The organism is Microbacterium sp. (assembly GCF_047606685.1).
Classification (GTDB): Bacteria; Actinomycetota; Actinomycetes; order Actinomycetales; family Microbacteriaceae; genus Microbacterium.
Map to the genome: position 1 here is coordinate 1 of NZ_JASGEC010000097.1, position 43259 is coordinate 43259.

Genomic DNA, 43259 nt, shown 5'->3' on the forward strand with positions numbered 1-43259 from the left:
CCAGGAACCATGAAACTCCTCCGATTCCCGCGGAATCTGAGGAGTTTTGCGCTGGGGTACCTGGACTCGAACCAAGAACAACTGAACCAGAATCAGCCGTGTTGCCAATTACACCATACCCCAAGGGCTCGGCCGGAGCCGTGCCGAAGGTCTAGTCTAGACGACCTCTTGAGCGCGGCCAAACCGCTTGGCCGTTTGGTGCGGCACAGGCGTTTCGTCTCGCTTCGCTCGCTCAACGACCGGGGTAGCCCTTCGACAAGCTCAGGGGCCGGGGCTCGCTCAGGGGCCGGGGCTCGCTCAGGGGCCGGGGCTCGCTCAGGGGGCGAGGTCGGCGACCAGAGCGGCGAGGCGGCGGATCGACTCGCGCTTGCCGAGCAACTCCATCGACTCGAACAGCGGCGGCGACACGCGACGTCCACTCAACGCCACACGCAACGGGCCGTACGCGACCCGCGGCTTCAGACCGAGGCCGTCGATCAGCGCGGCAGACAGTGCCTCCTGCACGACCGCGGCCGTGAACTCCGCCTCAGGCACCAGCTCGAGCGCGCCAACCGACGCGACAAGCACTTCCCCCGCATTCGCGGGCAGCGATGTGCGCGCGTCATCCTCGACAACCACGTCCGTCGTGAACAGGAACCCGAGCATGCCCGGCACATCGCCGAGCAGCTGCACGCGCTCCTGCACGAGCGGGGCCGCCGCCGCGATCAAGCCCCGCTGCGCCTCCGTCGGCGGATCGGCGACCACGCCGGCATCCACCAGATACGGCACGATGCGCTCGGCGAAGTCGGCGGGCTGCAGCATCCGGATGTGATCGCCATTGATCGACTCGGCCTTCTTCTGGTCGAACCGCGCGGGGTTGGGGTTGACGTCGACGATGTCGAACGCGGCGGTGAACTCGTCGAGCGAGAACACGTCGCGATCGGCCGAGAGCGACCAGCCGAGCAGCGCCAGGTAGTTCAGCAGCCCCTCGTGGATGAATCCCTTCTCGCGCTGCAAGAACAGGTCGGCCTTCGGGTCGCGCTTGGAGAGCTTCTTGGTGCCGGTCTCGCCCAGCACGAGCGGCATGTGCCCGAAGCGGGGCACGAAGTCGGCGACGCCGGCGTCGATGAGCGCCGCGTAGAGGGCGAGCTGGCGAGCAGTGGATGGCATGAGGTCCTCGCCGCGGATCACATGCGTGATGCCCATCAGAGCGTCGTCGACGGGGTTCGTGAACGTGTACAGCGGCTGTCCGCCCGCGCGCACGACGACGAAGTCGGGGAACGACCCGGCAGGGAAAGTCACCTCGCCGCGGATCAGGTCGACGTACGTGACATCCTCGTCCGGCACGCGCAGCCGCCACGCGGGCTCGCGGCCCTCGGCTCGGAAGGCGGCCTTCTGCTCGTCGGTCAAGCCACGGTCGTAGTTGTCGTAGCCGAGCTGCTTGGCACGCCCCGCCGCCTCGTTGCGGGCGTCGATCTCGGCCGCCGTCGAGTACGACTCGTACACGGCGCCCGACGCGACGAGCCGCTCGAGCACGCCCGCGTAGATGTCGCCGCGTTGCGACTGGCGGTACGGCGCGTGCGGGCCGCCGACCTCGACGCCCTCGTCCCAGTCGATCTTGAGCCACGTCAACGCGTCGACAAGCTGGCGGTAGCTCTCCTCGCTGTCGCGGGCGGCATCCGTGTCCTCCACGCGGAAGACGAGCTTGCCGCCCGTGTGGCGCGCGTACGCCCAGTTGTACAGCGCCGTGCGGACCATGCCGACGTGCGGCAGGCCGGTCGGCGAGGGGCAGAACCGCACGCGCACGTCGGCGCCGGTCGCGGTCGTGGTGCGGGGATCGGGTGCAGCAGGCATCCCTGCGATTTTACGCGTCACGCGCGCTGCTTCTTGCGCGCGGACTCTTGCGCGCCGGCGCGCGGGCGAAGGTGGCGGGCTTTGCCGCATCCCCTCCCCCGTTGCGGCGCGACACGCCACTTCCGCGTCGGGCGCTGCGGCGCGCAGACAGCGAAGGTAGCGCGTCGGGTCGGGTCAGGAGAAGGGATGCGGCGCAACCCGCCACCTTCACACAAGGGCGTGGGCGCCCCAGACAAGCACCACAGCGCACTCAGAGAGTCAGCGCCGCGCGAAGGGCGTGAGCACCACCACGAGGGCGACGATCACCAGGCCGCACAGCGCGAGTCCGCCGTAGCCGAGCCCGCCGAGCAGCACGCCGGCGCCGATCGCGCCCAGCGCGGCGACGAGGTTCATCGCCAGGTCGCTGCGCCCCTGCCGCCGAGTGCGGTGGGATTCCGACGACGCCTCGGTGAGCAGGGCGGATGCCGACACGGTCGACGCGCTCCAGCCCAGGCCGAGCAGCGCGAGGCCGATCGTGACGGCCGACGTGGAGTGCTGCCCGAACGACGCCGTGAGCAGCGCCGCGATCAGGAGCACCTGGCCGATCAGGATCGTGGTGATGCGGCCGAGCCGGTCGGCGAGGACGCCGAACACCGGCGACAGGCCGTACATGCCCGCCACGTGCAGGCTGATCGCGATGCCCACGACGTTCAGCGACTCGCCGTGGTGCACGAGGTGCACGGGAGTCATCGCCATGACCGACACCATGACGCCGTGCGCCGCGGCGATCGTGATGATGGCGTAGCGGGCGAGCCGCGGGCGGTCCTCGCGCGCGACGCGGGTCGCGTCCACTGTTTCCGCGCGCACGAGGTGCTGCGCGAGCAGCAGCGGGTCAGGCCGCAGCGCGACGAGGTAGAGCGCGATCGCCAGCAGCTGCGCCGCGATCGTGAACAGGTACGGGCCCGTGAGCGACGGCATCCCGACCAACTGGCCGAGCGCCTCGCCCGGCCCGACGAGGTTGGGCCCGGCCACCGCGCCGATCGTCGTCGCCCACACCACCACCGAGAGGTCGCGGCCGCGCGAGGAGTCGGTGGCGAGGTCGGCCGCCGCGAAGCGCGTCTGCAGGTTCGCGGTCGACCCCGCCCCGATCAGCGCGAACCCGAGCAGCAGCAGCGGGAACGACCTGAGCGCGGCTGCGGGCACCACCACGACGACACCGGCGAGCGCGATCATCATGCCGATCGACAGCGCCCACCGCCGCCCGCTGCGTTGCGCAAGCCGCGCGAGCGGCACCGCGAGCGCGGCGGTGCCGAGCGTCACGAGCGCGAGCGCGAGGCCCGACAGCGAGTCGTCGCCGGAGATGCGGCTGGCAAGCACCGCGCCGAGCGACGCCGTCGCGCCGAAGGCGATGCCGCCGAGGATCTGCCCGGTCGAGAGCACCCAGAGCGTGCGAACGCGAATGCGGTGCAGCGCGTCGGCGGTGGGCGCGGATCCCGTGGCCGGCGGCGCGGTCATGCGTCGCGGACGGTGTTGCGCAGCAGGCCAAGTCCCGTGATCTCGACCTCGACGACGTCGCCGGCTGCCATCGGCCCGACGCCGGCGGGCGTTCCGGTGAGGATCGCATCCCCCGGCAACAGCGTGAACGCCGCCGACGCGTACGCGATGATGTCGGGCACAGAGTGCACCATGTCGGTCAGCGGCGCCTGCTGGCGCACCTCGCCGTTCAGCCGCGTGGTGAGCACGGCGTCGCCGGCGGGGTCGAACTCCGTCTCGATCGCCGGCCCGAGCGGGCAGAACGTGTCGAACCCCTTCGCGCGCGACCACTGGCCGTCGCTGCGCTGCAGGTCGCGGGCTGACACGTCGTTGCCGATCGTGTAACCGAACACGTGCTCGAGCGCGCGCTCGGCGGGCACGTTCTTGGTGATCCGGCCGATCACGACCGCGAGCTCGCCCTCGAAATCGACCTGCGCCGACTGCGGCGGCCGCGCGATCGCGTCGCCCGGGCCGATCACCGCGGTGTTCGGCTTGAGGAACAGCAGCGGCTCTGCCGGCGCCTCGTTGCCGAACTCAGCGGCGTGCTCACGATAGTTGCGACCGACCGCGACGACCTTCGAGCGCGGGATGACGGGGGCCAGCAGCGCCACGTCGCCCAGCGGCACGCGCTCGCCCGTCGTCTCGAACCCGGCGAACATCGGGTCGCCGGCGAGCACCACCAGCTCAGCGTCGTCGACGATGCCGTAGCGAATGGCGTCTTGGTGGCTGAACCTCGCGATCCTCACTCGCCCCAGCCTACGGCGCTGCGACGACAACCGCGCTGGCGGAGCAGGTCAACCCCCGGCGTCACCACCAGGTCACGCCGCGCACGACTTCGCCCTACGCGTCCAGGCGCACCAGCCAGCCGTGCTTGTCCTCACGGCGGCCGTACTGGATGTCGGTGAGCTCTTCGCGCAGCGACAGCGCGAGCTCGCCAAGGGGCTGCTCCTCGACGAAGCCGGCGCCCTTGAGCGTGCCGATCGGTGCGACGACGGCGGCCGTGCCGCACGCGAACACCTCGACGATGTCGCCGGACGCGACGCCCTGGCGCCACTCATCGAGCGACACCGGCCGAGCCTCGACCTTGTGGCCGCGGTCGCGAGCGAGCTGCAGCAGCGAGTCGCGCGTGATGCCCTCGAGGATCGAGTCGGACTGCGGCGTGACGATCGTGCCGTCCTTGTGCACGAACACGATGTTCATGCCGCCGAGCTCCTCCACGTGGCGGTCCTGGTCGAGGAAGACGACCTGGTCGCATCCCTGCTCGTACGCCTCGGCCTGCGGCAGCAGGCTGGCCGCGTAGTTGCCGCCGGTCTTCGCCGCGCCCGTTCCTCCCTTGCCGGCGCGCGAGTACTGCTCGCTCAGCCAGATCGAGACCGGCTTCGCGCCGCCTGTGAAGTACGGACCGACCGGCGACGCGATCAGGTAGTACGCGACCTTGTGCGCGCCGCGCACGCCGAGGAACGCCTCCTTCGCGAACATGAAGGGCCGCAGGTACAGGCTCTGGTCGTCGCCCGCGGGCACCCAGTCGCCGTCGACGGCGATGAGCTCGCGCAGCGACTGGATGAAGTACTCCACCGGCAGCTCGGGCAACGCGAGCCGCCGCGCGCTGCGCTGCAGGCGCCGGCCGTTCTGGTCGGGCCGGAACGTGTGCACCGAGCCATCCGCGTGCCGATACGCCTTGATGCCCTCGAAGATCTCCTGTCCGTAGTGCAGGACGGCCGCGGCGGGGTCCAGGGCGATCGGGCCGTACGGCTGCACCCGCGGGCGGTGCCAGCCGCCGCGGACCGACCAGCAGATGTCGACCATGTGGTCGGTGAACGTCGTGCCGAAGGCGGGGTCGCGCAGCAGCTGTTCGCGCTCTTCCGGCGACTTCGCCCTCAGGTTCTTGGTGACGGCGAACTCGAGCGGGGCGAGTCCGGCGTCGGGGTGGGAGTCGATGAGTGTCATGTCACGTCCTGAACGGGTCTTCGCGGGCCGGGCCCGCGTGTGTCAAGGCTACGCCCGAAGCCGGTCGACGATCGCGTCGCCGATCTCGGTCGTGGTGCGGTCGGCGCCGCGGCTCGCGATGTCGTCCTCCACCGCGCGGGTGACGCGGGATGCCTCGTCGCGCAGCCCGAGATGGTCGAGCAGCAGGGCGACGGAGAGGATCGCGGCCGTGGGGTCGGCCTTCTGCTGTCCCGCGATGTCGGGCGCCGAACCGTGCACGGGCTCGAACATCGACGGGAACGCGCCGTCCGGGTTGATGTTGCCGGATGCGGCGAGGCCGATGCCACCGGTCACGGCGCCAGCCAAGTCTGTGAGGATGTCGCCGAAGAGGTTGTCGGCGACGATCACGTCGAAGCGGCCCGGGTTCGTGACCAGGAAGATCGTCGCCGCGTCGACGTGCAGATAGTCTACAGCCACATCGGGGTGCTCGGCGGCCACCGCGTCGGTGATCCGCTTCCACAGCGCTCCCGCGCTGACGAGCACGTTCGTCTTGTGCACGAGGGTGAGCCTCTTGCGCCGGCGCTCGGCGAGCGCGAACGCGTAGCGCACAACGCGCTCGACGCCGTACGCGGTGTTGACGCTCAGCTCGTTGGCGACCTCGTGCGGCGTGCCGGCGCGCACGACGCCGCCGTTGCCGACGTACGGCCCCTCGGTGCCCTCGCGCACGACGACGAAGTCGACCTCGCCCGGGTCGGCGAGAGGCCCGGGCGCGCCCGGGTACAGCTTGGCGGGCCGCAGGTTGACGTAGTGGTCGAGGTCGAAGCGCAGCTTCAGCAGCAGGCCGCGCTCGATGTTGGCGTTCTTCAGCCGCGGGTCGCCGGGCACTCCCCCGACCGCGCCCAGCACGATCGCGTCGTGCGCCTTGATGGCGTCGAGGTCGGCGTCGGTGAGCGTGTCGCCAGTCTCCAGATAGCGGCCCGCGCCGAGCGAGAACCGGGTCTTCTCGAACTGGATGTCGGAGCCCGCGGTGACGGCGTCGAGCACCTTCTCCGCCTCGGCGACGACCTCCGGGCCGATGCCGTCACCGGGGATGACGGCAAGCTTCACGACACGCGACATGGCACTCCTGGGTTGGGGTCGGGGTTGCATCCCAGAGTAGTCGCCGCGGCTTCAGCGGCGGCGGTCGGGGCCGCTGCGCAGCGTCGTGGCCGCGACCACGGCGGCGACCACGACGAGGCCGGCGCCGATGAGCGAGGTGACGAGCACGCCGCTGCCGAAGGCGGTGGCCGCTGCTTCGGCCAGCGCGGCGCCGAGGCTGCCGCCTGCCGCCTCGGCGGCCTGCGCCGCGCCGGCGAGCGTCTCCTGGGCGGCGGTGGCCGCATCCGCATCGATCCCCGCTGGGACGACCAGGTTCGCGCGGTAGACCGCGGTGAGCAGCCCGCCGAGGATCGTCGTGCCGAGCACGGCGCCCAGCTCGTACGCCGTCTCGGAGACGGCGCTGGCCGCTCCCGCCTTCGCGGGCGGGGCGCTGGTCAGGATGAGCTCGTTCGACACGGTCTCGGCCATGCCGATGCCGACGCCGAGCGACACGAACGCGGCCAACACAACGCTGACGCTGCCGGCCGAGAAGGCGATCGCGAGGTAGCCCCCGACCGAGAACACGAGCGCGGCGGGCACGAGAACGTGCGGCGGCACGCGCCGGGAGATCGGCACGACGACCAGGCCCGCCACGATCATCGTCGCAAGGCCCGGCACGAGCACGAGGCCCGCCTGCAGCGGGCTGAGCCCGACGACGAGCTGCAGCTGCTGCGCGACGAAGTACAAGAAGCCGACGAGCGCGACGACGCTCAGCAGGTTGACCAGCAGCGCGCCGCCGAACGTGCCGCGACGGAACAGGCGCATGTCGAGCAGCGGCACGTCGAGCAGCAACTGGCGGCGGACGAACAGGATGCCGGACGCCACGCCGACGACGACCAGCGCCGCGACCGTCGCGGTCGGGCCGTGCACGGCGAGCTCTTTGATGGCGTAGACGACCGGGGCCATGGTCGCCAGCGACAGCAGCATGCTGACGACGTCGACGCGGCCGGGCTTCGGGTCGCGGGTCTCGGGCAGCAGGATCGGCGCGAGCACGAGCAGGGGCACGAGCACCGGCGCCGAGAGGAGGAACACCGCGCCCCACGCGAAGTGCTCGAGCAGCAGTCCGCCCACGATCGGGCCGAGCGCGGCGCCGGCGGAGAAGGCGGCGGCCCACACGGCGACGGCGAGGCGGCGCTGGTCGCGGTTGAGGAAGATCGTGCGCAGCAGCGACAGCGTCGACGGCATCAGCATGGCGCCGAACACGCCCATCGCGGCGCGCGCGGCGATGAGCAGCCCGGCGGTGGGCGCGAACGCGGCGAGCACCGACACGGCGGCGAAGCCGCTCGCCCCGATCAGCAGCATCCGCCGACGGCCGAAGCGGTCGCCAAGCGTGCCCATTGTGACGAGCAGGCCGGCCAGCACGAGCGGGTAGGCGTCGACGATCCACAGCTGCTGCACGCTCGTGGGCTGAAGGCTCTGCGCGATCTGCGGCAGGGCGAATGCGAGCACGGTGTTGTCGACGGAGACCAGCAGTGCGGGCAGCATGAGCACCGCGAGCGCGGCCCAGCCGCGCCATCCCACCTTCGGTCCGGTCTGGGTCTCGAGGGTTCGGGTCGTGATGCGGGTGATGGTGCCGGTGCTCATGGTGCTGTCTGGGTGTCGTTTCGGAGGACTTTATCTAAACCGTCCAGCCGGTATAGTATCAGGCTCGGCTGGGCGCCAGCCGAGTACCCTCGACGCATGAGCCGTCCTCCCCTGGCCCGCGAGAAGGTCCTCGACGCGTTCGAGCGGATCCTCGTCGCCGACGGCGAGCGGGCGGCGACGATGGATGCCACAGCGCGCCGCGCGGGCGTGTCGAAGGGCGGGCTGCTGTACCACTTCGCGTCGAAAAGCGCGCTGGAGGCCGGGCTCATCGAGCGGCTCGGCGCGCTGGTCGACGACGACATCGCAGCCATGACGTCGGCCGAGGGCGGCCCGATCGCGTACTTCCTGCGCTCGTCGGCCACCGAGAACGACCCGCTCGACCGCGCGATCACCGCCGTGTCGCGCCTCGCGCAGGGCGGCAACGCGGCGGCGGGAGGGATGCTGCGCGACATCCGCGACCGGTGGGCAGACGCCATCCGGCCCCACACGAAAGACGACGCGGCCCTCGACCTCGTGATGCTCGTGGCCGACGGCCTGTACTTCAACAACGCCCTGGAGGGCGGCAGCATCCCCGGCCCCGTTCCCACGGGAGCCGCGATGGACGCGCTCATCGCCCTGGTCGAGACGGCGGCCCGGCGCTGACGGCGGCCCGGCCCGTCGGAGCTGCCCCGAGTCGGCTCCGCGTGCCGCGCGGAGGGGATGTGCCCGGCGGAGGATCAGCCCGAGGTGTTCAAACCTCCCGCCGGCACATCTCCTCCGCCCGGCACGTCGGCGGTCAGCGGGCGGAGAGGATGCGGCGCGCTCCGCGCATCATCGCGTGCACGACGATCGGATGCGCCAGCGAGACCGGCGTGAAGTAGACGCGGCCGCGCCAGTCGTTGAATGTGACGATCGTCGTCAGCCGCACGACGCTCGCCGCGGCATCCACCGCGACGCCGCAGCGGAAGCTGAGGTGGGCGTCGTCGAACGCGATGAGCGCCTCGTCGCCGACGACGTCCCGCACCTCGAACACGCCCTTCGGGGCCGAGCGCAGTCCGATGAGCGGGGCGAGCGCCATCCTCAGGCCCATCGCCGCCTGCACCCACGCCGGCGCAGCCGCGCGGGAGAACACCGTCTCCGCCCACACGCGCGGGTCGTCGGTCGTTGCCGGCGGCTTGCTGACCAGCACGACGTCGCCGTAGTCGAATCGGCCGACGCCGTCGAGCGCCAGGCTGCGGAACGCCGGTTCGACCATCGGCTACTCGTCGGTGATCTCGATCTGGCGGAACAGGTCGCCCCCGACCGCCTCGCGCATCGCGTCGAGGATGTGGTCGGGCACCGGCGAGTCGACGGTGAGCACCGACAGGGCGCGGCCGCTGGCGTCTTGGTGCGCGACCTGCAGGCCCGCGATGTTGATGTTAGCGTCGCCGAGCAGCTTGCCGTACAGCGCGACGATCCCGGGCCGGTCGGCGTAGCGCATCACGACGTGGTAGCGCTCGAACGGCACCTCGATCTCGTAGCCGTTGATGCCGACGACCTTGGGCACCATGCGCGTGCCGGCGAGCGTGGCGGCGACCGTGAGCACCGTGCCGTCGGCCAGCGTGCCGCGCAGGATCGTGATGTTGCGGTACAGCGGGCTGTCTGACTCGACGATGAGCCGCGTCTCGATGCCGCGCTGCTCGGCGAACAGCGGCGCGTTCACGTACGAGACCGTCTCGCTGACGATGTTGGTGAAGATGCCCTTGAGCGCGGCGAGGCGGTAGACGCTGACGTCGTAGTCGGCGAGCTCGCCGCGCACCTCGATGTCCAGGCTCGTGAGCGCGCCGTGCGCGAGGCCGGCGAAGAACTGGCCGAGCTTCTCCACGAGCGCGATGCCCGGGCGCACGAACGGGTCGATGACGCCGCCGGCGACGTTGACCGCGTCGGGCACGAGGTCGCCCTCGAGCGCGAGCTTGACCGAGCGGGCCACCGACACGCCCGCCTTCTCCTGCGCCTCAGCGGTCGACGCGCCGAGGTGCGGAGTGACGACGACGTTGGGCAGGCCGAGCAGGCGATGCGCCGATCCGCCCTCGACCGGAGGCTCGCTCGTGAACACGTCGAGCCCGGCGCCAGCAATCTGGCCGGCCACGAGCGCCTCGTACAGCGCGTCCTCGTCGATGAGCCCGCCACGGGCGACGTTGACGACGTACGCGGTGGGCTTCATGGCGCGCAGCTGCGCGGCGCCGATCATGCCGGTCGTCTCGGGCGTCTTCGGCATGTGCACGGTGAGGAAGTCGCTCTGCGCCACGACCTCGTCGAACGACAACAGCTCAACGCCCAGCTGCTGTGCGCGCGCCGGAGTGACATACGGGTCGTAGCCGACGACCCGCATGCCGAACGCCCGCAGCCGCTCGGTGATGAGGCCGCCGATGCGGCCGAGGCCCATGATGCCGACGGTCTTCTCGAACAGCTCCGTTCCGGTGTAGGCGCTGCGCTTCCACGCGCCGCCGGCGAGCGACGCGTCGGCGGCGGGGATGTGGCGGGCCAGGCTGAGAATGTGGCCGATCGTGAGCTCGGCGGCCGAGATGATGTTGGATGTCGGCGCGTTCACCACCATCACGCCCGCGGTCGTGGCGGCCTTGATGTCGACGTTGTCGAGTCCGACGCCGGCGCGCGCGACGACCTTGAGCTTGGGCGCGGCGGCGAGCGCCTCGGCGTCGACCCGGGTCGCCGAGCGGATCAGCACCGCGTTCGCGTCGGCGAGGGCCGTCAGCAGAGCCGGGCGGTCGGCGCCGTCCACGGTGCGGATGTCGAAGTCGGGGCCGAGGGCCTCGATCGTGGCGGGCGAGAGTTCTTCGGCGATGAGCACAACGGGCTTGGACACTCGTCCTAGCCTACCGGGGGCGGCAGGGCCGCAACGTCAGCTGCCGAGCAAGGATCCGCCGTACGCGTACGCGTACGCGAGAACGTTGATCCAGAACGCTGCGACCAGGCAGAGACCGGCGAACAGGACGGCCGCGAACGGCAACGCGCGCCTGCGCCATCCCACGGCGAACGCGATCGCGTACACGACGATGGGAAGCAGCACGGCGATAAGCAGCACGGTCCAACCGAGGCCATTGATGCCGAGAACACCGGATGCCTGGTATACGAGCAGCGTGACCGCGTTCCACACGACATACGCGTAGAACAGCCCGAACCCGCCGGCGATCGTGGCGACGGCCCACACCGGGAGTACCCGACCCGCGCGCGGCTGCGCAGTCTCAGTCATGTTCCGACCACCCCTGTCATAACGAACGGCCACGGCACCAGCAGCAGGGCTCCGACGAGCAGCAACGCCCACCGCAGCCACGGGCGCGACCTGGCGGTGAGCCAGTACACGGTCCCGAACCAGACTGCCGGCGCGAGCACGGCCAGCCAGACCGCGACGAGATTTCCCACCATCCACACCGGCGACGCGTTGCCGTCGGGGGCGACGAGGAAGCCGGCGACCGGATGCAGGCGCAGCCCGCCGATGAGCCAGCCGATCGCGAAGAGCATGTACACGCCGCCGAGCACGCCAAGGCCGATCAGTGCGGCGTTGCCCATCGGAGCCTTGGCGGCCGGCACGACGACCGTGCCGTCCTCTTCGATGTGGCCGACGGTGTCGCTGCCCTTGCCGACGGCGTGGAATCCCTCGGGCAGGGCGACAGGCTCGGGGTCGGGCGCGTCGGGCTCCGTGTCGGACGCGACCGGCGTCGCATCCCGCTCCTCTGCCCCCGCGTGCCCGCCCGGCAGCAGCGTCGGATCGTCGTCGCCCTCCCACGAGAAGGCGTCGTCGTCGCGTCCGGTCACTCCGTCAGCGTACCCGGCGCCGGCCGCGCCCGAATGTCGGAGCAAGACGCGAATGTCGGAGGATTCGCGGGGAATCCTCCGACATTCGTGCGAGTCTCCGACGTTGCGGGAGGTCAGCGCGCAGCCGAGCCCTCCACGTAGCCCTCGTCCTGCTGCTTCCACGCGAACAGGGCGCGCAGTTCCTTGCCCACCTCTTCGATCTGGTGCTGGGCGGCCTTCTCGCGCAGCGCCATGAACTCGGGGGCGCCGGCGTCCTGGTCGGCGATGAAGCGGGTCGCGAACGCACCGGACTGAATGTCGGCGAGCACGCCCTTCATGTTCTCTTTGACGCTCGGGTCGATCACGCGCGGGCCCGAGACGTAGTCGCCGTACTCCGCCGTGTCGGAGACCGACCAGCGCTGCTTGGCGATGCCGCCCTCCCACATCAAGTCGACGATGAGCTTGAGCTCGTGCAGCACCTCGAAGTACGCGATCTGCGGCTGGTAGCCGGCCTCGACAAGCGTCTCGAACCCGTACTGGATGAGCTGCGAGACCCCGCCGCACAGCACCGACTGCTCGCCGAACAGGTCGGTCTCGGTCTCCTCGGTGAAGGTGGTCTGGATGACACCGGCCCGCGTGCCGCCGATCGCCTTGGCGTACGCCTTCGCGACATCCCACGCCTGGCCCGACGCGTCCTGCTCGACGGCGATGATGTCGGGGATGCCGCGGCCGGCGACGAACTCGCGGCGCACCGTGTGGCCGGGGGCCTTCGGCGCGACGAGGATCACATCGACGCCCTCGGGCGCCTGGATGTAGCCGAAGCGGATGTTGAAGCCGTGCGCGAACGCGAGGGTCTTGCCCGCCGTCAGGTGCGGCTTGATCTCGTTGTTGTAGATGCCGCGCTGGTGCTGGTCGGGCGCGAGGATCATGATGAGGTCGGCCCACTCGGCGGCATCCGCGACGGTCTTGACCTCGAAGCCGTCCTCCTGCGCCTTCGGGGCGGACTTCGAGCCCTCCTTGAGGGCGATGACGACCTCGACGCCCGAGTCGCGCAGGTTCTGCGCGTGGGCGTGGCCCTGCGAGCCGTAGCCGACGATCGCCACCTTCTTGCTCTGGATGAGCGAGAGGTCAGCGTCGTCGTCGTAGAAGATCTCGGCCATGGTTCGTTTTTCTCCTTGAGTTGGATTTCGGTCGTTGAGCGAGCGAGCGAGGCGAAGCGCTCGGTGTGTTGTCAGCCCCGCAGCACGCGTTCGGTGATGGACTTGCCGCCGCGCCCGATGGCGAGCAGGCCCGACTGGGCGAGCTCTCGGATGCCGAAGGGCTCGATGGCGCGCAAGAACGCCTCCACCTTGCCCTTGTCGCCCGTGATCTCGACGACCAGCGCGTCCGGCGCGTAGTCGACGATCTGCGCGCGGAACAGCCCGACGACCTCGAGCACGTTCGAGCGGGTCTGGTTGTCGGCGCGCACCTTGATCAGCATGTGCTCGCGCTGCACCGAGGTGGCCGGGTCGAGCTCGACGATCTTGAGCACGTTGACGAGCTTGTTCAGCTGCTTGGTCACCTGCTCCAGCGGCAAGTCCTCGACGTCGACGACGACCGTGATGCGCGACAGGCCGGGCACCTCGGTCACGCCCACCGCGAGCGACTCGATGTTGAAGCCGCGACGGGCGAACAGCCCCGCGACGCGGGTGAGCAGGCCCGGCTTGTTCTCCACGAGCAGGCTCAGCACGTGTGACGACATGGCTCAGTCCTCCTGCTCGTCGAAGGCGGGCGCGTGGTCGCGCGCGTACTGCACGTAGCTGTTGCTGACACCCTGCGGCACCATCGGCCACACCATCGCGTCGGCGCTCACCACGAAGTCGATGACGACCGGGCGGTCGTTCGTCTCCAGCGCCGTCCGGATCGCGGCATCCACGTCCTCCTCCTTCTCGACGCGGATCGCGAGGCAGCCGTACGCGTCGGCGAGCTTGACGAAGTCGGGGATGCGCGCGGTGCCGTGGCCGGTCTCCAGATCGGTGTTCGAGTATCGGCCGTCGTAGAAGAGCGTCTGCCACTGGCGCACCATTCCGAGGCTCGAGTTGTTGATGATCGCGACCTTGATCGGGATGTTGTTGATCGCGCAGGTGGCCAGCTCCTGATTGGTCATCTGGAAGCATCCGTCGCCGTCGATCGCCCACACCACGCGGTCGGGCTGGGCGACCTTGGCGCCCATCGCCGCGGGCACGGCGTAGCCCATCGTGCCGGCGCCGCCGGAGTTCAGCCACGCGTTCGGGCGCTCGTACTGGATGAACTGCGCCGCCCACATCTGATGCTGTCCGACGCCCGCGGCGTACACGCCCTCGGGGCCGGTCAGCTGGCCGATGCGCTGGATGACGTGCTGCGGCGACAGCAGTCCGTCGCTGGTCGGCGCGTAGCCGAGCGGGAACTCCTCGCGCAGGCCGTCCAGGAACGACCACCACTCGGCGATGTCGGGCTTGGCGCCGGCCGACGCGGCGCGGAAGGCGGCATCCAGGTCGACCAGCACCTCGTGCAGGTCGCCCACGATCGGCACGTCCGCCGCGCGGATCTTGGAGATCTCGGCCGGGTCGATGTCGACATGCACGACCTGCGCGTGCGGGGCGAACAGCGCGGCCTTGCCGGTGACGCGGTCGTCAAAGCGCGCCCCGAGCGAGACGAGGAGGTCTGCCTCCTGCAGCGCGAGGACGGCGGGCACCGTGCCGTGCATGCCCGGCATGCCGAGATGCTGCGGGTGCGAGTCGGGGAACGCGCCGCGCGCCATCAGCGTCGTGACCACCGGCGCGCCGGTGCTCTCGGCGAGCGTGCGCAGCTGGTCGGCCGCCCGTGCGCGAATGACGCCGCCGCCCACGTACAGCACGGGCTTTTTCGCGGTCGCGAGCAGCTGCGCGGCCGCCTGGATCTGCTTGCCGTGGGCCTTGGTGACCGGGCGGTAGCCGGGGAGGTCGACCTTGGGCGGCCACACGAACGGCGCTTCGTTCTGCTGCGCGTCCTTGGTGATGTCCACGAGCACGGGGCCGGGGCGACCGGTGCCGGCGATCTCGAACGCCGCCGCGAGCGCGGCCGGCACGTCTTCGGCGCGCTTGACGAGGATCGAGTGCTTCGTGATCGGCATCGTGATGCCGACGATGTCGGCTTCTTGGAACGCGTCGGTGCCCATCAGGTTCGAGAAGACCTGCCCGGTGATGCACACGATCGGCACCGAGTCCATGTACGCGTCGGCGATCGCCGTGACGAGGTTGGTCGCGCCCGGCCCCGACGTCGCGATCGCGACGCCAATGCGGCCGGATGCGGCGGCGTAGCCCTCCGCGGCGTGCCCAGCGCCCTGCTCGTGGCGCACGAGGATGTGGCGGATGTCGGACGTGTCCATGAGCGGGTCGTACACCGGGAGGATCGCACCCCCCGGCAGCCCGAACACGTCGGTGACGCCCAGCATCTCCAGGGAGCGGACGACCGCCTCGGCGCCCGTGAGCACGGGCGCGGACGCGGTGCGAGCGGGTGGCCGGGGAACGGCCGTGGCGGTATCGGCGGACATGATGAAGGGTCCTCGTTCTCAAGAAAGCGGATAGGGATTGTGCCGGACTAGCCCGTGACCGCGCCCTCCGCAGCGGAGCGCACGAGACGGGAGTACTTGGCCAGGACGCCACGGGTATAGCGCGGGGGAAGCGGCTCCCACCCGGAGCGGCGGGAGTCGAGCTCAGCCTCATCGACGAGTAGGTCGAGAGCGCGAGCCGCGATATCGACCCGTATCAGATCACCATCGCGCACGAAGGCGATGGGACCAGCGTCCACCGCTTCGGGTGCTATGTGGCCGATGCACAGGCCGGTTGTGCCGCCGGAGAATCGACCGTCTGTCAAGAGTAGTACATCTTTCCCGAGGCCGGCTCCCTTGATGGCGGCGGTGATGGCGAGCATTTCCCGCATCCCGGGGCCGCCCTTGGGGCCCTCGTAGCGGATGACGACGACGCTGCCGGCCTGGATGTCGCCGGCCGCGAGCGCGTCGATCGCCGCGCGCTCGCGCTCGAACACGCGCGCCGGCCCCTCGAAGACGGAGGCGTCGAATCCGGCCGTCTTCACGACCGCGCCCTCGGGTGCGAGCGAGCCGTGCAGGACCGTGAGGCCGCCGGTGGCGTGGATGGGGTCGTCGAACCCGTGGATCACGTCGCCGTCGATCGGGTCGGGGTCGAGCTCGCGCATGTTCTCGGCGAGGGTCTTGCCCGTCACGGTCAGCGCGTCGCCGTGCAGCAGGCCCTCGTCGAGCATCGCCTTCATGATCACCGGGATGCCGCCGTGCTGGTCGACGTCGTTCATGACGTACTTGCCGAACGGCTTCATGTCGGCCACGTGCGGCGTGCGGTCGCCGATGCGGTTGAAGTCATGCAGGCTGAGCTCGACCTCGGCCTCGTTTGCGATCGCGAGCAGGTGCAGCACGACGTTGGTCGAGCCGCCGAGGGCCATCGCGAGCGCGATCGCGTTCTCGAACGCCTCCTTGGTGAGGATGTCGCGGGTCGTGATGCCCTGTCGGAGCAGGTTCACCACGGCCTCGCCCGAGCGGTGCGCGAAGTAGTCGCGGCGGCGGTCGGCGGCAGGCGGTGCGGCCGACCCGGGGAGGCTGAGCCCGAGCGCCTCGGCGACCGAGGCCATCGTGTTGGCGGTGTACATGCCGCCGCACGCGCCCTCGCCAGGCGCGAACGCGCACTCGATGCGCTTGAGTTGCTCCGCGGTGATGCGGCCGGCCATGCACGCGCCGACGCCTTCGAAGGAGTCGATGATCGTGATCTCCTTCATCGACCCGTCGGGCTGCTTCACGAATCCGGGCGCGATCGAGCCGGCGTAGAGGAACACGCTGGAAAGGTCGAGCCGCGCGGAGGCCATCAGCATCCCGGGAATCGACTTGTCGCATCCCGCCAGCAGCACCGTTCCGTCGAGGCGCTCGGCCATCACGACGGTCTCCACCGAGTCGGCGATGACCTCGCGGCTGACGAGCGAGAAGTGCATGCCCTCGTGGCCCATCGAGATGCCGTCCGACACCGACACCGTTCCGAACTGCAGCGGGTAGCCGCCGCCGGAGTGCACGCCCTCCTTCGCCCCCTGCGCGAGGCGGTCGAGGCTCAGGTTGCACGGGGTGATCTCGTTCCAGCTCGACGCGATGCCGATCTGCGGCTTGTCCCAGTCGTCGTCGCCCATGCCGACCGCCCGCAGCATGCCGCGCGACGTCGTGGCCTCGATGCCGTCGGTGACGACGCGGCTGCGCGGCTTGATGTCGATCACGGTCGGTTCGTTCGGTGCGGAGCTTTCGGGCATCTTGAAAGTCTATTCCCGCGGGGCGATTTCCTGGGCGTCCGCGCGGCGGCGGGCGAGCTCGGCGAGGAAGGCCGCGAAGGCCGGGATGCCGCCGACGCTCACCGTGGCGGCCGTGGGCCGGTCGCCGACGTGCACCCCGATGTCGCCGGGGCCGAGGCTGCGCAGCGCGTCCTCGTCGGTGACGTCGTCGCCGGCGAACAGCACGCTCGTGGCATCCACTCTCTCGCGCAGAGCCGCGACCGCGCTGTCTTTCCCCTCGTACCGGAAGGAGTACTCGACGATGTCGTGGCCGGTGCGCCGGCGCCAGTGCGGGGCGGCGGCGCGCACGAGGGCGTCGACGAGGGCGTTGGCCGTCGCCGCGCCGTCGGGGTCGGCGAGCCGCGTGTGCACGCACAGCCCGAAGGCCTTCGGCTCGATCCACGCGCCCTCCACACCCCGGACGCCGGCCTCGGCGTCGGCGCACAGGCGGTCGCGCAGCGCCAGGTCGGCGGCGTCGTCGTCGAGCTCGGCGGCGCCAGAGCCGGGAAACCAGTACTCCGCGCCGTGCGAGCCGGCCAGCGTCACAGGAGAGTCGTCGGCGTGCTCGGCGATGACCCGGAGGTCGGCGAGGGTGCGTCCGGACACGAACGCGACCGCGACATCCGGGAGGCGGGTCAGCGCCTCGATCGCGGCGCGCGCGTCGGGGTGCATCCGCGCAGCCATCGGCTGGTCGACGAGAGGCGAGAGCGTGCCGTCGAAGTCGCACGCGACGAGCAGCCGCTCAGCCGCTGCGAGCCGGCGCAGCGCCGCCTCGAGCTGCTCGGGAGTCGAGGCCGTCACTCCCGATCGGCTCCCTCGCTCATCGCCCGGCGGGCCGCCAGCGCGTCGAGGAACGAGCGCGACCACGCGTTGACGTCGTTGTCGAGCACTTTGCGGCGCAGCGCCCGCATGCGCCGGCCCTGCTCGGCGCCGGTCATCGCGATGGCGCGCATGATCGTCTCCTTGAGGGCGTCGATGTCGTGCGGGTTGACGCGCAGCGCCATGCCGAGCTCGTCGGCCGCGCCGGCGAACTCGCTCAGCACGAGCACGCCGCGGTTGTCGATGCGGCTGGCGGCATACTCTTTCGCGACGAGGTTCATGCCGTCGCGCAGGGCGGTGACGAGCATGACGTCGGCGGCGAGGTACAGGGCGACCATCTCCTCGCGCGGGTAGCCCTGGTGCAGGTAGCGGATGGCGGTGTGCCCGAGCGTGTCGTGGTCGCCGTTGACGCGCGCGACGGTCAGCTCGATCTCGTCGCGCAGCTGCATGTACGCGTCGACGCGCTCGCGGCTGGGGCTGGCGACCTGCACGAGCGTGACGTCCTCGACGTTCAGCCGCCCCTCGTCGAGGAGCTCGCCGAACGCCTTGATGCGGTGGCGGATGCCCTTCGTGTAGTCGAGCCGGTCGACCCCGAGCAGGATCTTGCCGGGGCCGCCGAGGCCGGAGCGGATCTCTCGCGCCCGCTCCTGCACCTCGGGTCGGCGCGCAATGTCGGCGTACGACTCGGCGTCGATCGAGATCGGGAACGCCTTGGCCAGCACGGTGCGCGCGGGCGCGTCGGACTGCGGCACGTGGATGCCCGACGCCTTGGTCTGGTAATGGAACAGTCGTCGCACCGCTCGCGCGAAGTTGCCGGCGTCGGCCACGCGCTGGAAGCCGACCACGTCGGCGCCGAGCAGGCCCTCGAGCACCTCGCGCCGCCACGGCAGCTGCGAGTACAGTCCGTATGCCGGGAACGGAATGTGGTGGAAGTAGCCGATCGTGAGGTCGGGCCGCTCGGCCCGCAGCATCGCGGGCACGAGCTGCAGCTGGTAGTCCTGCACCCACACCGTGCCGCCCTCGGCCGCGACGGCCGCGGCCGCCTCGGCGAAGCGCCGGTTGACCCGCACGTACGCGTCCCACCACACCCGGCGGTAGCGCGGGGCGGCGATGACGTCGTGGTACAGCGGCCAGATCGTGTCGTTCGAGAAGCCCTCGTAGTACAGCTCGACCTCGTCGGCGCTCAGCGTCACGGGCACGAGCCGCACGCCCTGGAAGTCGAACGGCTCGAGCTCGAGGTCGGCCTGGCCGGGCCAGCCGACCCACGCGCCCTCGGCGCGGCGCATGACCGGCTCCAGAGCGGTGACCAGGCCGCCGGGCGAGGTGCGCCATCCACCCTCCCCGTCCCGGTCGACGGGCAGGCGGTTCGCGACCACGACCAACTCGGCTTCAGTCACGCGGACTCCTCACGACGGGGACCGTCCCAGGCTATCGCGGCGCGATGCACGGCCAGCGCGCGGTAGCCTCGACGCATGCGCAAGTACCTCTTCGGCACCGGCATCATCGGCGCGGTCACGAGCGGGTTCTCCCTGCTGCAGGAGTTGCGCGGCGCGGAGCGCTTCACGTGGCGCACGGCCCTGGCGTGGCTGAGCTGGGGAATCACGCTCGCCCTCGCTATCGGCGCGATCGTCGACACCCGCCGTGCGACCCGGGGCGTGCTCGTCGCCGACGACTCGCCTGTGCACGGCAAGGAGAACAAGCTCGCGAAGAAGCGCTTGCGCTCCTGACTAAAGCTCGATTTCGTAGTGCACGAAGCCCGTCAGCTCGGCGACGCGGTCGTAGAGCGCGCGGCCCGTCGTGTTCGTCTCGTGCGTCAGCCAGTAGACCTTGGCGGCGCCGGCATCCGTCGCCTGATCGCGCACGTGCGCGATGAGCGCGCGGCCGACGCCCTGGCCGCGCACCTCTGCCGCGACGAACAGGTCCTCGAGGTAGCAGTACGGCCCGACCGACCACGTGGACGGGTGGAACAGCCAGTGCACGAGGCCGACGGCGCGCCTCTCGTCGTCGCGCGCGATCGCGCCGTGCACGCCCTCGCCGTCGGTCAGTCGCTGGAACACGACATCCGTGACGAAGCTCGGCAGGTCGGCCTCGTAGAACTCGAGGTAGCCGCGCCACAGCGGCAACCACTCGTCGCGATCGGCGGCGGTCAGCGGGTGGATGGCGGTCACGGTCCGAGCGTAGCGCGGCGCGCTGACCCGTGGCGCACCTCGCCAGACCGTTCAATTACCGCGTTCTGCGCCCTCGACGCGCGGAACGCGGCAACTGAACGCGGTGACCGAAACCCAGTTGCCACGAATCGCGAGACGGGCCACAGAACGCGGCAACCGGGGCGCTATGGCAGACGCGTCAGCCCGTTGTCCGGAGTTGGCGGATCCTGCCCTGGTCGCCCCACGCGTGGTCTGCGGTGAGCACGAGCGCGTCAAGCCTCTCGCCGAGCGCGAGGCACAACCGGTCGGCCAGAGATAACCCCGAGCCGCGGCGCCACACCCGCGCGGCGTGCTCCGCGTCGGCGCGGCTGACGGGCGCGACGGTCAGCCCGTAGCTGTCGAGCAACGCCGCCGACAGCGCCCAGTCGCCTCCCCGCGCGCGCACCTTTTGCGCCACCTCGGAGAGATTCGCTGCACCGATCACGGCGTTCTCCGCGAGCGCGCCCTCGACCTCTGCGGCTCCTGGCTCCGCCTGAAGGAACGCGAGCACGGCCGACGCGTCGAGAACCGTCGTCACGCGGCATCCTCGACCGCGGCCGCCCGGCGACGCTCGGCGATCAGCTCGTCGACCAGCGAATCTCCCGAGAGCTGCTCTCGGACGAGTTGTTTGGCCTGCTCGCGCGTCACGAGCAAGACGCCACGCTCGGTTTCAATGAACAGCAGCGGCGTCCCCTGCTCCCAGCGCTGTCGCTCGCGCAGCGGCGCGGGCACCACGAGTCGCCCACGATCTCCCAAGCTTGCCGAGTGTGTGGTACCCATAGCCTCAACGTACCACCTTGAGTCTCTCTGTGGGCCACGAGCGCCGCTTCAGTTGCCGCATTCTGCGCCCTCGACACGCGGAACGCGGCAACTCGACGCGGGCGATGATCCGGGGCGCACCGCACCAGACGGTTCAGTTGCCGCGAATCGCGAGAAGGGTTGCAGAACGCGGCAACTCGACGCGGGTTAAGCCGGATCAGCGAGTGAGGATCAGCGCGTCGCCCTGGCCGCCGCCGCCGCACAGCGCGACCGCAGCCGTGCCGCCGCCGCGGCGCACCAGCTCGTGCACGGCGTGCACGACGAGCCGGTTGCCGGAGGCGCCGATCGGGTGGCCGATCGCGATGCCGCCGCCGTGCGGGTTGACCACCTGGTCTGACAGGCCGAGCTCGCGCTGCGACCGCGCGACGACCGCACCGAACGCCTCGTTGATCTCGACGAGGTCGAGGTCGGATGCCTCCAGCCCCTGCTTTGCCAACGCCGCCCGGATAGCCTGCGCCGGCTGCGCGTGCAGCGAGTTGTCGGGGCCGGCCGTCTGGCCGGACGCGCCGACCACGGCGAGCACGCGCCATCCTTCCTCGTCCGCGTGCGCGCGGGTCGTGAGCACGACCGCCGACGCGCCGTCGGAGATCTGCGACGAGTTGCCCGCCGTGATCGTGCCGCCGTCGGCGAACGCGGGCCGCAGCCCCGCGAGCGACTCGACGGTGGTGTCGGGGCGGATGCCCTCGTCGCGCTCGACCACCACTGGCCCCTGAGCCTGTCGAAGGGCGCCCCGCCGCTGCGGGAGCTCGATCGGCACGATCTCGGCGTCGAACACTCCGGCGTCCCACGCGGCGGCGGCGCGCTGGTGCGAGCGCGCGGCCACGGCGTCCTGGTCGGCGCGCGTGACCTCGAACCGCGCGTTGTGCCGCTCGGTCGAGGCGCCCATGCTCTCGCGGTCGTACGCGTCGGTGAGCCCGTCGTGGGCCATGTGGTCGAGCACCTCGACAGTGCCGTAGGCCCAGCCCTCGCGCGACCCCATGAGCAAGTGCGGCGATCGGGTCATCGACTCCATGCCCGCGGCGACCACGACGCGCGCGTCGCCCACACGGATCATGCGCGCCGCGTCGATGACAGCGGCCAGACCCGACAGACACACCTTGTTGACCGAGGCGGAGTGGACGTGCCACGGGATGCCGGCGCCCACCGCCGCTTGCCGGGCGGGGTTCTGCCCCGCCCCGGCCGGCAGCACCTGGCCGACGAGCACGGCGTCGACCGCGTCGGCGGGGACGCCGCCCCGGTCGAGGGCTCCCTTGATTGCGACGCTGCCCAACTGCGCCGCCGTGAGCGGCGCCAGCTGGCCCTTCAGCCGGCCCTGCGGCGTGCGGGCGGCGGCGACGATGACGATGTCGTCGGTGGTCATGTGACTCCCTCTTCAGACTCCCCGGTCGCCCCGCGAGGCGCGAAGCGCCGAGACGAAACGCGGCGCACCGTCGCATCCGCGTTTCGTCTCGCCTTCGGCTCGCTCAACGACCGTTCCCTCTCACACTGATGATGAGGTCGGGCTCGGTCGCGGCGACAACCTCGTCGACGGTGACGCCGGGGGCGAGCTCGGCGAGCACGAGCCCTGCGTCCGTGACATCGATGACGGCGAGGTCGGTGATGATGCGGTCGACCACTCCCCGGCCGGTGAGCGGCAACGAGCACTCGTTCACGATCTTGGCCGAGCCATCCCTCGCCACGTGCTCCATGAGCACGATCACTTTGGCCGCGCCGTGCACGAGGTCCATCGCGCCGCCCGGGCCCTTGACCATCTTGCCCGGGATCATCCAGTTGGCGAGATCCCCGTCGCGCGAGACCTGCATCGCGCCGAGGATGGCGGCGTCGATCTTGCCGCCGCGGATCATGCCGAAGCTCGTGGCCGAGTCGAAGAACGCGGCGCCGGGGAGGATCGTGACCGTCTCTTTGCCGGCGTTGATGAGGTCGGGGTCGACGTTCTCCTCCGTCGGGTAGGGGCCGACGCCGAGGATGCCGTTCTCCGACTGCAGCACGACCGTGACGCCGTCGGGCACGTGGTTGGGAACGAGTGTGGGAAGGCCGATGCCGAGGTTGACGTACGAGCCGTCGGCCAGCTCTTGCGCGGCGCGGGCGGCCATCTCGTGGCGGGTGAGCGCCATGTCAGTTGCCCCCTTCCGGCGTGGAGACCGTCCGCCGTTCGATGGGCTTGTCGATGTCGGGCCCGACGACGACAATGCGGTGCACGTAGATCCCCGGCAAGTGGACGCTGTCGGGGTCGAGCTCTCCCGCCTCGACGAGCTCCTCGACCTGCGCGACGCACACGCGGCCGGCCATCGCGGCGAGCGGGTTGAAGTTGCGCGCCGCCTTGTTGAAGACGAGGTTGCCGTGCCGGTCGCCCCGCTTCGCGTGCACGAGGGCGTAGTCGGCGACGATCGCCTCCTCGAGCACGTAGTCGCGCGGTTCGCCGGTCACATCGAACGTGCGCACGTCTTTCGGCGCCGAAGCGACCGCGACCCCGCCGTTGCCGTCGTGCCTGCGCGGCAGTCCGCCCTCGGCGACCTGGGTGCCGACGCCGGTCTGCGTGAAGAACGCGGCGATGCCCGAGCCGCCGGCGCGCAGCTTCTCGGCGAGCGTGCCTTGCGGCGTGAGCTCGAGCTCGAGCTCGCCGGAGAGGAACTGCCGCTCGAACTCCTTGTTCTCGCCGACGTACGACGACGTCATCTTGCGGATGCGCTTGTCGTTCAGCAGGATGCCGAGGCCCCAGTCATCCACCCCGCAGTTGTTGCTCACGATGCTGAGGTCGCGCGTCCCTTGCGCGTGCAGCGCCTCGATGAGCACCATGGGGTTGCCCGAGAGCCCGAATCCGCCGACGGCGAGCGTCGCGCCATCCGGGATGTCGGCCACCGCCTCCGCTGCCGAGCCGACCGTCTTGTCGATCACGTGCGCTCCTTCGTGTCGTCGGTTCCGTGGCCGCGCCCGCGGCGGCCCGCCGGCGCCGCCGAGACCCTGTTCCGGCGCCGAGACCCACTCGCTGTGCCGAGACTCGCCCCGGTGCGGCGGGTTTCGACGACATTGATGGGTTTCGCGCGCTCTCGACTCCATCGTCACGCGTCCCCGTGCACGGCGCCGAGCCCGCGCTTGCCATGTGGAGGAATCGCCCCTTAGTGTCCATATCGTGGACACCACGCGAGCCGTGCCCGGAGCCCAGGCCGTCGCGCGCGCCGCCGCGCTGCTGCGCCTGGTCACCTCGGCCGGCGACGAGGGCGCGAGCGTCGCCGAGCTCTCCCGCCGCGCCGAGCTCACCCGCCCGACCACGCACCGGCTGCTCAGCGCGCTGCGCAGCGAGGGGCTCGTCGACCAGGACGAGGCGACAGGGCGATGGATGCCGGGGCCGGAGCTGTTCCTCATGGGCAGCGTCGCGGCATCCCGCTACGACATCACCGCCGTGGCGCGCGACATCGTGCGCTCGCTCGCGGTGCGCACCGAAGAGAGCGCGTTCCTGTCGGTGCGGCGCGGCGACGAGACCGTGTGCCTGCTGCGCGAGGAGGGGTCGTTCCCGATCCGCTCCTTCGTGCTCAGCGAGGGCGTGCGCTTCCCGCTCGGCGTCGCGTCGGCCGGGCTCGCGATCCTCGCGTTCCTGCCGCGTCACGATGTGGACGCCTACCTCGAGCGGCACCCCGAGCTGCCCGAGCGCTGGGGCGGCGCGCACGGCGAGCGGCGGCTGCGGCAGCGGCTGGCCGAGACCCAGTCACACGGCTACGCGCTCAACGCCGGCCTCATCGTCGAGGGCAGCTACGGGCTGGGCGCGGCGGTCTTCGACCGGCAGGGCCACCCGCAGTGGGCGCTCAGCCTCACCGGCGTCGAATTCCGCTTCGGGCCCGACCGGCTGCCCGAGCTAGGCCGCATCCTGCTCGCGCACGCGCACCAGCTGACGACGCGCGTCGCGGCGCGGTGACGAGCAGCTCTGCACAACACAACCGGTCGTTGAGCGACCGAGCGCAGCGAGGGAGACGAAACGCGGCGACCTCTCTCGAACGGTCACCGCGTTTCGTCTCGGCCCTGCGGGCCTCGCTCAACGACCGGGGGGCGCGCACCGCGTTTCGTCTCGCCTGCGGCTCGCTCAACGACCGGCCGTGAGCTCGTCGCGGACGAGCTCCGCGACCCGGCGGCCGCCGGCGTCCGACATCACGACCGTGTAGTGGTTGAAGCCGTCGACGCGCTCGTGCCGGATGCCGGGAGCCAGCACCCGCTCGAGGTGCTCGGGCGCGTACAGCCCCGGCGTCTCGTCCTGCAGGCCGCGCGGCACGGTGACGAGGCGGGCGGGATGCCGCAGTCCCGCGAGCGCGTCGGGCACGACGCTCGTCGTGGTCATGTCGACCGTGTCGTCGACGACGGTCTGGTACGACGTCGCGGGGCGAAGCGCTCCGGCGCCGTCGGGCACGAGATCGTAGGCGAGGTACTCCTCCAGCTCGGGCGACCAGTCGCGCGCGAAGGCGGGGTGGGCGCGCCAGAAGTCCAGGTACTCCCCCGTGTCGGCGAAGCGCATCGACAGCCGTGCGGCGGTGGGGCCGAGAATGCCCGCCACGACCGCGTCGGGGTCGAGTCCGGGCGGGATGTCGAGCGGCAGGCCGCCGTCGACCAGCAGCAGCCGCGACACCCGTTCGGGGTGCAGGTGGGCGAACACGACGGCGACGAACGCGCCCATCGAGTGCCCGACGACGAGCGCACGGCCCACGCCGACGTGGTCGAGCACCGCGGCGAGGTCAGCGGCGTGGGCCGACATTCCGGCCGGGGCCGCGGCATCCCGACTCCTTCCCCGGCCGCGCAGGTCGGGCGCGACGATCCGCACGTCGGGGAGCCGGTCGGCGACGAACCGCCACGCGAGGTGCGACGACGTGACGCCGTGCACGAGCACGACGGTGGGCGGCGGCTCGACGAGCTCGTCGGCCAAGACGAGAGCCTCGCGCACGCCGACCCGCAGGACTCCGCCCTCGACCGGGACGTCGACGGGGGCGAACGCGGAGGTCATCGCGCCGTCCACCCGCCGTCCATCGTGTACGACGCGCCGGTCACCATGCCGGCGGCATCCGATGCCAGCCAGCCGACGAGCGAGGCGACCTCGTCGGCCTCCACGAGCCGCTTGATCGCGGTCTCGGAGAGCATGATCTTCTCGACGACTTCGCTCTCGGGGATGCCGTGGGCCCGCGCCTGGTCGGCGATCTGCTGCTCGACCAGCGGCGTGCGCACGTAGGCCGGGTTGACGCAGTTGCTCGTGACCCCGTGCGGTCCGCCCTCGAGCGCGGTGACCTTCGACAGGCCCTCGAGCGCGTGCTTGGCCGTCACATACGCGGACTTGAACGCGCTCGCGCGCAGGCCGTGGGCGCTGGAGATGTTGACGACGCGCCCCCAGCCCTTGGCGTACATGCCCGGCAGCGCGGCGCGGATGAGCAGGAACGGCGACTCGACCATGATCCGCTGGATGAGCCGGAATGCGTCGGGGTCGAACTGCTCGATCGGCGCGACGCGCTGGATGCCGGCGTTGTTGACGAGGATGTCGACATCCAGCTCGAGGTCTTCTTGGGCCGCCGTGTCGGACAGGTCGACGACCCACGCCTCTCCCCCGGCCTCGGCCGCCGCGGCGGAGTCGGCGTTGAGGTCGGCGACGACGACGTGCGCCCCGCGGCGGGAGAGCTCGCGCACGCACGCCAGCCCGATGCCGCTCGCGCCGCCGGTGACGAGGGCGCGCTTTCCGGCGAGGTCGTGCTCAGCCATCCCGCCTCCTTCCGGCGGAGATTTTACGGTGCGCCCCCAGGGACTTGAACCCTGAACCCACTGATTAAGAGTCAGTTGCTCTGCCGATTGAGCTAGAGGCGCGGAGGCTGCCGCTGCGGGCGAACCAAGGGTAAACGTTAGCATCCTGCCCGCGGGGCTCGCGAATCCCTGCGCTCGCGCGCACGAAAGCTCGCGCACGAAACTCCGCGCGCACGAAACCTGCAGTCGCGCCTGCGAATCGCACGCGCGACTGCGGGTTGCTGTAGCGCGATCGCCATCGCCGCGCAGCGAACTCGCGCGACTGCGGGTTGCTGTAGCGCGTCGCGTGTCTAGGCTCGCTGGGCCCGCCCAGCGACCGGCAGCGCAGGTGCCCCGGCGGCGCCCGGGCCACAATGGCAGCATGACCTCCGACACGCACCTGCGCCTGGTCTGGCCCGAATGGCAGGGGGCCGCCACCGAGTCGGTGCAGCAGCTGGCGACCCCCGAGTTCCCGCTCGATGTCGCCCGGCGCGGCTACACGGTCGGCACGAGAGTGCTCGAGGCGATCCTCCCCGCACACGACGGCCCGACCGCCGTCGTGCCCGTCCCGCTTGACGACGCCGGGCTTGAGCTGCGCGACGGCATCGAGGCGAAGACCGCCGTGCTCGCCCAGCTTGACGCGGCGCTCGCGCTCGTCCGCGAGCACGACCCCGCCCGCATCACAACCCTCGGCGGCGACTGCGGTGTCAGCCTGGCGCCCTTCTCGGCCCTCACCGACACCCACGGCGACGACCTCGCCGTGCTATGGATCGACTCGCACCCCGACATGGGCACGGGCGAGTCCGCCTACCCCGGCTACCACGCGATGGTCGTCTCCGCCCTCACAGGCCACGGCGATGCCGACATCCTCGCCCGCCTCCCCGCGACGATCCCCGCGAGCCGGGTCGCGCTCGTGGGAATGCGCGACTGGACGGATGCCGCGCACCCCGCGATCGCCGCGGAGTGGGGACTCGCCGTCTTCCCGCCCGACGTGCTGCGCACCGACAGCACGGCGCTTCTCGACTGGCTGCGCGCCACTGGGGCGACGAAGGCCGCCATCCACTTCGACGTCGACACGATCGACGCCGACGAGGTGCGACTCGGCCTCGGCGACGACCGCGGCGGCCTGACCAGCGCGCAGGCCCGGCGGGTCGTCGCGGACATCGACGCGCACGCGGAGGTCGTGGCGCTCACGATCGCTGAGTACGTCCCCCGCCAGGTCATGCACCTGCAACGGCTCCTTGCGGGATTCCCCCTCCTTGGCTGACGCACACGTGGAACGTTCAGGCAGTGCGGCTACCGTGATATATCGTGCCCTCCCCTGCATCCCTCCCCCCGTCGGGCGCGCCCGCGCACGCCGGCCTCGAGGCCGACCTCGCGCTCGCGCTGCGACTGGCCGAGGCCGCTGACGCTGAGTCGATGGCACGCTTCGACGCGGCCGACCTCGACGTCGCCGCCAAGCCCGACGACACGTTCGTGACCGAGGCCGACCTGGCCACCGAGCGGGCGATTCGCGGCATCCTGGCCGACGAGCGGCCCGACGACGGCATCCTCGGCGAGGAGTTCGGGCAGGCGGCGGGATCCGACGCGCACCGCCAGTGGATCATCGACCCGATCGACGGCACGCACAACTACCTTCGGGGCATCCCGATGTGGGCGACGCTCATCGCGCTCGCCGTCGACGGCGTGCCGCAGGTCGGCGTCGTCAGCCAGCCAGCGATCGGCCGCCGCTGGTGGGGCGCCACGGGCCTTGGCGCCTGGACGAACGCACCAGAAGGCGAGCCCCGCCGCATCCGGGTCTCCGACGTCGCCCGCGTCGAGAAGGCGAGCGTCTGCTTCCAGAGCCTCACGCAGTGGGATGACGCGGGCCACCTCGACGCGCTCGTGCGGCTGAGCCGCGCGGTGTGGCGCGACCGCGGCTACGGCGACGCGTGGCCGTACATGCTGCTGGCCGAAGGCCGCCTCGAGTTCGTCGCGGAGTTCGGCGTCAAGGAGTACGACATCGCCGCGCACGTGCCGATCATCGCCGAGGCGGGCGGGCGGCTCACCTCGTACGACGGCGACGACTCGATCGCCGACCGCTCCGCCCTCGCCACCAACGGCGTGCTCCACGACGCCTTCCTCGAACTGCTCCACCACCGGCAGACCTGACCCGTGAGGCTCCCCATGACGCACTCCGTTCGCGCCCTGACCGCCCTGGCGGCAGCCGTCGCCATCGCCGCGCTCGCCGGCTGCGCCCCGTCTGAACCCGACCCCGCGCCGACGACGGCCACCCCGACCGTGGCGGTCACCGCGACACCCACCCCGTCGGAGACTCCGACGGAGGCGCCGGCCGCCGACCCGGCGTGCGACACGATCATCCCCGGCGACGTGGCGGCCGACTTCGAGAACGCCGGCCTGACGTCGCAGACGGATGTCTTCCGCATCGGCCCCACCGAGATCCCCGGCGGGCTGTGGTGCCGCTGGGGCGACGCGAACGCGCCGGGAGACCACGTGCAGATCTTCGGCTGGGCGCCGCTGGATCCGAGCGAGGCGTCGCAGTATCAGAGCACGATGGTGCAGGAGGGATGGCTCCGCGAGGACGACGACGACAGCGTCTACTTGACCGAGGACCCCGACACCGCTGCCGCCGTCGACGACGACGGCTACGGCTGGACGTACCAGTTCGGCGACGGCTGGGTGAAGTTCGCCGACACGAAACAGGGGCTGCTGCTGATCGACTGGCCGCCCGCCGACTGACGCCGCCGCGGCCGCCGCGGCATCCTCCCGTCTCCCGCCGATCGCGTGTAACGTCGGCTCCGATGCACGAGTCGACCACCGACGCACCGCCGCACGAGCCGGGCGCGTTCGCGCCGCTGGCCCAACCCGGCTTCCGCTGGCTGTGGCCCGCGGTGCTGGTGAGCTACATCGGCATCTGGGGGCAGGGCGTGGGCGCCCAGTGGCTGCTCGTCAACGGCCCGAACGCGAGCGTGACAGTCGCGCTCGTGCAGACCGCGGTGATGCTGCCGATGATGCTGTTCACGCTGCCGGCGGGCGTGCTCGCCGACCGCTACGACCGGCGCTGGATCATGCTCGTCGCGCAGGTGTACGTCATCGCGTGCTCGCTCACTCTCGCGGCGTTGACCGCGGTCGGGCTCGCGTCCGCCCCGGTCGTGCTCGCCTTCACGTTCCTGCTCGGGCTGGGCGGCGCCGCCATGCAGCCGTCATGGCAGGCGACCCTGCCCGAGGTCGTGCCGCGCGAGGAGCTCGGCGCGGCCATGCGGCTCGAAGGCGTCGGCATCAACTTCGGCCGCGCCATCGGGCCCGCGCTCGCCGGCCTCGTCATCGCCGCCGCAGGCGTTCCGTGGGTGTTCGTGCTCACCGCGTTCACCGCGGTCGTGTTCGGGCTGGCCCTGGTCACCTGGAAGCGGCCGCCGCTGAGCGTCGCACCGCCCGCGCGCGAGCGCTTCATCCCCGCGCTGCGCGCCGGCGTCCGCTACGTGCGCCACGACGCGGTGGTGCGCCGCATCCTGCTGCGGGCGGTGATGTTCATCGCGCCCGGCGCCGTGCTGTGGGCGCTCATCCCGCTGGTCGCCCGCGAACTGCTCCACGTGTCGTCGGGCGCGTACGGCCTGCTGTTCGGCGCGCTGGGGGCCGGCGCCATTCTCGCCGCCCTCACGATCGGCCGGCTGCGCACGGTGATGTCGACGAACACGATGCTCCTGCTTGCCGGGCTGCTGTTCGCCGCGGTGGTGGCGGTGCTCGTGCTCGTGCCGAGCTTCGCGCTCGCCCTCGTCGTCCTCGTGCTCGGCGGCGCGGCGTGGGCGACGGTGATCGCCACGCTCAACACCGACCTGCAGGTTGTGCTGCCGGTGTGGGTGCGTGCGCGCGGCCTGTCGGTGTTCCTCGTCACGTTCACGGGCTCGCAGGCCGTGGCATCCTTCCTGTGGGGACAGTTGGCCGCCAGCATCGGCGTCGTCTCCACGTTCCTCGTCGCGGCGGGCCTCGTCGCGGTGCTGTCGCTGGCCGGGCTGCTGTTGCGGATGCCCGACATCCGCGGCGCCGACCAGAGCGCCAGCCCGTACTGGGGCGACGTCGCGCTGCCGATCGAGCTGCAGCCGACCGACGGGCCGATCCTCGTGACCGTCGAGTACACCGTGCCCGCCGCCAACCAGCCCGAGTTCATCGCCTCGACGGCCGAGCTGCGCCACTCGCGGCTGCGCAGCGGCGCGATCCGGTGGGAGCTGTACCGCGTCGCCGAGGACCCGGAGGTGTTCATCGAGGCGTTCCAGGTCGGGTCGTGGGAGGAGCACCAGGCCCAGCACCGCGACCGACTGACGGTCGGCGACCAGCGTGTCGAGCAGACCACGCACGCGTACTCGAGCAAGCCGCCGACGGCGCGCCACCTCGTGCCGCCGTTCTGAGGCGAGCCGAACGCAGAGCGGCCTACCCCCGCGGCCGCGGCGTACGGGATCGGATCAAACTCGGCTTCAGCCTGCTGCAGGAGCGCGAGCCTCTCCGAGCGCACACGACTCGCGTCGGGGAGGTCGGGTTACACGTGGTGGACGCCGGCCGCCAGTTCACCGAGGACGACGGCGCTGATCGCACACTGCGCGGGCAAGAGATCCGCGCCTATGACGTGGCGGAGGACCAGGATGTTGGTGTCCAGCATCCCCTCCGACGCCGGCATCACCTCAAGGCCCGCTCGAACGCGTCGCCCAGGCCTTGATCAATGGCGCCGTCGATGTCGGAACGCAACAGGTCGGGATCGACAACCGGCATGCTCCGCGACGCTCGCGCGAACTCTTCGCGGGAGACAAAACGTTGAGGCCTCCGCAGCGGGGCGAGCTCGCCGATTCCACGGCCATCACGGGTGACGGTGAAGGACTCGCCACGCTCAACGGCATCCATGATCTCGCGGGAGCGCATCCGCAGATCGCGCTGGCTGATCTCCGCATTGCTCATGGTCACATGGCGGACAGGCCCGTCCCGCACTCGCTGATGTGGAGAGCCTTCGCGCCATCCCCCGCCGCCGCTCGGAACGGACGAGCGCAGAGATCATTGCCGACAGCAGAGGATCGTGGTGACGGTTTCCTACCTCGACACGTCGGCCGCGATGAAGCTCTTGCTTGAAGAACCAGAGTCCGCCGCACTCGTCGAGGCCCTGGCATCCGATCCTCACTGCCGCCTCGCCGCCTCTTGGCTCCTGCACACGGAACTGCACTGCGCGGCCGGCCGCCATCCTGACGACGTCGCCCCCGATGCCGTGCGCGGCGTGCTCAACGCGGTCACGCTGGTCGACCTCTCGCGCGGAGACATGATCGCCGCGGGCGCTCACGCGCCCCTGCGCTCGAACGACGCTATCCATCTCGCCGTGGCGATCCGGCTCGGAGTAGACGAGATCATCACCTACGACCGCGAGCTGGCAGAGGTTGCGTCGCGGGCGGGGTTGACGGTCGTCGCGCCGGCGTAGTCGCGTCAAAGCGCGAGTATGCGGCGCAGAATCAGGTCGATACGCGCCATCGTTACCTCGTCGACCTCCCCGAACCGATGGCCGAGCCGAAGCGGCGAGATCGATCGGATGTCTTCGCACTTCGCATAGCTCGTGGCCCGCAGCCCCGAGTCGCCCGGCTCGATCTCGACGTGCGTCGATCGCCCGCGCGCCGTGCGCGTCACAGGGACGACAGCGATGACCGGAGGGTCGGACTCAAGCCACGGATCGGCGCTCACCAGGACCACCGGTCGGCGCATCGCCTGCTCGTGCCCGACGGGCTCACCCAGATCAGCGAAGTAGATCTCTCCGCGCCTCACCACTCACCGCGCTCGCTGAGTTCGTCGTCAGCGCGGTCGTCGAGATCGTCCGACCCACCGGAGCGTTCGTAGACGGCGCGCTCGTCTTCCGAGAGAGCCTGGTTCTCGCGGTGGATGTCTGCCCAGAATCGCTGCTCGTCAGTCTCGTCGAGAGCACGCTCGATCGCTCCCGCCAAGGTCGTTCGCTGCGCGGACGCTCGCAACGCCAAGCGGTCGCGGAGTTCGCGCGACACCTTGATCGTTGTGGCTGGCATACCATCAAGTATACCTGAGGCATACCCCGCGCGACCCGCTTAACCCCCGCCGCTCCCTGAGCTTGTCGAAGGGCCACTCACCCCCGGTCGCCTCGCGAGCCGAAGCGAGACGAAACGCGCCAACCTCGCCCCCAACCCAAGCTCTCCCTCAACTCCCCCAAGGTCGCCTCAGGATTGCCGCAATCGCCTGCGAAAGGGCTTCCGGGTTCGATACTTTCGATGTGCGCACAACGCAGCAGGAGGTTCTGGGGAGAACGCTCCACGGGGAGCTGCAACCGCGCAACACATCGGCCGGACTGGGGACGAAGGCCGACACGTCAAACTGCACGGCGCCCGGCGGGATCACTCCGCCGGGCGCCGGCGGCTTTCACGCGAGGCGCCTTTCCGGCACTCCGATCCCGGTCGTTGAGCGAGGCCGCGCGAAGCGCGCCCGAGACGAAACGCGCCAACCTCGTCGTGACCGGCCCATAGAGTAGGCGGCACCCCACCGCCCAAGCGAAGGAGCACGGATGCCTCGCATGATCCCCGCCGTCGCGCGATTCGGCGCCAACTCGTCGGAGCGACGGTTGTTCTCGGCGCTCGAGGGCGTGCTCGACCGGCTCGACTGGGTGGTGTTCCACTCGCTCGTGATCCGGCAGCATCTCGACAAGCTCATGGGCGAGGCCGACTTCCTCGTCGTGGCGCCAGGCAAGGGAATCGTGGTCGTTGAGGCTAAGGCTCCGAGGTCTGTTGAGTATCGCGACGGCGAGTGGACGCTCGACGGAACGCCCAGCCCGCACAAGAGCCCGCTCGAGCAGGTCGACGGGGCTGTGCGCAGCATCCGTTCCTTCCTCCTTCGCGAGGGCGCGATCGACGGAGACGAGCCGATCGCGCGGCTGCTGTGGTTCACGTCGATCGGGCGGCACCACTTCGGCGGGCGGGCTCCGTCGGATCTGACGTTCTTCGAGTGGGAGCTGGCCTGGGCCGACGATCTGGCTCGCCCTGCCGCGCTGGTCGAGAAGGTGCTCGACGAGCACATCGCGTGGCATGCGGAGTCCGATCACGTGAACCACGACCCGGCCGGCGTCACGCGGGAGAAGGTCGATCGAATCGTCGGGTCGCTGACCCGCGACTTCGACGTGGCGGCCGACGATCGCGATGCGCGGCGCGAGGCGACCCAGCGCGAGGTGGCGCTGCTCGCCGAGCAGCGTTTCGCCCTCGAGCTGGTCGGCGCCAACCGTGCGGTCTACTTCGATGGGCCGGCGGGGAGCGGCAAGAGCTACCTCGTCGCGCAGGCCGCGATCGACGCGATCAAGCGCGGTGAGCGGACGCTGCTCACGTGCTGGAACCTCGTGATGGCCGACCGGCTTCGCGCCGACACACAGGTCGTGCGCGGCTCGCTCGCGGTCGCCGACCTCGGCGCCGTGATGCTCCGCGTCGCGGGCCTGGACGCGCATCCCGCCGACGCGACCAACGCGTGGTTCCAGGAAGAGCTTCCGGCCCTCGCGCTGCGCGCGCTCGCCGAGCACCCCGAGCGCGGCGGGTACCGGAACGTCGTCGTCGACGAGTTCCAAGACATCGCGGGCAACCCGCTGCTCGTCGACGTGCTGGTCGCGCTGGCCGCGCCTGACGCGCACGTGATGCTCGCGGGAGACGAGCGGCAGCAGATCATGCGTCCGACGTCGGAGCGGGTGGACCCGTTCGAAGTCGCGAAGAGCAGGATGCCTGACCTCGTGCTCGCGCGGATCCGGCGCAACTGCCGCCAGGCGCCCGCGCTGGTCGCCCAGAGCGAGAAGATCGTGGGCCGTCCGTTCGGATTCGCGGCGCACCGGATGCCTCCGACGGCTCCCGGTGGCGCCGAGCGCGTTGTCGCGACCCGTGGGAACGAGGCAGCGATGCTGGCCGGGGTTCTGAAGCTCCTCTCACAGCAGCACAGCCTCAACGAGATCGTCGTGCTCAGCCCGTGGGGCGCGCGGTCGCTCGCAGCGCGCATCGTCGCGGGCGACCTTGACGAACCCGCCCACGCGAACGACGTGCGCTGGCTGCGCGCGAATCTCGGCGACGGCGCGGGCCGTGCGCGGTTCGGCTCGATCTCGAAGCTCAAGGGCATCGAAGTGGATGCCGTGGTGGTCACCGATGTCGGCGCTGACGCGCGCGACAGGGCCGACGCGCACGACCTCGACTGGGACGACCTGCTGTACGTGGGGCTGTCCCGCGCGAAGCATCGGGCTGTCGTGCTGGAGCCGAGACTCGCGGCTACCTGGTCGGCGTGATTCGTACGCTTCCGCGGCTAAGGATCGCCTGAGCGCCGATGACGACGATGGTTGTAACGATCGGCACGCCGAACTGAATCAGCCGAGTACCGCGCCGCGTCTCCTTGGCCTCCGTAGCGATGAACCCCTTGTTCTCGGTGTCCTTCTCTGCCTGGAGCCTGTCAACTTCCTTCAGCGAGTCGAGGAGGTATCGCTCCTGTTCTTTGCTGATGTGATCCCGACTGAGACCGCGCTCGATCACCTCGCGGGTGCGGTTGAGGGAGGCGTGAACCGCTCTTGATTCTTGTCGTTCGCGTCGAGTGCCGCAGCGTAGGTCTGCTCGAATGCGTCGATCGCCGCCAGCTGCGTCGCCCGGAATCCCGGCACTTGGATGTCTGGAAGCAGTGCAGCGAGCTCGATCTGCTTCTCGTCACTCAGGTTCCGAAGCGAAGGGAACGCCGAGAGCATGCGCGACGGCGTCTTCGTTGTCGAGTGTCATGAGGTTCCCCCTGGGGCGTTGAGCGGTGGCCGAGCCATTCTGCCTGCTTTGCCATGTCGTGGAGACCGGCAGTTCGTCAACGCGGACGGTGACAGGCACCACGCCGCAAACCGGTCGCAAAGTCCATCACGAGCAGTATTCATCCTTTGTGGATCGGCGCGGGCTCATAGCGGGGACGATGCGCCTCTGCGGAGGATCTACGCCCGTTGCCACTTGGAACGGGAACGCTGCCGAATCGTGTAGCCGCCGGACATCTTCATGCGCCACTCGGCCATCTCAATGCTGACCTGATACCGGCGAGCGACTGCGCTCGGCTCAGCGCCTCGGATTGCAGCGAGCTTCGCCTGGGCCGCCGGGACCAGAAGGGCACCGGCGAGCTCAGCCGCCTCCTTCTCCTGCGCCTTCGATGCGCCACCGCAGCTGCCGCTTTCGTTTGTCCAGGCAGGTGAGGGCTCGTGCTCGGCTTCGAAGTGGGCGACCTCGTGCGTGAGGTCGGAGCGGATGCGCTCATTGCTTCGTTCTGGGTTGTAGATAACCAGGTGGCGATTGCCGTCGCGAAGCAGGGCTGCTGACCACACGTGCGGCTTCTCCTCGAGGAAACGGCGCATCGCGGCCTCGTCGGCGGTGAAATCACGGAGCGAGATGAAGGGGATGCCGTGCTCTTCAGACCAGGCGAACGGGTCAAAAGGCTGGTCGTCGCCGAGGACGAAGTCCTTCCTCACCTCCGTCGCGAGACGTCCAAGCGCGGCCTTGTTCATTAGTCAGTTCGACTTTCGGGTCTGGCGGAAGTGATCGAGCCCGGACTGCAGAATGCTCTCCAGGTACTGCTTGTCCTGCTCGTCTAGGTCGCTGCGGGCACGGAGAAGCGCGTTGATCGATGAACCCAACTCAGGCTCTTCGCGCGTTGCGAGCTCTTCTGGGTCGACGAGGAACTGATCGGCAGGAAGGCGAAGCCAGCGCACGATCTTAGCAAAGGCGTCGAGGTCCGGACGTTGGTCGTTGCGGATCCTGGTGAGCAGCGATGGGCTGACGCCGATCGATCCAGCGGCGTTCCTCCACGAGATCTCATCGGCTTTGACCCGTGCCTCGAGGGCGCTTGCGAGGCCGCTGACGTCAATCACGGTGTCGGACATGAAGTCTCCAATGTCAGGGGTACGCGGTAAGGGTAGAGATACCAGAGTAGCTCGGAAGCGCGCGAATGTTGCGCAACTGAAACGGCGTGCTACTCTTGGATGACTGTTTTGCTACTAGAACACTTTCGAGGAGAACGTGATGGCGAAGAACACCGGCAAGGGCTACCGGCAGGGCGCAGTGCGTGACCGGTCGCAGTCGTACAACCCGTCGACGAAGAGCTACACCAAGCGTGATTCGTCAACGGGGCGGTTCATGGACGGCAAGAGCGACGGAACGCCCTTCAAGGGCGTCCGACGAGAGGACTAAGCATGGAGATCGGTCTCGGGGCATTCATCAAGTTCGCCAACGCTTCACCGCGGAGACGTCCGCGCATCGCACGTGAGATCACGGAGCAGGTGCGCAGCGAGTACGACCCCGCGACCGACTTCTGGCGCCCCGTGCGCCAAGCGATCAGCCGTGACCGCAAGACTTCGCGTGACGGTGAGGCACTCCGGCAGCTCGTGCTCGGAGCACCTCCTCGTCGCCGTCCGAGCTTCGAGGAGATCCGTGACCGCTGGGGTGACGTGGCCGCGCGCTGGGACGCCGCTGGTTACGCGCACTCGACCCCGACGCATGTCGATGTTGGAGGCCTGCAGGTGCGGCTCAACCCGCTCTTCTCCGAGCAGTGGGGCGACGGCCATATGGAGGCGGCGCACCTGTATTTCAACAAGGAGGAGCTTCGCCCCGAGACCGTCCAAGGCATCCAGCACCTCCTGACCCGCGACACACACCCCAGCGAAATCGAGCCCGTCTTCATCGACATGCGCCGGGCACTCACGGTGCCCGCGGTTTCCTTCACCGACAGCATGGACGACTGGCTGAGCGGCCTCGGTTACGAGTTCCGTCGCCTGGCAGCGTAAAGAGCGCGGAAAGATGGAGGAGGCCAAGTGTCAGACCACCGGCCGCATCTACGACGCGGAGGACTTCGCCGCGCTCTCCATCAGCGAACGCGACGCGCTCCGAGACTCTCTCATCTGCACTGGATGTGGGGCCGACGCCTACTTCATCCGTCAAGCCCGCAATGGCCGGCGCGCCTGCTTCGGAGCGCGACCGCACCGCGAAAACTGTGAGCTTGCTTCCTTCGTCACCGAGGACGGCGGCGGCGCTGCGCTCGATGAGGTCGACCAGCAGATCAACGCCGGTGACGTCTTTCGTATCGACCCGAGCCGAGCGCGCACGATCCGCCACGTCGTCCACGACCCCTTGGCTCCACCCGCGATTGGTGGCGCCGCTGTGCGCTACACCCGACGCGGGAGAGGGAATGCCCGGCTCTCATCGATGACGCTGCATCGGCTTCTCCGCCAGTTGGTGCTCAGGGAGGCGTTCTGCCGGAGCAACACGCTACTCATCCTCTCTGACGACACGCGCCAGACCGTCAAGTCCGGCTGCGTGCATCTCAGCGACGTCGAGGAGAAGCACAAGAACCGGCTGCGCGTCTATTGGGGCACGATTCGATTTCCCCGTGCGAAGGACGGCGGCGGCGCGTGGCTCAACACCGGACGCGGCTCACCGACGATCGTGATCGAGGAGGATGAGCTGCAAGCCGTGCTCGCGCGGAGCGGCCTCACCGACCTCGAGGATCTCACAGGCAGCTACTTCGCATTCATGGGCCGGCTACGCCGCCAAGACAGCGGCAGGGAGTTCCTTTTCGTGAACCAGAACGTCGACTGGCTCGCCATCCGCCCGTTCGCCGAGGATGTGGCGATCAACTGAGGCGGTCTCTCCCCCGCTTTGACCAAGGAGCCGTTCAGCCTCACGATTCGAGCCGCCCACTCAGCTTGCGCGTCGACGGGTCGTAGACGAAGTCGATGATGTCGCCTGAGGCGATCAGCGAGACCGCCTGATCGATGACCTCGAGCGGGACGACGTACCACTCAGATGGTTCGTAGCGACGTCCGTCTTTGCCCACTTGGCTCACGTCGAGTCGGACCTCCGCGAAGACCCGATGCAGCAAGTTTTCGAGCGCCGACGTCCTCATGTTGTAGGTACGGTAGCTCGCCACAATCTCCACGGGAGCCATGAGATACGTCGGCTGCTTCTCGGCATGGGCGACTCGACTCTCAACCGGCCCACGCGAGAATCCGATCTTGTGGAGGTCCGCGATCCCCGCGACTTGAGGGTCGTCGCTGAGCGAGCGCAGGACGTAGACGTAGCCGGTTGCGACGTCATCGGCCAGGATCGACTCGAACTCGGCAGGGACGACCGCCTGGCCGTGGCCCTCCCTCATCCGGATGCCGAGCGACTGCCGGTACATGGAGGACTCAGTGCCGTTCTCAAAGATGACGCGCAGCCGTTCCCGGCGGTTCGCGCGCACCGTCGATTCCTTGTAGACGAAACGCGGTGGGCGTGTCTGCAAGGTCGGGGCGTTTCGTCTCGCCTTTGGCTCGCTCAGCGACCGGGAACCCGGAGGTCATAGACGGACCGCTCCCGGCTGCGTGACTTTGGCGGGAAGACCCTGTTCGAGGATCGCGCTCACCATGTGGACGGCGCGATCAGCGAGGGCGTCTCCGGGATAGAAGTCCTCATATAGGTCCTCGGCGCCTTCCAGGGTCGTGATCCCGCAGAGGGCCATCAACTGGCGGATGTCGTTCGTGTCGCGGCCCGGCCGGTTGGCGCGCAGCTTCATCGCGAGCAATGCCTCCTTGGCCGCCAACTGAACAACGATTCCGTCCTCGTCGTAGATGCTCTGCCACTCCACGGCCCGCCCGAGAGTCGGCAGAGCATCGGCCTGCTCAACGTTGAAGTTCAGCCATTCAGGACTCCACCCGCGCTCCAGGGCGACTCGCGCGGCGGCCGCTGCGACTTCTCCATCGTCGCCCGGCTCGACGTGTAACGAGTCCAGATCTTGCGTCGTCCCGCGGTCGAAGTAGCCGAGCGCAATCGCCGCGCCACCAACCAACCGGATTCCTGCGACCGCGTTCGATGAGCGCAGTTCAGCAATCAGCGCACGAAGCCCGTCAAGGATGTCATCGCGGTCGAGTGCTGTTGCCATGGTCAAACGCTCGCAAAGGTGTCACGCCAGACGAGAACGCCTCGCTCTGCGAACTCGGCCGGCACTTCCGAGAGCGGGGGCACCGGATCGGCCGGGTCTACGTCGAGGCCGGCCAGGGTCTTGAGATAGCGACTCGGATCGTTGACCCAGTCGGGTGCAGGCAGCCCGTCTTCCCGTAGTCTCCATGCCACAAGACCGGCGATCGCGGCATCCCAGATCGGATCTCGGGTCGACTCCGGCTCGGCAACTCCGAGCACACCCCGAACCAGCCCGTGCTCGGCGACGAGATTGTCGTTGAGCTGGACCAGCGCCCGGAGGGCGGCATCCCTCTCCCCCGCTCCGAGCAATCGGCGGACCTCCGCGGAAACCGTCGCGGCGTCGTCTCGTCGGGTCGGTGCGGAGTACAGGCGATGCCCGGCGCCAGCCAGCAGCCGCTCGACAGTGGCGAACTCGGTCTCACGCCCGCGCTCTGATCGAGACACCCTGCTCTGATCGATGCGCGCACGTTCGGCGAGTTGCTGCTGAGTGAGCTTGCGGCTCTTGCGAGCGGCGCGGATGAGGGTCGAGGCAGTCATGATTGCACCTTCCAAATATGACTTTAGAATCATATTCTAGGTCAGGTTGGGGCGATTCGTCTCGCCTTCGGCTCGCTCAACGACCGGTCGGCGGGGCGGCCCTTCGACAAGCTCAGGGGCCGGGAAGGCTCAGGGGCCGGGCATGCTCAGGGGCCGGGCGGAGCGGGGGCAAAGAGAAAGGGCCCGGCCGCGAAACGCGAGCCGAGCCCTTCCCCGTGACAGCGGATTGTGGAGCTGGGGGGAATCGAACCCCCGTCCAGCACTGGGTCTCCACGCCTTCTCCGGGCGCAGTCTGTGCGAGCGTTCTGCTCGGCCCCGACCTTTGTCACAGACAACCAAGTCGACAGGCCCAGCCTGAAAAAAGTCCCGCGCGACGCTCAGGCGTCGTCGCGCAGCAAGATCCCTAGATGACGCCAATGACCGTGACGGGATCAGTCACGGATTGACGGACTCGGGCTCGCTGCTCAGGCAGCGAGGGCGAAGTCGGACTGCTTCTTTTCGGCAGTTATTGTTTTTGCAGGGAGCGTTCACGAGATAACCCTGCATCCTCGGCCCGCTTCTCGTGGGTTCGCAGACGCTGTCGAAACCGATCAGCCCCGTGCGTCCTCCGTGGAGGGACCGCTGTCACACTGTGGAATTGCCAACCCGGACGCCAGGAATCCGAGCATTACAGAATACACCCGCCGGCCCCTCCCCCGCACTGTGCGATCGGGGGCGAGCTTCTCGCTATCGAAACCTTCAGTCGCGCACGCGGCTCACACGCGCGAGTGCGGGTCTCGATAGCGCGAGAGCCGTCGACTCAGCATTGGGCCCCCCGCCCGCCGGCAGCACGGCTCCGTGAGCCAGTCAGCGGGAGGCAAGCTCGTCTTGATGCTCGCTGGCGACCGCGACCGCACCGCCTCCGCCACGCACGCGCCTCACGAGCTCAGCGAGTTGTGGCACAACCCGCGCATCCTCATCCAACGCCTTCTCCAACTGCAACACCGCGTGCGGGGAAAGTCGTAGGACGTGGTCCTCAAGGAGAATCGCGCGCGCACGCTCCATCGCGGTTCCGAGGACGAAAGCCGAGAGGTCCTGCTCCTGCTTAGCCGCGGCGGCCCTCAGAAGCTCCAGCGCCTCCGGAGAAATACGCATGTTCAGGCGCGCCGAACGGCCTGATTCTTGAATCTCCATGGGAACCCCCGCCACACCGGACGTACTCACGGCGTATGTACACGATACCTCTGACGAACCGAAAGTCAACCGAAGGTTCTTGGTTGTGAGGAACAGGTGGAGCTCGTCGTCTTCAAACGGAGTGAAGCCGAGCTTGCGGTGGAACACCGATGCATCGTGGTCGATGGCATCCACCAAGACGACCTCGAACCCAATCGACTGCATGGCCGGTACGGGGTACCGTCGCCGGCCTACGCCAAATGCCGAGGCCGCGTCGTCGAGGTCGAGTTCGCATGCCGTCGTCGCGTAGTACCCCACCAGCGTGTCGTCATCGTCGAGCGCGAGAAAGGTCCGCGTTGTGTCGCTGCGCTCAAGCTGGCTGGCATACCGTTGGATCCACTCGTCGAGGTCGGGTTTCCCGCACGTGAACGTGGAGCGGTCGACGGTTCGGCGGAACGGAACGATCTCAATGTTCATCGGCCCTCCGCGATAGAGCCCCCCACACGGCCCACACCATCCGCTAGCGTCGGAGGCCACAGCAGTCAGAAGACCGGGGGATGTCTCATGACCACACGCCGCGCACTGCCGCTCGTCATCGCCGCCGCGGCCCTCGTCGCGCTCACCGGATGCAGCCCGGCGGCGCCGGCGCCATCCACCCCCTCCTCGACCACCCCGGAAACCCCGACGCCCACCCCGGCCGAGACCGTGCCGGAGGCGACGTGCGAGAACACGCTGACCGCCGACACGCTCGACAACCTCGCCGAGGCGGGCTGGACATTCCGCCAAGACGAAGCGCCGGTCGTGCTCGGCGGCGTGACGATCGAGGGCGGGATCGGATGCCTGTGGGGCGACTTCTCGACCGGCAACGACAACGTCGCGTGGTTCCTGTGGGGGCCGCTCGACGACGCCTCGGCCCAGGCCGCGATCGACGGCCTGCTCGCCGAGGGCACGTGGCGCCGAGAGGACCAGCCCGAGGGCGTCTACATCACCGACAAGGCGGGCAGCGACTCGCTCCTCTACGACGACGAGGGCTACTCGACCACCTACCTGTTCGCCGACGGGCAGGTGAAGGGGTCGACGACGAAGGCGGGCATCTCGGTCGTCACCGCGCCGGAGGGGTTCGCACCCTGAGGCGTCCGGGCAAGGGCGTCGGGCCCCGCGCGTAGGCTCTCGATTATGAGCGGTGTCGTCGGCGGTCGAAGCCCGCTTCCGCGCGCGATGACTGCGCCGCGTGCGACGGTCGCGCCTCGGCCGGGAATGGCCGAGCGGCTGTCGCGCATGGTGCAGCTGCCGACGGTGTCGGCCGAGCTCGAGCAGCGCGGGATGGAGCCGTTCGACCGCTTCACGGCGCTGCTAGCCGAGCTGTACCCGCTCGTCCACGATCGCCTCGAGCTCGAGCGGCACACCGACCTCGGGCTGCTGTTCCGGTGGCGGGGGCGGCGCGAGGCGGCCGACGGGCCGCTCGTGCTCATGGCGCACTACGACGTCGTGCCGGTGGACGAGACGGATGCCTGGAGCCATCCGCCCTTCGACGGGCACATCGCCGACGGCTGGGTGCACGGGCGCGGCACGCTCGACGACAAGGGGCCGCTGCTGGTCGTGCTCGAGGCGGTGGAGAACCTGCTCGCCGCCGGCTTCACGCCCGCGCGCGACGTGTACGTGTCGCTCGGCGGCAACGAAGAGGTCTTCGGCGCGGCCGCGCGCGAGATCGCCGGATCGCTGCGCGACCGGGGCATCGTGCCGTGGCTCGTGCTCGACGAGGGCGGGGCGGTCGTCGACGCCCCGCTGCCGTTCGTCGAGGGGCAGGCGGCGATGGTCGGGGTGGCCGAGAAGGGCATCGTGACGCTGCGGTTGTCGGCGCGCGGCGAGGGCGGGCACGCGGCGGCCCCGCCGCGGGTGACGGCGGTGCGCCGCGTCGCGCGGG

At 69.9% G+C, this 43259-nt stretch carries 48 protein-coding genes, 2 tRNA genes and 1 other RNA gene; 14 read left to right on the forward strand and 37 right to left on the reverse strand.

The window, feature by feature from the left end:
• Positions 1–51 precede the first annotated feature (51 nt).
• From QM611_RS11565 to QM611_RS11595, 7 genes are all read right to left on the reverse strand, one after another.
• Positions 52–123: transfer RNA gene (locus tag QM611_RS11565), tRNA-Gln, on the reverse strand.
• A gap of 192 nt (positions 124–315) precedes the next feature.
• Positions 316–1833 (reverse strand): glutamate--tRNA ligase, encoded by a 1518-nt coding sequence (gltX, locus tag QM611_RS11570; RefSeq protein ID WP_415080067.1) that lies wholly within the window; start codon positions 1831–1833, stop codon positions 316–318.
• 258 nt (positions 1834–2091) lie between these two features.
• Positions 2092–3327, reverse strand: coding sequence for an MFS transporter (locus QM611_RS11575; protein WP_415080068.1), 1236 nt, complete (start codon positions 3325–3327; stop codon positions 2092–2094).
• Positions 3324–4091: a fumarylacetoacetate hydrolase family protein gene (locus QM611_RS11580; RefSeq protein ID WP_415080069.1), complete on the reverse strand. Its 768-nt coding sequence runs from the start codon at positions 4089–4091 to the stop codon at positions 3324–3326. The genes QM611_RS11575 and QM611_RS11580 overlap by 4 nt, the downstream gene beginning before the upstream one ends.
• A gap of 94 nt (positions 4092–4185) precedes the next feature.
• A complete protein-coding gene (locus QM611_RS11585; RefSeq protein ID WP_415080070.1) occupies positions 4186–5292 on the reverse strand; it encodes a branched-chain amino acid aminotransferase in 1107 nt (368 codons plus the stop codon).
• A 48-nt stretch (positions 5293–5340) separates the two neighbouring features.
• The gene (locus QM611_RS11590) at positions 5341–6390 is read right to left on the reverse strand and encodes a 3-isopropylmalate dehydrogenase (RefSeq protein WP_415080071.1); all 1050 of its coding nucleotides are present in this window, start codon (positions 6388–6390) and stop codon (positions 5341–5343) included.
• 51 nt (positions 6391–6441) lie between these two features.
• Entirely contained in the window at positions 6442–7992 is a 1551-nt protein-coding gene (locus QM611_RS11595) for an MFS transporter (protein ID WP_415080072.1), read from the reverse strand.
• Positions 7993–8088: 96 nt separating this feature from the next.
• On the opposite strand from QM611_RS11595, the gene QM611_RS11600 reads away from it, so the two are divergent.
• Positions 8089–8634 carry a TetR/AcrR family transcriptional regulator gene (locus QM611_RS11600; protein ID WP_415080073.1) on the forward strand — a complete coding sequence of 182 codons (546 nt, stop codon included), beginning with the start codon at positions 8089–8091 and terminating at the stop codon, positions 8632–8634.
• Positions 8635–8767: 133 nt separating this feature from the next.
• Here the strand turns inward: QM611_RS11600 and QM611_RS11605 are convergent, their stop codons facing one another.
• The 10 genes from QM611_RS11605 to QM611_RS11650 all read right to left on the reverse strand — a co-directional run bounded on the left by QM611_RS11605 (position 8768) and on the right by QM611_RS11650 (position 19316).
• Positions 8768–9226, reverse strand: coding sequence for a DUF2867 domain-containing protein (locus QM611_RS11605; RefSeq protein WP_415080074.1), 459 nt, complete (start codon positions 9224–9226; stop codon positions 8768–8770).
• A gap of 3 nt (positions 9227–9229) precedes the next feature.
• A complete protein-coding gene (gene serA / locus QM611_RS11610) occupies positions 9230–10834 on the reverse strand; it encodes a phosphoglycerate dehydrogenase (RefSeq protein WP_415080075.1) in 1605 nt (534 codons plus the stop codon).
• A 36-nt stretch (positions 10835–10870) separates the two neighbouring features.
• Entirely contained in the window at positions 10871–11221 is a 351-nt protein-coding gene (locus QM611_RS11615; RefSeq protein ID WP_415080076.1) for a bacitracin resistance protein, read from the reverse strand.
• Positions 11218–11784 (reverse strand): DNA polymerase III subunit gamma/tau, encoded by a 567-nt coding sequence (locus QM611_RS11620; protein WP_415080077.1) that lies wholly within the window; start codon positions 11782–11784, stop codon positions 11218–11220. The genes QM611_RS11615 and QM611_RS11620 overlap by 4 nt, the downstream gene beginning before the upstream one ends.
• Before the next feature lie 113 nt (positions 11785–11897).
• On the reverse strand, positions 11898–12998 hold the full coding sequence (ilvC, locus tag QM611_RS11625; RefSeq protein WP_415080116.1) for a ketol-acid reductoisomerase: 1101 nt from the start codon (positions 12996–12998) through the stop codon (positions 11898–11900).
• Positions 12995–13504, reverse strand: a complete 510-nt coding sequence (gene ilvN, locus QM611_RS11630) for an acetolactate synthase small subunit (RefSeq protein WP_415080078.1) — start codon at positions 13502–13504, stop codon at positions 12995–12997. Before ilvN ends, ilvC begins: the two co-directional genes overlap by 4 nt.
• Positions 13505–13507: 3 nt before the next feature.
• Entirely contained in the window at positions 13508–15313 is a 1806-nt protein-coding gene (locus QM611_RS11635) for an acetolactate synthase large subunit (protein ID WP_415080079.1), read from the reverse strand.
• Positions 15314–15360: 47 nt separating this feature from the next.
• Positions 15361–17082, reverse strand: coding sequence for a dihydroxy-acid dehydratase (gene ilvD, locus QM611_RS11640; RefSeq protein ID WP_415080080.1), 1722 nt, complete (start codon positions 17080–17082; stop codon positions 15361–15363).
• Between the two features lie 9 nt (positions 17083–17091).
• Positions 17092–17901 carry a trehalose-phosphatase gene (otsB, locus tag QM611_RS11645; protein ID WP_415080081.1) on the reverse strand — a complete coding sequence of 270 codons (810 nt, stop codon included), beginning with the start codon at positions 17899–17901 and terminating at the stop codon, positions 17092–17094.
• On the reverse strand, positions 17898–19316 hold the full coding sequence (locus QM611_RS11650; protein ID WP_415080082.1) for an alpha,alpha-trehalose-phosphate synthase (UDP-forming): 1419 nt from the start codon (positions 19314–19316) through the stop codon (positions 17898–17900). Before QM611_RS11650 ends, otsB begins: the two co-directional genes overlap by 4 nt.
• 75 nt (positions 19317–19391) lie before the next feature.
• Here QM611_RS11650 and QM611_RS11655 point away from each other — a divergent pair, with 75 nt between their 5' ends.
• The gene (locus QM611_RS11655; RefSeq protein WP_415080083.1) at positions 19392–19646 is read left to right on the forward strand and encodes a hypothetical protein; all 255 of its coding nucleotides are present in this window, start codon (positions 19392–19394) and stop codon (positions 19644–19646) included.
• Here the strand turns inward: QM611_RS11655 and QM611_RS11660 are convergent, their stop codons facing one another.
• The 6 genes from QM611_RS11660 to QM611_RS11685 form a co-directional block, all read right to left on the reverse strand.
• Positions 19647–20087: a GNAT family N-acetyltransferase gene (locus tag QM611_RS11660; RefSeq protein ID WP_415080084.1), complete on the reverse strand. Its 441-nt coding sequence runs from the start codon at positions 20085–20087 to the stop codon at positions 19647–19649.
• A gap of 178 nt (positions 20088–20265) precedes the next feature.
• Complete coding sequence (locus QM611_RS11665) at positions 20266–20643, reverse strand: type II toxin-antitoxin system VapC family toxin (RefSeq protein WP_415080085.1); 378 nt, start codon at positions 20641–20643, stop codon at positions 20266–20268.
• Positions 20640–20885, reverse strand: coding sequence for an AbrB/MazE/SpoVT family DNA-binding domain-containing protein (locus QM611_RS11670; protein ID WP_415080086.1), 246 nt, complete (start codon positions 20883–20885; stop codon positions 20640–20642). The genes QM611_RS11665 and QM611_RS11670 overlap by 4 nt, the downstream gene beginning before the upstream one ends.
• A 196-nt stretch (positions 20886–21081) precedes the next feature.
• Entirely contained in the window at positions 21082–22284 is a 1203-nt protein-coding gene (locus QM611_RS11675; RefSeq protein WP_415080087.1) for an acetyl-CoA C-acetyltransferase, read from the reverse strand.
• Positions 22285–22387: 103 nt separating this feature from the next.
• Positions 22388–23038 carry a CoA transferase subunit B gene (locus QM611_RS11680; protein WP_415080088.1) on the reverse strand — a complete coding sequence of 217 codons (651 nt, stop codon included), beginning with the start codon at positions 23036–23038 and terminating at the stop codon, positions 22388–22390.
• Position 23039: 1 nt separating this feature from the next.
• Positions 23040–23819, reverse strand: coding sequence for a CoA transferase subunit A (locus tag QM611_RS11685; RefSeq protein ID WP_415080089.1), 780 nt, complete (start codon positions 23817–23819; stop codon positions 23040–23042).
• 235 nt (positions 23820–24054) lie between these two features.
• Between QM611_RS11685 and QM611_RS11690 the strand changes: the two genes are divergently transcribed.
• A complete protein-coding gene (locus tag QM611_RS11690; protein ID WP_415080091.1) occupies positions 24055–24834 on the forward strand; it encodes an IclR family transcriptional regulator in 780 nt (259 codons plus the stop codon).
• A gap of 165 nt (positions 24835–24999) precedes the next feature.
• Here QM611_RS11690 and QM611_RS11695 read toward each other — a convergent pair whose 3' ends face one another.
• The 3 genes from QM611_RS11695 to QM611_RS11705 form a co-directional block, all read right to left on the reverse strand.
• Positions 25000–25908, reverse strand: coding sequence for an alpha/beta fold hydrolase (locus tag QM611_RS11695; RefSeq protein WP_415080092.1), 909 nt, complete (start codon positions 25906–25908; stop codon positions 25000–25002).
• Positions 25905–26651, reverse strand: coding sequence for a 3-hydroxybutyrate dehydrogenase (locus QM611_RS11700; protein ID WP_415080093.1), 747 nt, complete (start codon positions 26649–26651; stop codon positions 25905–25907). The genes QM611_RS11695 and QM611_RS11700 overlap by 4 nt, the downstream gene beginning before the upstream one ends.
• A 29-nt stretch (positions 26652–26680) precedes the next feature.
• Positions 26681–26753 (reverse strand) — tRNA-Lys (locus QM611_RS11705).
• Between the two features lie 298 nt (positions 26754–27051).
• Here QM611_RS11705 and QM611_RS11710 point away from each other — a divergent pair.
• From QM611_RS11710 to QM611_RS11725, 4 genes are all read left to right on the forward strand, one after another.
• Positions 27052–27936, forward strand: a complete 885-nt coding sequence (locus QM611_RS11710) for an arginase family protein (protein ID WP_415080094.1) — start codon at positions 27052–27054, stop codon at positions 27934–27936.
• A gap of 44 nt (positions 27937–27980) precedes the next feature.
• A complete protein-coding gene (locus QM611_RS11715; RefSeq protein ID WP_415080095.1) occupies positions 27981–28820 on the forward strand; it encodes an inositol monophosphatase family protein in 840 nt (279 codons plus the stop codon).
• Between the two features lie 15 nt (positions 28821–28835).
• Complete coding sequence (locus QM611_RS11720; RefSeq protein ID WP_415080096.1) at positions 28836–29408, forward strand: hypothetical protein; 573 nt, start codon at positions 28836–28838, stop codon at positions 29406–29408.
• A 62-nt stretch (positions 29409–29470) separates the two neighbouring features.
• On the forward strand, positions 29471–31072 hold the full coding sequence (locus QM611_RS11725) for an MFS transporter (protein WP_415080097.1): 1602 nt from the start codon (positions 29471–29473) through the stop codon (positions 31070–31072).
• Positions 31073–31337: 265 nt separating this feature from the next.
• On the opposite strand, the gene QM611_RS11730 is transcribed toward QM611_RS11725, so the two are convergent.
• Positions 31338–31613, reverse strand: a complete 276-nt coding sequence (locus QM611_RS11730) for a type II toxin-antitoxin system Phd/YefM family antitoxin (RefSeq protein ID WP_415080098.1) — start codon at positions 31611–31613, stop codon at positions 31338–31340.
• Positions 31614–31731: 118 nt separating this feature from the next.
• Here QM611_RS11730 and QM611_RS11735 point away from each other — a divergent pair, with 118 nt between their 5' ends.
• The gene (locus QM611_RS11735) at positions 31732–32121 is read left to right on the forward strand and encodes a type II toxin-antitoxin system VapC family toxin (protein ID WP_415080100.1); all 390 of its coding nucleotides are present in this window, start codon (positions 31732–31734) and stop codon (positions 32119–32121) included.
• Between the two features lie 5 nt (positions 32122–32126).
• Here QM611_RS11735 and QM611_RS11740 read toward each other — a convergent pair whose 3' ends face one another.
• Positions 32127–32462 (reverse strand): type II toxin-antitoxin system PemK/MazF family toxin, encoded by a 336-nt coding sequence (locus QM611_RS11740; protein ID WP_415080101.1) that lies wholly within the window; start codon positions 32460–32462, stop codon positions 32127–32129.
• The gene (locus QM611_RS11745) at positions 32456–32713 is read right to left on the reverse strand and encodes a hypothetical protein (protein ID WP_415080102.1); all 258 of its coding nucleotides are present in this window, start codon (positions 32711–32713) and stop codon (positions 32456–32458) included. Before QM611_RS11745 ends, QM611_RS11740 begins: the two co-directional genes overlap by 7 nt.
• Before the next feature lie 509 nt (positions 32714–33222).
• Between QM611_RS11745 and QM611_RS11750 the strand changes: the two genes are divergently transcribed.
• Positions 33223–34965: an NERD domain-containing protein gene (locus tag QM611_RS11750; protein ID WP_415080103.1), complete on the forward strand. Its 1743-nt coding sequence runs from the start codon at positions 33223–33225 to the stop codon at positions 34963–34965.
• A gap of 237 nt (positions 34966–35202) precedes the next feature.
• Here QM611_RS11750 and QM611_RS11755 read toward each other — a convergent pair whose 3' ends face one another.
• From QM611_RS11755 to QM611_RS11765, 3 genes are all read right to left on the reverse strand, one after another.
• Entirely contained in the window at positions 35203–35412 is a 210-nt protein-coding gene (locus QM611_RS11755) for a hypothetical protein (protein ID WP_415080104.1), read from the reverse strand.
• A gap of 228 nt (positions 35413–35640) precedes the next feature.
• Complete coding sequence (locus QM611_RS11760) at positions 35641–36201, reverse strand: ImmA/IrrE family metallo-endopeptidase (RefSeq protein ID WP_415080105.1); 561 nt, start codon at positions 36199–36201, stop codon at positions 35641–35643.
• A 3-nt stretch (positions 36202–36204) separates the two neighbouring features.
• Positions 36205–36576, reverse strand: coding sequence for a transcriptional regulator (locus tag QM611_RS11765; protein ID WP_415080106.1), 372 nt, complete (start codon positions 36574–36576; stop codon positions 36205–36207).
• 139 nt (positions 36577–36715) lie between these two features.
• On the opposite strand from QM611_RS11765, the gene QM611_RS11770 reads away from it, so the two are divergent.
• From QM611_RS11770 to QM611_RS11780, 3 genes are read left to right on the forward strand one after another with little or no spacing between them, the layout of a single operon-like run.
• Entirely contained in the window at positions 36716–36883 is a 168-nt protein-coding gene (locus QM611_RS11770) for a hypothetical protein (protein WP_415080107.1), read from the forward strand.
• A 2-nt stretch (positions 36884–36885) separates the two neighbouring features.
• Positions 36886–37476, forward strand: coding sequence for a hypothetical protein (locus QM611_RS11775; protein ID WP_415080108.1), 591 nt, complete (start codon positions 36886–36888; stop codon positions 37474–37476).
• A gap of 13 nt (positions 37477–37489) precedes the next feature.
• Positions 37490–38329 (forward strand): hypothetical protein, encoded by an 840-nt coding sequence (locus QM611_RS11780; RefSeq protein WP_415080109.1) that lies wholly within the window; start codon positions 37490–37492, stop codon positions 38327–38329.
• 40 nt (positions 38330–38369) lie between these two features.
• Here the strand turns inward: QM611_RS11780 and QM611_RS11785 are convergent, their stop codons facing one another.
• From QM611_RS11785 to QM611_RS11805, 5 genes are all read right to left on the reverse strand, one after another.
• On the reverse strand, positions 38370–38930 hold the full coding sequence (locus tag QM611_RS11785; protein WP_415080110.1) for a GIY-YIG nuclease family protein: 561 nt from the start codon (positions 38928–38930) through the stop codon (positions 38370–38372).
• A 96-nt stretch (positions 38931–39026) separates the two neighbouring features.
• Positions 39027–39608 (reverse strand): hypothetical protein, encoded by a 582-nt coding sequence (locus QM611_RS11790; RefSeq protein ID WP_415080111.1) that lies wholly within the window; start codon positions 39606–39608, stop codon positions 39027–39029.
• 2 nt (positions 39609–39610) lie between these two features.
• Complete coding sequence (locus QM611_RS11795; RefSeq protein ID WP_415080112.1) at positions 39611–40183, reverse strand: helix-turn-helix domain-containing protein; 573 nt, start codon at positions 40181–40183, stop codon at positions 39611–39613.
• A gap of 226 nt (positions 40184–40409) precedes the next feature.
• Positions 40410–40781: a transfer-messenger RNA gene (gene ssrA, locus QM611_RS11800) on the reverse strand.
• A gap of 248 nt (positions 40782–41029) precedes the next feature.
• The gene (locus QM611_RS11805) at positions 41030–41812 is read right to left on the reverse strand and encodes a DUF1778 domain-containing protein (RefSeq protein WP_415080113.1); all 783 of its coding nucleotides are present in this window, start codon (positions 41810–41812) and stop codon (positions 41030–41032) included.
• An 87-nt stretch (positions 41813–41899) separates the two neighbouring features.
• On the opposite strand from QM611_RS11805, the gene QM611_RS11810 reads away from it, so the two are divergent.
• Entirely contained in the window at positions 41900–42466 is a 567-nt protein-coding gene (locus QM611_RS11810) for a hypothetical protein (RefSeq protein WP_415080114.1), read from the forward strand.
• A 45-nt stretch (positions 42467–42511) separates the two neighbouring features.
• Positions 42512–43259, forward strand: a 748-nt coding sequence (locus tag QM611_RS11815; protein WP_415080115.1) for a M20/M25/M40 family metallo-hydrolase, incomplete at its 3' end; no start/stop codon positions are given.

Coding starts and splice junctions, on each gene's coding strand:
- QM611_RS11680 (WP_415080088.1), bottom strand. CDS start 23,038: ATGGCGCTCACCCGCCACGAGATGGCCGCCCGCGCCGCGCAAGAGCTG.
- QM611_RS11575 (WP_415080068.1), bottom strand. CDS start 3,327: ATGACCGCGCCGCCGGCCACGGGATCCGCGCCCACCGCCGACGCGCTG.
- ilvD (WP_415080080.1), bottom strand. CDS start 17,082: ATGCCCGAAAGCTCCGCACCGAACGAACCGACCGTGATCGACATCAAG.
- QM611_RS11770 (WP_415080107.1), top strand. CDS start 36,716: ATGGCGAAGAACACCGGCAAGGGCTACCGGCAGGGCGCAGTGCGTGAC.
- QM611_RS11780 (WP_415080109.1), top strand. CDS start 37,490: ATGGAGGAGGCCAAGTGTCAGACCACCGGCCGCATCTACGACGCGGAG.
- QM611_RS11700 (WP_415080093.1), bottom strand. CDS start 26,651: ATGGCTGAGCACGACCTCGCCGGAAAGCGCGCCCTCGTCACCGGCGGC.
- QM611_RS11670 (WP_415080086.1), bottom strand. CDS start 20,885: ATGGGTACCACACACTCGGCAAGCTTGGGAGATCGTGGGCGACTCGTG.
- gltX (WP_415080067.1), bottom strand. CDS start 1,833: ATGCCTGCTGCACCCGATCCCCGCACCACGACCGCGACCGGCGCCGAC.
- QM611_RS11655 (WP_415080083.1), top strand. CDS start 19,392: ATGCGCAAGTACCTCTTCGGCACCGGCATCATCGGCGCGGTCACGAGC.
- QM611_RS11750 (WP_415080103.1), top strand. CDS start 33,223: ATGCCTCGCATGATCCCCGCCGTCGCGCGATTCGGCGCCAACTCGTCG.
- QM611_RS11760 (WP_415080105.1), bottom strand. CDS start 36,201: ATGAACAAGGCCGCGCTTGGACGTCTCGCGACGGAGGTGAGGAAGGAC.
- QM611_RS11600 (WP_415080073.1), top strand. CDS start 8,089: ATGAGCCGTCCTCCCCTGGCCCGCGAGAAGGTCCTCGACGCGTTCGAG.
- QM611_RS11810 (WP_415080114.1), top strand. CDS start 41,900: ATGACCACACGCCGCGCACTGCCGCTCGTCATCGCCGCCGCGGCCCTC.
- QM611_RS11745 (WP_415080102.1), bottom strand. CDS start 32,713: ATGCCAGCCACAACGATCAAGGTGTCGCGCGAACTCCGCGACCGCTTG.
- ilvN (WP_415080078.1), bottom strand. CDS start 13,504: ATGTCGTCACACGTGCTGAGCCTGCTCGTGGAGAACAAGCCGGGCCTG.
- QM611_RS11775 (WP_415080108.1), top strand. CDS start 36,886: ATGGAGATCGGTCTCGGGGCATTCATCAAGTTCGCCAACGCTTCACCG.
- QM611_RS11720 (WP_415080096.1), top strand. CDS start 28,836: ATGACGCACTCCGTTCGCGCCCTGACCGCCCTGGCGGCAGCCGTCGCC.
- QM611_RS11590 (WP_415080071.1), bottom strand. CDS start 6,390: ATGTCGCGTGTCGTGAAGCTTGCCGTCATCCCCGGTGACGGCATCGGC.
- QM611_RS11710 (WP_415080094.1), top strand. CDS start 27,052: ATGACCTCCGACACGCACCTGCGCCTGGTCTGGCCCGAATGGCAGGGG.
- QM611_RS11615 (WP_415080076.1), bottom strand. CDS start 11,221: ATGACTGAGACTGCGCAGCCGCGCGCGGGTCGGGTACTCCCGGTGTGG.
- QM611_RS11585 (WP_415080070.1), bottom strand. CDS start 5,292: ATGACACTCATCGACTCCCACCCCGACGCCGGACTCGCCCCGCTCGAG.
- QM611_RS11695 (WP_415080092.1), bottom strand. CDS start 25,908: ATGACCTCCGCGTTCGCCCCCGTCGACGTCCCGGTCGAGGGCGGAGTC.
- QM611_RS11725 (WP_415080097.1), top strand. CDS start 29,471: ATGCACGAGTCGACCACCGACGCACCGCCGCACGAGCCGGGCGCGTTC.
- QM611_RS11755 (WP_415080104.1), bottom strand. CDS start 35,412: ATGCTCTCGGCGTTCCCTTCGCTTCGGAACCTGAGTGACGAGAAGCAG.
- QM611_RS11730 (WP_415080098.1), bottom strand. CDS start 31,613: ATGAGCAATGCGGAGATCAGCCAGCGCGATCTGCGGATGCGCTCCCGC.
- QM611_RS11675 (WP_415080087.1), bottom strand. CDS start 22,284: ATGACCACCGACGACATCGTCATCGTCGCCGCCGCCCGCACGCCGCAG.
- QM611_RS11765 (WP_415080106.1), bottom strand. CDS start 36,576: ATGTCCGACACCGTGATTGACGTCAGCGGCCTCGCAAGCGCCCTCGAG.
- QM611_RS11635 (WP_415080079.1), bottom strand. CDS start 15,313: ATGTCCGCCGATACCGCCACGGCCGTTCCCCGGCCACCCGCTCGCACC.
- QM611_RS11790 (WP_415080111.1), bottom strand. CDS start 39,608: ATGGCAACAGCACTCGACCGCGATGACATCCTTGACGGGCTTCGTGCG.
- QM611_RS11795 (WP_415080112.1), bottom strand. CDS start 40,183: ATGACTGCCTCGACCCTCATCCGCGCCGCTCGCAAGAGCCGCAAGCTC.
- QM611_RS11805 (WP_415080113.1), bottom strand. CDS start 41,812: ATGAACATTGAGATCGTTCCGTTCCGCCGAACCGTCGACCGCTCCACG.
- QM611_RS11605 (WP_415080074.1), bottom strand. CDS start 9,226: ATGGTCGAACCGGCGTTCCGCAGCCTGGCGCTCGACGGCGTCGGCCGA.
- QM611_RS11595 (WP_415080072.1), bottom strand. CDS start 7,992: ATGAGCACCGGCACCATCACCCGCATCACGACCCGAACCCTCGAGACC.